The following is a 57,671-nucleotide window of genomic DNA, read 5'->3' as shown; positions in this document are numbered from 1 at the left end:
TGAAGGTGATAGATTAGTATTCCATCTAACACCTGAACTTTCTAATAAATTAAAATCCTTTGCGGATGAAAGAGAAGCTACTTTATATATGGTACTTCTTTCGTCACTAAATATAGTATTGCATGTGTATACACAACAGGAAGATATTATAGTAGGTTCTCCAATTGCAGGAAGAATTCATCATGATCTTGAGCCTATCATAGGTATGTTTGTAAATACACTACCTATGAGAAATCATCCTAAAGCGGAAAAGACAATAATTCAATTCTTAAATGAAGTAAAAGAAAATGCGCTAGAAGCATTTCAATATCAAGAATACCCATTTGATGAGTTAGTAAATAAGTTAGACATGGCTTATTATACTAACCGGAATCCTGTATTTGATGTCATGTTAGTGATGCAGAATATCGGAAGAACATCAGAAAAAATAAAAGATATTACATTTAAATCTTACGAAATTAAGCACCAAGCTTCAAAGGTAGATATGAGTATAGAAGTATTTCCGGAAGAAGAGAGTCTACGATTAGAATTGGAATACGCGACAGGACTATATTATCCGCAAACTATAGAGCGGTTTATGATGCATTTTATAAATACGCTAGAGTGGATGGTAGCTAATCCTGAAGCGAAAATTGAAGATGTTAATGTTTTAAGTAAAAGTGAATCCACAAGGATGTTAAATGAACTTAATAATACAAAATTAGATTTTACTCAGGGTAAATTAGTTCATCAATTTTTTGAGGATCAGGTTGAAAATAAACCAGAAGAAATCGCAGTTATTTCAAATGATGTATCGTACAGTTATTCATATATCAATAATCGAGCAAATCAGCTTGCTCGTTTTCTTAGACAAAAAGGGGTAGATCAGGAAACTAGAATTGGTATCGTTGTGGAAAGATCCGTAGAAATGATTATAGCTATATTTGCTGCGCTAAAATCTGGAGCTGCATATGTACCAATTGATCCTGAATATCCAAAGCGTCGAATGGAACATATTTTAGAGGATTGTAATCCTCAATTTGTACTTACAGAATCTAAATACGTAGGTGAAATTCCATTTGTAGGAGAGATTATTGATTTAAAGCAAGAAAATTTGTACGTTGGTGATACAAGCAACCTGGAGGTTACTGGAAAACCAAATAACTTAGCTTATATTTTATACACCTCCGGTTCTACAGGTAGACCAAAAGGAGTCATGATTGAACATTGTAGTATTGTGAATTTCTTATTTTCAATGTCTCATTTATATCCTATGGATGAATCAGATACGTATTTACTGAAGACACCTTATATATTTGATGTATCTGTTCTAGAGTTGTTTGGGTGGACCATAGTAGGTAGTAAATTAGTAATAATGGACAATGGGGAACATCGAAACCCAAGAGCAATTTTAAGAACTATAGATAAATATGATGTGAAATTATTAAATTTTGTACCGTCTATGTTTAGAGCTTTCGTAAATACACTTAATAATGAAAATTGCCAGGTTTTAAATAAAGTGAAGTATATATTACTTGCGGGTGAAGCTTTGACACATGAGGTGGTTAATAAGTTTAAAAAGCATCGACTATCGACTCAAATAGAAAATATGTATGGTCCTACTGAGGCGACAGTTATCGCAAGTACGTTTTCACTTCAAGAAAGTGAAAACTATAATACTATTCCTATTGGAAAGCCTATTCCGAATGTAAGGCTTTATATACTTAATCAAAAACAGAGACTTCAGCCTATTGGTGCGGTAGGAGAGCTGTATATTGCGGGAGAAGGGCTTGCAAGAGGATATGTAAATCAAATGAGATTAACTGAAGAAAAGTTTTTACCAGACCCATTTGTAAAAGGGGAGAAAATGTACAGGACAGGAGATCTTTCACGCTGGTTACCTGATGGGAATATAGAATTCCTCGGTAGAAATGATGAACAATTAAAAATTAGAGGATATCGAATTGAGCCAGGGGAAATTTTAGATGCTTTATCTTCACATCATGCAATTAAAGAAGCAGTGATAGTAGACATTCAAGATGAAGATGGGCAGAAAAAACTTGTAGCTTATTTCGTAGCAAAATCACTTGTATCCATTTCTGATTTGAAATTGCATCTTGCGAAATTAGTTCCGAGTTATATGATACCTACTTTCTTTGTTGAAGTTGAAAACATACCATTAACACCAAGTGGAAAGGTTGATCGACATTCCTTACCTTCACCTAGATCTTTACCTAAGAATGAGGAGGAGAGTATGATGTCTCCTAGTAATGAGTTAGAATCTCGTTTAGTTGAAATATGGAAAAGTATATTGAAGATTGAAGCTGTCGGTGTAGAGGATGATTTCTTTGACTTAGGAGGAAATTCTCTACTAGCTATTGAGCTTGATCTTGCTTTAGAAAATGAGAATCTTAATACGGACGACTTAGTCGCATATACAAAACGCAATATTAAACAACTAGCTGCTTATATAGCAGAAAAGAAAAATAATTAGTATTACTTCATATTGTAAACACGACTTTTAAGAGTTTAAATTTACACTTGCTATACTGTGGGATTAAAGGAGCTTTCCCTCTTAGCTTTCTGGAATGTAAGTGTTTATTCTGATGACTATGAGTTAGGGAATTCTCCTCCCTATTATAGAAAGATTAAAATAAAAAAGTGATTCGAGAAATAAGATTCTTTATATGAAATGCGTTAATAATAATTGATAGCTTTTTAAAGAAGATATACATATCTCTGTAAATTTAGTATAGAGAAATAACCAAATTACAATAGTTTTTCCTGTTGGTAAAAATATAGAGGTGAGTAAATGGGAAATTATACTTCTTCAATCTTATATGATGTAGAGCCTTGTAAAAGTTCTGAACAGAATTGTATTGATGATGTAATTGCTACGTTAGCTAATTGGTTTAAGCGTAAACATTATTTAATGTACGCTAGATTATGGGATTTTGGTTTTTCTCCTGTCGATAATGGGAATTTAGGGGATGGATTATTTACAGAGTCTGGTTATTTTGTAAGTGATTTAGAAAAATATCATGGTATAAAAAGTACTATATTTGATACAGATTCATCCGATGAAGGATTTGAAATTATATTAGAACAGTTATACTCGGGATTTCCTGTGGTGTTAACCATGAATGCTTACTGGCTTCCTTGGGATGAAAATTATCTAAAAAATCATATTGTTCATTCATTTGTTGTTGTAGGGTATGAGCCCGAAGAAGACTGTTTAATTATTACCGATCCATATTTTATGGTTAAAAATGCACAACTTTCAATAGAACTTTTTCATAAGGGTTATCAAAAAGTAAGTACTTTAAAAGTTACTGAAGATGAGATCACAGACATACAATCGATTACAACCGATTTGTCAAATTGGATAAAACATATAAAAGATGAAAAACATATTTTTTCACAAATGCACCTTTTTGCTACACAACTAATAAGTAGGTTTGATTTGAATAAAGAGACAGATGGATATTTAGACTTTAATGATGTTCCGCTATTCTCACATTTGGGTCAAGTTGTAGATGGCCGAGTAAAGTTTTCCAAAATGCTTTCGTTTCTTGGTGAGCATTATCACTCGGGCTTCCAAACTATCGCTGAATCTATGAAGACAGCAGCTGCCAATTGGGGAGTAATTCGTGGATCAATGATAAAAATGCACTTAACAAAATCAGTAACTAAAGAAGGAATAGTAAATATTTCAGATAAAATTCACAATGCTGCAGAATACGAGCAAAATTTAGCTGAACAAATAATGACATTTCTTATTTCTGTTATAGAAGGTAATACAAAGAATGTAATTATAGATTCTTCTCCATCGATGGAGACTACTAATTATGTAAAACCACTCGATGATATGGAGAGAAAGCTAGTTGATATATGGAAAGAAGTTATAGGTAATCCTTGTATTGGTGTGGAAGATAATTTTTTCGCACTTGGTGGTCATTCCCTTCATGCTACTGTAATCAACGCTAAAATATGGAAAGAATTTAACGTGCAATTATCATTGGCAAATCTTTTTGAGTATCCAACAATAAGCACTTTAAGTCATTTTATTAAAAATTCAAAAGAAAATAGGTTGCAAGATATAGAAGTAGTACCGAAATCTGAAGTATACCCGGTTTCATCGACTCAAAAAAGAATGATGCTATTACAAGAGATGGATGGGGTACAGATGACATACAATGTACCAAGTTGTTTTATTCTTAAAGGAAGGGTGGACCGGAAAAGGATAGAATTAGTCTTTGAAAAGCTTATTAAACGCCATGAAATACTCAGAACACAGTTTGAGTGGCAGGGGGATCAATTAGTACAGAGAGTATTAGAACAGGTAACATTTGAGCTAGAAATGATAAAGGGAGATTATAAAGAATGGTTACAACCATTTGATCTTTCTAAGGTTCCGTTAATGCGGGCTGGACTAAAGGAGCTAAAAGATAATAGTTATTTACTTGTAATTGACCTTCATCACATCATAACAGATGGCGTGTCTTTAAGTATCTTTATGCATGATTTTAAGGCCCTATATGCAGGGGAAACATTGCCGGAAAATCGTTTGCAATATAAAGATTATGCTGTGTGGGAACAAAAATTATTATCTTCTAAAGAATTTGATATCCATAAGAAATACTGGGAGGAATTATTCTCAGGGGATATACCAGTTCTTGAATTACCATACGATCGAGGTCGACCACCAGTAAAGAGTTTTGAGGGTGAACAATACAATTTCCAAGTAAACAAGGAAATTACTCAAAAAATAAAAAAAATAGCACTAGAAACTGATACGACACCTTTTATGTTACTTATGGCTACTTTCACTATTTTTCTGTACAAGCATGGGGAACAAAAGGATGTCATTATAGGATCACCAGTTGCAGGTAGGCCGCATGCTGATTTGTTACCTCTTATGGGGCTGTTTGTAAATACAATTGCATTACGTTATCAAATAAATCCAGATCAATCTTTTATTAATCACTTGAAAAAAGTGAAAAACGATACGTTAGAAGCTTTCGAACATCAGGTGTATCCATTTGATCAGTTAGTGGAAAAATTAGATCTTTCTAGAGACTTAAGCCGAAGTGCTTTATTTGATGTCATGTTTGTATTACAAAATTCGGATGAAAAACATACAGTTGTGGATGGATTAGAAATTAGCACAGAAACAAACACAGATACACTAACAAGTAAGTTTGATTTAACTCTTATTGCTGAAGAAAATAAAGATATATATGAATTCACTTTTGAATATGCTACATCTTTATTTGATAAATCAACAATAGTAGAATTTGGACGGCGATTTAACCTTCTATTAGAAGAAATAACAACTCATCCTAATGTTAGTCTAAAAGATATTCAAATGTTAACAAGTGAGGAAAAAGAACTTGTTTTATCTGCGACTCAGGAGAAAGAAAAAATAATAATAGAGACCGATTTTAATTGGGATATTGGTTAATTGATTTCCTAGGTCTCAGAAGGAGTAATTACATGGATAATCATGAAAAAATACGTCAATACATTAAAAAAAATCTTATTATTTTTAATGCAGAGGAAACTATTGTTGCTAATGATGACAACATATTTGAAAAAGGTTATGTGAATTCGCTCTTTGCTATGCAAATGTTAAATTTTATAGAAACGGAGTTTGATATAGTAGTAGATAATGATGAACTTGATATTATTAACTTTTCTACTATTAATAATATGGTTGATCTAATTAACAAAAAGAAGAATGGGAATTTCACAGTATGAGTAATGCAGAAGAGATTCTGGGAGTAGTTGATGAGTTTGCGGAAAAGAAGCTTCGGCCTCGAGCAAGTGAGTTTGAAAGTAATGAAGAGCTTCCCTATGATGTGTTACAAGAAATCTCAAGTTATGGTGTATTGGGTGCAACGATACCAAAAGAATATGGTGGGCTTTCTCTTGATTCTTTAGATTATGGTCGTCTTACTGAAATCATTGGTAAAGCTTGTAATTCGGTTCGTGAATTACTTACAGTTCATGTATCTTTAGTAGGGGAGTCAATTAAAAGGTGGGGGACTGAAGAGCAAAAGAGAAAATGGTTACCTGAGATGGCAACGGGGAACCTATTATTTTCATTTGCCCTAACTGAGCCAGAGGTTGGTTCTGATGCAAAAGCGGTTGGAACTTCCTATAAACAAGTTGATGATTATTTTATTCTTAATGGGCACAAAAAATGGATTTCATTTGCTGACATTGCAGATTGTTTTTTGGTTTTTGCGTCCAGTGAAGGAAAAGTTAGTGCCTTTATTGTTGAACGGTCAATGACGGGTGTTTCTACAAATAAAATGAGTAAACTGTTAGCAAGTAATTCCTCGCATATAGCTGAGATTCATTTGCAAGATGTAAAGGTACCAGCTGAAAATTTGTTAGGACCAATTGGGGGTGGATGGAGTTATGTAGTTAACACAGCTCTTGATCATGGTAGATATAGTATTGCCTGGGCGGGAGTGGCCATTGCTCAAGAAGCACTAGAAGCAATGGTAGCTTATTCAAGAAGAAGAAAACAAGGAAATAAATATATATGTGAATATGAAGCAATTCAAACAATTTTAGCAGAAGCAAGTGTAAATATAAAAGCAGCTCGTTCGTTATGCCAAGAGGCTGGGAAAAAGCGTCAGGATAGACATACTGATGCTGTAATTGAAACAACCATTGCAAAATATTTTGCCTCAAAGATGGCTATGAAGGTAGCCACAGACGCTGTCCAAGTGTTTGGTGGAAACGGGTTTTCAAGAGAATATCCTGTTGAGCGTTTATTTAGGGAAGCAAAGGTTTTAGAAATTATTGAAGGTACCTCGCAGGTACTTCAGCCAATTATTGCGCAGCATGCACTTCACACTTGTTCTCAAAAGGGAGGACTTTTAAGAATATGATTTATGAATTGGTAAAAGAAAAGGATGAATTCAAACAAATATCTCCACTTCTCGTTGATTATAAGAACCATCCAATACTTAATGGTATAGCTCATGGTTACAATAAGGGACATATTTATGTGGATAATCCTAATAACCCTAGATGTGCACTTGTATGGGCAGAACAAGAAATTTTTTATTTATTAGGTGATCCTACAAGTAATTTTGTTTCAAGTCTACCAACTTTTATTAAAGAAGTAATTGCACCTGAGGCTCAGCAGATAGGGGATGACTTTTTTCAAGTTGAATTATTACCCGAATCAAAATGGAAACAGGTTGTCGAGGAACAATTGCAAATGTTTATTCCTAAACCTTACACTCGAGTAACATTTACTTTTGATCCGGAGTCTTATAATAAGTTATCTAAACCTAATATGCCTAATGGGGTAACGGTGGAACGTATTACAATCGACATGTTATCAGATAAAAAGTTCGCAATGGTACGGGATGATATTGTTGATTTTTGGGAGTCAACTCAGGATTTCATCCGAAATGGATTTGGTTATGTAGTAATGGTACATGAACAAGTTGTAACTAGTTGCTTATCGGTTTTTGCGACAGATACTGATGTGGAAATTGGAATTAATACTTATGATTTATTCCAGCGAGGTAAAGGGTATGCTTGGTTGGCTGCAAGAGCATTCTTGGATGACTGTTTAAAACAAGGAAGAACACCACATTGGAAGACAGAGGATTTTCGTATTCCATCTATTAAACTAGCGGGAAAAGTTGGATTCACAAATCTTCAAACCTATACAGCTTATGTGTTTCCTTATAACGAATTAGATAATTTCGTTTTTACCGCATACCATCAACTAAGATACTATTCAGATTTTAATAAAGCTAGTGAGTTTGTACAAAAAGCCCGTACTATAGGAGATTTAAATGCATGGCATCACTTTTTACTTTCATGTGGTTATTCATTAATTGATAGAATCGATCTTTCGTTAAAGCATATGAATCTTGCACTGGATTTAGGATGGAATGATGTATCAGATATTCGCTATGTAGTTGATTTAGTGAATTTAAGAAAAACTGAAGAGGGACGAGCTTTATTAGATAGAGTTGAAGATAGCTTAAGATGAAAAAAAGGGAGATAAAAAGATGAATATTGTATTTATGTTTCCTGGCGTAGGATCCCATTATTCTGGAATGGGTAAGTACCTTTATGAAAACTTCCCTGTAGCACGTGAGATATTTGAAGAAGCAAGTGACACTCTAAAAATAGACATGGCTTCCCTTTGTATGGAGAAGATATACAAAGCTGACCTTGAAAAGTTACAAAATTCACAGACTGCTTTAGTAACAACTAGCATGGCAGCTTTTCGAGTTTTTGAACAGGAAATAGGCAATAAACCAGAGGCAATGATTGGATATTCTTTGGGAGAATATACAGCTCTATGTGCTTCTGGAGCAATTGCATTTTCAGATACCTTAAAATTAGTACAAGAACGTAGTACGATTTTGAGTAGCTATGCATTGACTATAGATGGAACTATGGCATGGGTTAACAATCTTGCTCCAGAAATTGTTGAAGGTATTTGTTCAGAATTGTTAACCAAGGGACAGGAAGTATATATATCGGCTTATGACACTTCAAATAAAACATCAATTTCTGGTACAAACTCTGCGGTTCAGTTAGCTTGTGAAATGGTAGTAGAGCATGGGGGAATTGCAATCCCCCTTAAATTAAGTGGGCCATTTCATTCTCCTATGATGCAACCTGCTGCTGAAAAATATAAGAGTGTACTAGAAAATATAGACATGAAACAGCCATTAGTACCTGTCATAGCGAATCATGATAGTTCAATGTATAAAGGTGTAGAAAATATAAGAGAAAACCTTTACTTACAATTAATAAAGCCTGTGAAATGGTTGGACATGATTCACTATCTAATGAATCATGGGTCTATGAAAGCTATTGAAATGGGACCAAAGGAAGTCTTGAAGTATCTTCTGCAAGCTATTAACCCTGCTATATCGACATTTAATTATGAAAGGGAGAAAGATATCCTAAATACAAAAAATTCTTTTACATTACAAGGATCTGATTATGAAGAAGTTATATCAGGGTGTTTAACTGTAGTTGTAAGTACAAAAAATTATAATACAGATTTAAGTGATTATCAGAAAAAGGTAGTACTCCCATTTCAAAAGGTCCAAAGTCAATTGGAAGAAAAAATTAATTCGGGGTATTCAGTGGAGAAAAGTGATGTAGAAGAAGCAATCCAAATGATGAAAACAGCACTTACTGAAAAACAGATTAAAGAGAGAGAACAAAAACGTTACCTGCAAAGAGTTCTTCAATGTAAAAGTTTTTAGATATAAATTATAAATATATTAAGGGAGCGATGATGGATAAATGTTCAAGAAAATTGGTATTGTAGGTGCTGGAACAATGGGGATCGGCATGGCAGTAGATTTAGTGCTGCATGGTCTAGAAACGGTATTAATTGATGTTACAGAAGAGCAGTTAGAAATAGCGGAAGAGAAAATATTAGAGACAGTTCGCTTTGCTCCTCTAATTAATAAAGCATTTCCTAGAATGCATAAGGAAGAAGTACTTTCGTTAATAAGTAGCTCTACTAATCTTGATGAAGTGGCTGAATGTGATTATATAGTAGAAAATGTTCCAGAAAACTGGCAAATTAAAGAGCCGATCTATAGAAGATTAGATGAGATATGTAAAAAGGATACAATTTTCGGAGTCAATACGTCTTGTATCTCAATAACAAAAGTAGGAGGAGTAACAAAGCGTCCAGATAAAATAATAGGAATGCATTTTATGAATCCGGTATATATGAAACCATCTATAGAAGTTATTAGAGGATATTTAACTTCAGATGAAACGGTCGAAAAAGCTCAATCTTTCCTCAAACAATTAGATAAAGATGCAATTGTGGTTAATGATCAGACTGGGTTTGTTTCTAACCGTATCTCCCACTTATTCATGAATGAATCGGCTTGGGTTGTAATGGATGGTGTAGCAACGCCTAAACAGGTAGACGATATATTTAAAAAATGCTTTGGACATACAATGGGTCCATTAGAAACAGCAGATTTAATTGGGTTAGATACAGTATTACATTCTTTGAATGTACTTTATGAGGAATATCAAGATCCAAAGTTTAGATGTTGTCCATTACTTAAAAAAATGGTGGATGCAGGTGAATGTGGTAGAAAGAGTGGTAAAGGTTTTTACGCTTATTAAAATTAAAAATTACAAATAGGGGTGTATAAAATGCAAGATAAAAATTTAGAACAAATTATTCATATGTATATTCAAGATCATGTAGGTATTGAATTTAATGATGATACTGAGATTTTTGAAGAAGGATTAGTTAATTCTTTATTTGCAATCCAATTGATGACTTTTCTTGAAAAAGAATTTGCCATAAAGGTAACTATGGATGACTTAGATATGGATAACTATAAGTCTGTAAATTCTATTGGTAATTTTATAAGAAATAAGCAAATGGTTCGGTAATGGACATGAAACAATACTTAGAGCCATCTCAATATAAAATGTATCAGAATTTTTTGGATTTTGTTTGTGAAAATATAGAACCTTACGCTAATAGTTGGGAGATTGAACAGGGCATTCCATCAGACATAATAAAGACTTGTGCTAAAAATGGTTATTTAGGTGGAACACTTCCAGCAGAGTATGGTGGATTAGAATGGGATTATGTAACGTATGGGTTATTTACTGAAGCAATAGCAAGAGGTAGTGTCTCTCTTTCGGGATTATTTAATGTCCATACGATGGTAACAGAAACGATTTTAAAATGGGGAACAGAAAATCAAAAAAATCAGTGGTTACCATTACTTGCATCTGGTAATCAAATAGCTGCATTAGCCCTTACTGAACCTGGAGCAGGATCAGATTTAAATATGATTAAAACGAACTTCGATCAACACGGGGATAAATTAATACTTAATGGAGTGAAGAAGTGGATCACTTTTGGTGCAGCTGCTGATGTGTTTTTGGTATTTGGAAAACTAAATGGTGAACAACCAGTTGCCTGTTTAGTACCAAAAGATAGTGCGGGTGTAAATGTTACTCATATAAGAGACATGCTTGGATTTAAAGCTGCATATTTGGCAGAAATTGAATTCAATAATGTAGAAATACCTTTAGAAAATATCATTGGTAGACCAGGATTTGCTTTTACTTACCTTGCACCGTATGCTTTAGAATTTGGGCGTATTTCAATTGCCTTTGCTGCTCTTGGTGTATTACGTACTTGTTTAGAAATCTGTGGGAATCATGTATTACATAGAAGTGCATTTGGTAACTCTCTAATTGATCATGGCATGATTTCACATATGATTACGGATATGGGAGTAGATTTAGAAGCTTCTATACTACTTAGTTTAGAAGCTTGTAAGGCCAAAAATGAGCATCGAGCTGATGCTACTGAAAAGATTATGATTGCAAAATATTTTGCATCGCGCTCAGGTACAAGGCATTCAACGAATGCTGTACAGATTATGGGAGCACTTGGTTGTAATGATAATTATTCAATATCAAGGTGCTTTAGAGATTCTAAAACAATGGAGATCGTTGAGGGGAGTAATCAGATTCATCAGCTATTACTTGGTAAGGGATTTGCTAAAAAAGCGAAACGTGCCATTGAAAAAATACCTGTAACAAAAGGAGTGATACAACCCGGATGAGTACATGTATACAGAAGCTGTTTGAAGAACAAGTAGTCCGTACGCCAGATGAGGTTGCTGTTATTTTTAAAAAAGAAACATTAACTTATAAGGAATTAAATGAAAAAAGTAACCAATTAGCTCGTCTTTTACGTGAAGGTGGAGTTGGACCAGATACAGTTGTAGGTATTATGGTAGAGCGATCTATCGAAATGGTTGTCGGAATTTTCGGGATATTAAAAGCGGGCGGAGCATATCTGCCGCTTTCCCCGAATCATCCATCATCACGATTACAATTCATTATAGAAGATAGCGGTGCTAAATTAATACTGACACAAAAGCAAATCCTACATCGTTTTCAAGATAGTTTGAAAGCTGATATGTTGGCTTTAGATTCGATTTCCTATGAAGGAAAGGGTGAAAATCTAGAGTGTATTAACAAACCCTCTGATCTTGTGTATGTAATATACACTTCCGGTTCAACCGGGAAACCTAAGGGTGTTATGATTGAGCATTCGGCCTTAATAAATCGAATTGAGTGGATGCAAGAGGCTTATCCAATTAGTTCAAAGGATACTATATTACAAAAGACCCCTTATACATTTGATGTGTCCGTATGGGAGATGTTCTGGTGGGCCATAGTTGGAGCCAAAGTATGTATTCTTGCGCCGGGGATGGAGAAGTTTCCACAGGCTATTATTGAGACAACTGAAAGTAATGACGTGACAATTATGCATTTTGTACCATCTATGTTAAGTGCATTTTTACACTATCTTGATGTGACAGGTGAAACTAACCGAATAAAATCGTTGAAACAAGTATTTGTTAGTGGTGAGGCACTACTGTCTCAACATGTAAACCGTTTTAACAAGCTGCTAAATTTCTCTAATGGTACACTTCTTACTAATCTGTACGGACCTACTGAAGCAACCATTGATGTGACTGCTTATGATTGTCCGACACATGAGATTACAGAAGGGAGCGTTCCAATAGGGCGAGCAATTAAGAATATTGAGATGTTTGTTGTTGATAAATATGGTAATAAACTTCAGGAAGGCCATATAGGAGAATTATGTATCTCAGGTATAGGATTAGCACGTGGATATGTAAATAGGCCGCAATTAACGGCAGAAAAGTTTGTACAATATTCCCTTGATACCCGTATATATAAAACCGGTGACTTAGCTTTAATAAGATCGGATGGGAATATTGAGTTTCATGGAAGAATTGATTTTCAAGTTAAAGTTAATGGCCTTCGTATTGAGTTAGGGGAAATAGAATCGTGTTTAATGTCTTGTGAAGGAGTTTTACAATGTGCGGTAATTGTAAGACAAGAATCTGAGATGGTAGTTAAGTTAATAGCTTTCTATGAGTCAGAAAATGATATTGAGTTAGAGAGGTTAAAAAAATATCTACGCTTATTTTTACCAGATTATATGATACCTAACAGTTTTGTACGTGTAAATGAAATGCCATTAACGGATAGCGGAAAGATAGATAGAAAAGCACTTGCCTTATTAGGTTCCGATAAATATTCACACCATACCACACTTGTAGGAGGTTCTGTTAATGAGGAAAGCAGTAAAGATTCATAAAGAAGATATTGAAGATGTAATCGCCCTTACACCAGTGCAGGAAGGTATTCTTTATCATTATTTGAAAGAACCCGAAGGAAAGCTATATCATGAAGAACTTCGACTTTGCTTAACTGGAAAAATTAATATTCCAAAGTTTGAAGAGGCGTGGAATTATGTAACGCGGGAAAATGAAATGCTGCGTACAATTTTTCGATGGGAAAAAGTTAAACAACCTGTACAACTTATACTAAAAGAGCATACTCCGAACATTATTTATAGTGATGGCAAAGTATCTAATGATACAGAAAGCTTTGATTTACAAACAGTTCCCTTTTCTATCGAACTGTGCCATTTGAACGAAGGCGAATATGAAATGGTTTTACGTCATCATCATATTTTGTTTGATGGTTGGAGTAATAGTATTATTTTACAAGAGTTTATTAAGGTATATCGAGAGTTAATAAAGGGAGATGTACCATCATCTATAAATAAAAAGAAATTTAAAGAATATATACTATGGCAACAAAAACAAGATAAATCAAAACAAAAGCTTTTTTGGGAACAATATTTAAATGAATTAATTGAACAAATAAATTTATCCAATAAAAATTCTAATCAACTAAAAAAAGCAAAAACATATGTAAAAGAGATAGATAAAGAGCGAAGTGATAGATTTCGAAGTTTTGCAAGTAATCAAGGTGTAACATTGGCTACATTATTCTATACAGCCTGGGGTCTATTATTACAAAGGTACAAAAATTCAGAGGACGTAATATTCGGTACAACAGTATCTGGGCGTTCAATTCCAATGCACGGTCTGAGTGAAATGGTAGGTTTATTTATAAATACACCACCACTTCGTGTAAGTGCAGATGGGAGAATGACTGTTTCAGATCTTTTACAAAGAATTCAAAGTGATGTCCAAAGAAGAACTGAATATGAAACGACTCCAATTGTTGATTTAAACGTGTCATTTTAGATTCTCCAGTAGCTGTAATGTTGGATTACTCATTTAATATGATTATCTCTCTACTTGGTATTTTAAAAGCAGGTGGGGCTTATGTTCCAATTGATCCTGATTATCCGCAGGAACGAATTGATTTTATTCTTCAAGATAGTGGTTCAAATGTAATAATAACCTCAAATTTATTTGAAGATAAAGTTAAATTTGATAGCACAATACTTTTTATTGAAGAACTTAATAAGACATCGATGCAAGATTTCGAGAGAGTAGATGTTGCCCCAAATAATTTAGCATATGTCATTTATACTTCTGGAACAACAGGACGTCCTAAAGGGGTTATGATTGAACATCGTAATGTAATACAACTTGTCATGCATCAACCAAATAGTTTTAAATTCTCTAGTAATGATGTGTGGTTACTATTTCATTCTTTCTGTTTTGATATGTCAGTTTGGGAAATATTTGGATCACTTACTTATGGTGGACGTCTTGTCCTGGCAACAAAAGAAACAATCCGTGATACGTATAAACTTGCTCAGTTGATTGCAGATGAGGGAGTAACAGTATTGAATCAAACTCCATCTGCATTCTATGTTTTTCAACAAGTAGTTGAAGAGATGCCTAAACTTGCTTTTAAAATTAGGTTAATTACATTTGGAGGGGAAATGCTGAAGCCAGGTTTACTGCAAAGTTGGTTTAAGCGTTCACCTAATACGGTCATAGTAAATATGTATGGAATAACTGAGACGACAGTACATGTTACTTATAAGGAAATTGGAGAAAAAGAAATGCACAGTAATCTTAGTGCTATAGGCGTGCCTCTTCCTACGTATTCGTGCTATGTATTTGATAAACATATGAATCCTACACCTAAGGGAATGCAAGGGGAACTTTATGTTGGAGGACATGGAGTTGCGCGGGGATATCTAAATCGTCCTGAACTAAACAGTGAACGTTTTATACAGAATCCTTATAATCCAAGTGAAAGATTATATAGATCAGGAGATTTAGTTCGTATTCTTGAAAATGGTGAGATGGAGTATATAGGTCGTAGTGATCATCAAGTGAAGATACGTGGTTATCGAATCGAAACAGGAGAAATAGAACATCATTTACAACAGCATGCGGATGTGAAGGAAGCGGTAGTTTTATCTATTGCTTTTGGAGAGGAGCAAGAACTGTGTGCTTATATACTAACTGATCAAGATATATCTCAAAATGAATTACGTTATTATCTTACTGACAAAATACCTTCGTATATGATACCTATGTATTTTGTGCTTTTAAGTGAAATGCCATTAACTACGAATGGAAAAGTTAATCGTCGTGCTTTACCTAAGCCTACTAAGTTAGTACAACCAAATGATTTGCTAGATGAACTTGAAACAACAGTAGCTGATGTTTGGAAGGAAGTTTTGGGGGTAGAAAAAGTAGGATTGTATGATAATTTCTTTGATGTTGGAGGGAACTCCTTAAAAATGGTTCGATTGTTCTCTCGTTTACGAAGCAAGTTTGAAAAAGAACTTACAATGCCTATGTTATTCCGATACCCAACGGTTCATGATCAAGCTTCCTACTTTAGAAGTGATAATGATATGGACCGCCAACCTGAAGAAGTTAAGAAAGAAAATCTTTTATCTATGAATAAAAATGATGTAGCAGTGGTTGGTATGGCGGTTCGTATGCCAGGCGCTTCTAATCTTAAGCAATTCTGGTCAAATTTAGAACAAGGGATAGAATCCATTCGAACATTTACAGATGAAGAGCTTAGTGAGATGGGCATACCAAAAGAAGTGATTCAAAAGCCTAATTATATAAAATCTAAAGGGTATTTAGAAGATGTAGATGCATTTGATAATGAATTTTTTGATTACAGTCTAAAAGAAGCTGAAATGATGGATCCACAACTGCGTATACTTCATGAATGCGCATGGGAAGCACTAGAACAAGCAGGTGAGGTTAATTCTTCTCATATGAATACAGGAGTTTATGTTGGAGGATCACCAAATTTCCACTGGCTTCGTTCTATTGCTAGTGAATCTTCTAATACATTAGAAGATTTCCAAGCAATGTTGTTAAACGAAAAAGATTTCTTTGCTACTCGACTGGCTTATAAATTAAATCTAAAAGGACCAGCGATTACAGTACAAACAGCTTGTTCTACTTCCTTAGTTGCTATTCAAAACGCATGGGCAGATCTTATTGATGGACGATGCGATATAGCTTTGGCCGGGGGAGTAAGTATAACTTATCCAACAAAAACAGGATATTTATATGAAGATGGTATGATTTTCTCACCAGATGGTCATTGTCGAGCTTTTGATAAGGATGCTCAAGGAACAGTCGGTGGAAATGGTGCTGGTATTGTAGTACTGAAAAGGTTGGAGGACGCTCTTCGAGATGGAAATTTAATACATGGAGTTATTAAGGGAGCTGCAGTAAACAATGATGGGTCCAATAAGGCTGGATTTACAGCGCCAGGGGTTGATGGACAAGCTGCTGTTATAAAATCGGCTCATGAAATAGCTGGTGTTAAGCCTGAAGAAATCTCATATATAGAAACTCATGGGACTGGTACGCAACTAGGTGATCCTATAGAAGTAGAAGCATTGAAGTTAGCTTTTGGTAAGCAAGAACCAGGTAGAGTTTTAATTGGATCAGTGAAGACGAACATTGGACATTTAGATGCTGCAGCAGGAGTTGGAGGATTTATAAAGACGGTCTTAGCTTTGAAAAACAGGAAAATTCCGCCGAGCCTTCATTATAATAATCCAAACCCTAGCATTGATTTTGGAAAAAATTCGTTTCGTGTAAATACGGAACTTATCCCATGGAAAGAAGAGGTAAGAAGAGCGGGTGTTAGTTCGTTTGGGATGGGTGGAACTAATGCACATATAGTGTTAGAGTCTGTTCCTGACAATGCTAAGAATTTTGAAAAACAATCTTGGAACTTATTAACTGTTTCAGCAAAAACAGAAGAATCCTTAGATAAAGCTACTAACGATCTATTATTGCATTTGAAGGAGAATCCAGAGATATCTCTATCTGATACAGCTTATACATTACAAAAAGGTCGTCGTGAATTTCCATATAGAACTGCTGTAGTTGTTAATGGAATAGAGGATGCCATAGAAAAACTTGGTGATACGGGACTAGAGAAAACAAACGCAATGGATAGTAGACCTTTAGCCTTTCTTTTTTCAGGGCAAGGATCACAGTATATCAATATGGGTAGAGATTTATATGAAAATGAACCTGTATTTCGTGAACACGTTGATCAAGGTTTAGCCTTACTCTCAAATTGGTTAGATATAGACATGAAAAATATTTTGTATCCTACAAAGGAGACAGAGGATAAAGCAACTGAACAGTTAAATAGAACTTCAATGACGCAACCTCTACTATTCACTATTGAATATGCATTAGCCAAGCTTCTAATGAATTGGGGAGTTTATCCAAGGGTCATGTTTGGCCATAGTATTGGTGAGTTTGTAGCAGCTTGTTTAGCAGAAGTAATGTCTTATGAAGATGCATTACATTTAGTAATGATTAGAGGGAAGTTAATGAATAGCGTATCAGAAGGCGCTATGCTAAGTGTAAATTTATCTGTTGAAGAATTACAAACCTATATAACAGATGATGTAGATATAGCAGCTGTAAATTCCTCTCAACATTCAGTAATTTCTGGTACTGTACTTTCAATCAATAAGATTGAGGAATTACTTTTAAATCATGGAGTAAAGACAACGCGTCTATTTACTTCGCATGCTTTCCATTCTCGAATGATGGATGAAGTTCTAGATGCATTTGAGCAAGCTGTAGGAAATATAAAATTATCAAGTCCAAAAATACCTTATATATCTAATGTTACAGGTGAAATGATTACAGCAAATCAAGCCACATCACCTTCTTATTGGGCACAGCATCTACGAAGTACTGTTCAATTTTCAAAGGGATTATCTGAAATTTTTCATTTGAAAAATGTAATTTGCCTTGAGATTGGCCCAGGTAATGCATTATCAACTTTTGTATTAAAACATTTAAATAGAAGTAAAGATCAATTGGCTTTAAACATGTTACGTCATCCTCTGGATAAATCAAATGACTTCGAGCATTTATGCAAGCAAATGGGACGGTTATGGATGCAAGGTGGAACTATAAATTGGAATACTTTTAATAACAGTGAGAATAAAAGGTTATTAGATTTACCAACGTATCCTTTCATGAAAAAACGATTTAAAGCTGATCCATTTTTTAATACTCAATCTCAGAGTTTAACTCAGGAAACAAGAGGCCATAATAAACAGGCTAATATTAAAGACTGGTTTTATTTGCCTTCTTGGGAACGCAAAACATTAAAATCTATACAAATAAAGAAAGAACAAAAATATAAATGGCTTATTTTCAATGATCATCTAAATCGATTCAATCGACTGATAGAAAAATTAAAAAGAGAAGGTCATGATGTAATTGAAGTTAAAACAGGTGGTATTTTCTCTGAAAAATCCGACGGTTTATATACGATATGTCCATCTCAAAAAATGCATTATGAAATGCTATTTTCAGAATTAGAACAAAAAGATTTATTACCAAATAAGATTATACATGCTTGGAGCTTTAATCCAGTTAATGAGGTTATTCTCGATCAAGAGAGAATTGAACGATCAATGGATGAAGGATATTATTCGTTACTTTATATTGCACAAGCAATTGGGAAAATTAATTATGAGGGAGCATTACAGTTAAACATTTTTACTGACCGTATGTTTGAAGTTACAGGTACAGAGCTGAACTTAAAGCCAGAGCAAGCTACAATTCTAGGCTTTTCAAAAATATGCAATCTTGAGTTTCAAAATATAAAATGTCGTACCATTGATATGGATACAGATTCTCAACAAATGTTTGAAGAAGCGGGTTTAATGGAGAGTTTTGTGGATTCTACTGATATAGTTGTAGCTTATCGAGGACGTCATCGATGGGCGCAAACGATTATTCAAAGTCCTTTTGAGGAAGAAGATGTAGAAATTGATAGATTACGAGAGGGTGGCGTCTATTTAATTACTGGTGGACTTGGTGGAATTGGATTTGAAATTGCAAAAGATTTAGCTAATAGAGTACCAAATGTCAAACTTATATTGATTGGCCGCTCAGAGTTCCCACCTCGTAATCAATGGGAACAGTACCTAGAAAATAAAGACGAGCGTGTAAGCCGAGTTATTTCTGATTTGTTAACAATGGAGTCTCAAGGTGCAGAATACATGATCCTAAGTTCTGATGTTTCCAATCAAGATGATATGAAACAGGCAATTGAAAAGGCTAAATCTCGTTTTGGTTCTATTAATGGCGTAATTCATGCAGCAGGTGTCGCTGATTATCTAGGTATTATGATGAATCGTGAAAAAGAATCTAATAATAAAATTTTAGCTCCGAAAATTAAAGGTACATTAGTACTCGATGCTTTATTAAAAGATGAACCAATTGATTTCTTCGTACTATGTTCATCAATTGGTAATGTGGCGTATCATATGAAATTTGGTCAGAGTGGTTATAATGCAGCGAATGAATTTTTAGATGCATTTGCGTTTTATAAGCGGGCTCATGATGGAGTGTTCACTGTAGCTATTAACTGGCCAGATTGGCAAGAGGTGGGTATGTCACTTAAGTCGGCTGAAATATGGGCAAAGCAATTTAATATGGATATGGAAAGTGTATTACATGATGGTGTAACTGTAGAAGAGGGTTTAAAAGTATTCCGTAGTATTATCAATAGAAATCAACAACAAGTCGTGGTTTCTCCAATAGATTTACATTGGAAACTTTTAAATGGTGCCAACTATTATAATGAACTATTGGAAAAAGGAAGTAAGAATAGATTAAAGCAGAATCGTTCAGATGTTTTCACAACGTATAGACCACCAACTAATGAAATTGAACAACAATTATACGAATTATTAAAAGATATGTTTGGAATCGAAGAAATAGGAATTTACGATAATTTCTTCGATCTAGGAATGAGTTCTTTAGATCTTGTTCGTATTAATGTGAAATTAAAAGAGGCCTTTAAACGAGACTTACCTATAGTTGTTCTTTATGAGCATACGTCAATTAAATCTCTTGCTAAATATTTAAGTAATCAAGAAGTAAATAACAATTTAACAAATAAAAAAGAGTTATTGAAAGCGAAATCGGTTATGAAAAATACATTATCTGCTTTAAAAAGTAGAAAGTAGTAAAGGGAGGGGAACAACATGATTAATAAAGAAGTAGTTCCGTCAAAAGTTGAGTTTTGCTGGGGATTACCTGTTATTCCAACACCACAAACAAAAGAACTTCTAGAGGAATATGTTAATCAAGCTAAAAGAGCTGAGAAGAATAACTTTGACTCGGTATTGGTTTCCATTGCACCAACATCTGTTGATCCAATGATAGCAGCGTCTATGATTGGAATGAATACGGAGTTTGTAAAGATTTTGGTTGCGCAAAATACAAACCAGATGCTTCCTACCGTAACAGCAAAAGCATTGAATACTTTAAATAGTTTAATTGGTAATCGTGCAGATATTAACATTGTAACTGGAAGTGCCTCGCTTGTCCTTGCGCGTGATGGATTACCAGAACCGCACCATGTTCGATATGCTAGGACAAAAGAATATATTGAGCTGTTACAACAATTAAGACGAGGAGTAACTAGCTATAAAGGTGAGTTTTATCAAGTAGAAAATAGTGATATTTATCCAAAGGAAGATCTCTCTCGAAGTGCCCGCTACTTTGTAGCGGGGTCCTCCGAGGAGGCAATGAGAGTAGCTGCAGAGTATGGTGATGCTTATATACTTTATGCAACAGACCGCAAAAGTCTTAGAGAACACTATCAAACAGTTAATAATTACGCTAAGCAATATGGGCGCGAGAAAATTCCAGGTGCTATTTTAGTAGACATCATTGCTCGTGAGACTTCGGAAGAAGCATATAAAGAAGCATATGAATTACTTGAGAGAACACCAGCAGCCTTAAAGAGGATGACTAAGCTATTTTTAGATAATGCAGATTCTGTTGGACTTCGCCGATACAAAGATTTAATTACAAAAGATAGTATGTGGATAGATGATCATCTTTGGGGAGGTCTAAGTTTAGTTAACCCATCTAATTCAATTTCTATAGTTGGTAGCTATGAGGAAGTCATCTCGACGTTAACTGATTTTTGGGAAATAGGGGCAAATTATTTTCTTATTACTTCTCAGATTAGTGAGCATGAAATTGAACGTATTGGTCAAAATGTTGTGCAACCATTTAAAAAGAAAATTGAAAAGTTAATCCAAGTTAACTAAAAGAGGGCTAAAAATATGAAGTTAAACATATGGTTGAAGTTTATCATTTTAATGACTTTAATAGTACTCCCTTATCGACAGGTGGAAGCACAGGAAACGGTACAGTTTAATGAGAAGAAAATACAGAAGCATATAGAAGAACAAATATCTCAAGCGGGTATTCCTGGACTTTCAGTAGTAATTGTAAAAGGAAACGAAACGATTTATAAGAAGAATTATGGCTATGCCGATACAGACAAAAAACGTCAAGTTACGAATGAGACGCTTTTCGAGCTAGGTTCTACTTCAAAAGCTTTTACGGCATTAGCTGTATTGCATCTGGAAAAAGAAGGGAAAATTAAACTTAGTGATTCTTTAACTAAATATGTTTCATGGTTTGAAATGGAGTATAAAGGCAAACCTTATGAAATTACACTTTATGACTTATTACACCATACTAGTGGAATACCAGAAAAGGCCATTGGATATATCCCTATAACCAATGGCAAAGATTCTATTGAGAAAACGATTAGAAATGTTATGCCAATAGGACTAAACCGAGAGCCGGGTAGCAGTTTTGAATATTCTACGGTTAACTACGATCTATTAGGCTTAGTAATCGAGAAGGCAACTAATCAATCATTTGAAAGATATGTTCAAGATCATGTGCTATCAAAGTTGGATTTATTGAGTACATACGCTGGACGTGAGATGGCCCCATTAGATAACATGGCCCAAGGTTACAAGCGTAATTTCTTACAATCATTACCCTATGACGCTCCTAATTATAGGGGGAATACACCGGCTGGATATTTTATTTCAAATATAAATGATATGGAAAGATGGTTAAAATTACAGCTTGGGGTTGAAAAGCCTAGGATGTTTCCGGAGGAATTGATTAACGATTCTCATAAAGCGAATAGAAAGGTTGCCCCAGATAACAATGGAGCTTCATATGCAGCTGGATGGGAGGTCTATCAAAGTGGTGGAGGGGAAATTTCACATGGTGGAAGTAACCCAAATTATTCATCGTATATTGGTTTCCGTGATGAGGAACAGATAGGGGTCGTAGTATTAGCAAATCTCAATAGTAATTACACTTACTATATCGGTAGCAGTCTTTTAAATATGATGATAGATAAAGAAGTTAAACCGTTACTCTATGATAAATATAAGAAAACAGATCAAATAGGAACAGCCTTATTTGTGATCTCATCTTTGTGTTTACTAACGTTATTGGTCATGTTATTTCATTTAATAAGAGAGATTATTTTTAGAAAAAGAAAATTTATATTACCAACGGGAAAAACATGGTTACATATGGTATTAGTTGTTGCGATATATGGGCTAATGATTTATGCACTCTATCAACTACCAAATCTCTTGTTTGGAGGGCTTCCGTGGGCATTTATAAAAGTTTGGGCTCCTTCAACTGTTGTACTTGCAATATATGCAATTGCGGGGGTGGGTTTGGCCTATGTTATCCATACATTCTTAAATCTGTGTTTTCCAAGACAAAAGGGAAAGTCGCTTTTGACATTAATAGTTTTGGGGCTAATATCAGGATTTGGTAATGCCTTTCTCATTTTTGTGATTAATGAAACGTTTGTTAGATCGAATAATTTGGAAAATGGCTTGTTATTTTACTTTGTACTTGGAATCGTTATGTATGTCTTTTCACAACGTATTATTAGAACTAGCATTGTATCGTATACAAACGAGCTAGTTTATGAAAAAAGGATGGAATTAACAGATAAGTTGTTACAGACTCCTTATTACAAATTGGAGTTGATTGAGAAGGGTCGAATAGAGGCGACATTAAATAACGATACGGAAGTAATCTCTCGTTCTCTCAATCTATTAGTTACTGCTGGAACAAGTTTATTAACGTTACTATTTTGTTTTCTCTATCTTGGTGTAATGAATATGTATGCCTTTTTACTATCCTTGTGTATCATCTTTATTACTGCAGGGGTATATTCTCTGATCGGACGACAAGCAGATAAAGTTTGGAATGAAACAAGAGATATTCAGAATGTATATTTTCGTTTGATTGGTGATCTAAGGCATGGTTTCAAAGAGCTTAGGCTTCATACTGGAAAACGAAACGATTTTCGAGAAGTTATGAATGAAAGCTGTAATAACTATCGTGTTAAACGAACGATAGGAGATATTAAATTTGCAAATGTGTTTGTTCTGGGAGAACTATTATTCATTTTTGTTATTGGTATTGTAGTTTTTGTATTTCCAGAAATTTTTGTTAATATGCCGAAAGAGACGATAAGTAACTATGTAATTGTTTTTCTGTATATGACAGGTCCAGTTAATGAAATACTGGGCGGTATCCCTCAGCTCGTAAATGTACGTATTTCTTGGCAACGTATTCAACAAATGGTGAAGAGTGTAGATCATATAAAGGCAAATGAGCAAATCGCGACAACAAAAGAGTACTTAGATGTGCCAATTTGTTTGCAGCTACAAAATGTAAGTTATAAGTATAAGAATAAAGATGGAGATTTTACTGGTTTTGGTATTGGTCCAATAGACATGGAGTTTAATTCTGGAGAAATAGTCTTTATTGCTGGTGGTAATGGGAGTGGAAAATCTACTTTATCAAAACTGATTACTGGGTTATATGAACCTAATGAAGGTAACGTTTTATTAAATGGAAAAGAAATAGCTCCAGAGGAATTGAATCAATACTATTCAGCTATCCTTAGTGATTTTCATGTTTTTGATAGGCTATATGGAATTAATACAGAAGGAATGAAAGCAGAAATCGATCACTATTTAGAACTTCTCCAACTGAGTGACAAGGTTGGCATTGAGAATGGGCGTTTTACTACTACGCAACTATCAACTGGACAAAAGAAAAGGTTGGCATTGCTGGTTACGTATTTGGAAGATCGACCTATACTTTTATTTGATGAATGGGCAGCGGATCAAGATCCTGGTTATAGACGCTTCTTTTATGAAGAATTGTTACCTCAAATGCGAGCGAAGGGTAAATGTATTATTGCTATTACTCACGACGATCAATATTTTCATTTAGCAGATAAGCTTATAGTGATGGAGATGGGAACTGTGAAAATGAATAAAACAAAGGAGGCATTATCATGAGTAAGGAAATTAAATGTGTTGTTTGGGACTTAGATTGTACAATTTGGGATGGTGTTTTATTAGAGAGTGGTACAGTTACTTTAAAACCTGGAATTTATGAAATTATATGTGAATTAGATCGACGTGGAATACTGCAATCAGTTGCTAGTAAAAATAATTACGAAGATGCAATAGCTAAATTACGGGAATTTGGAATAGAAGAGTACTTTTTATATCTAGAGATTCATTGGAACTCTAAATCTAGTTCCATTGAGAAAATTAGTAAAAATTTAAACATAGGTATTGATACTTTTGCGTTCATTGATGACCAACCTTTTGAATTAGAGGAAGTACAGAGTGTTCACAATGATATCCTGTGTATACATGTAAATGAATATAAGTCGTTATTAGACTTGCCACGACTACAACCAAAAAGAATTACAGAAGACTCACGTCGTCGAAGACTGATGTATTTAGAAAATCTTAAGAGAACGAAGGATGAAGAAGAATATGAAGGCCCAAAAGAAGAATTTTTAGCTTCACTTGGGATGAATTTTGTAATTAGTGAGGCTCGTGAGGAAGATTTGCAGCGTGCAGAGGAGTTAACAGTACGTACGAATCAATTAAATTCGACTGGTATTACCTATGATTATGATGAATTAAACTATTATCGTAATCATCCAGATTATTTATTATTAGTTTGTGAGTTATCAGATAAATATGGCTCCTATGGGAAGATTGGTTTAACACTTGTAAAAAGGACGGAGGAAGCCGACTGCCTAAAACTTCTTCTCATGTCTTGTCGTGTAATGTCCCGTGGCGTTGGTACTATACTCCTCACATATCTAATGGAAAGAACAAAACAGGCAGGTAAACGCTTTTTGGCTGAGTTTCGACAGACTGACCGTAACCGTATGATGTTTGTTACGTACCGATTAGCTGGATTTAAGGAAACTAGTAACGAAAATGGAATATTAATTTTAGAACATAATCTTGAGAATATAAATCCTTATCCTCACTATATTAATATACAATTTCCGGAAACACCAACGGATGTGGATAGAGGGGAAGTGGAAATATGCAACAAACAATTGTAAAGCATTCTCTTACGCATCCACAAAAAAGAGTTTGGTATAATGAACAAATTTATCCAAACACATCTATGTATAACATCGGAGGGATGGTTCTTATTAATGGGGAAATTAATTTTACAATTTTAGAAAAAGCAATTCAATTATTCATTAAGAAAAATGATAGTTTACGTCTACGGATTTTTCAACAACATAGAGAACCCCACCAATATATATCACCATTTGAACCTACACCAATACGTTTAATTGATTTTTCTAATCACCATAATCCAAGTTTAGAAGCTAGAAAATGGGCTCAGGATGAATTTCAAAAACAAATTCCACTTGAAGGAGGCCCTCTGTTTGAATTTGTGCTCTTGAAAATAAGTGATGTAGAAAGCTCCTATTTTGTTAAGTTTCATCATATTATAGCTGATGGTTGGACAATCCAACTTATGACGAGTCAAATTATCGATTTTTACTCTAAGTTAAAGAATGATGAGCATATAAATGATACGGTTGAATCTACTTATCTGTCTTATTTACAAGCAGAGGAGAAATATCTGGAATCCCCTCGATACGTAAAAAATAAGAATTATTGGAATGAGAAATTTATGAATCTACCAGATTTCTTTTTATCAAAAACATCTCATTCTCTAGAAGGGAAACGAAAGATATTTTTAATTGAAAAAGAAAAATCGGTTGCACTACAGTCTTTTATACAAAAACATAGAATATCTATGAATACATTATTTTCAACCTTTATGCTTATTTATATTCATAAAATGTATGATCAATCAGACATAATTATTGGATCTCCTGTACTAAACCGTTCCGGCGTACTAGAAAAGAAAATAGTGGGTATGTTTACTAGCACAATGCCGTTACGGTTAAATGTGGATGAAGATGAGAGTGTTCTATCTTTCATTAAAAGAGTAAATCATGAAATAAAACAATGTCTATTTCACCAGCGTTATCCTTATAACTTATTGGTAAAAGACTTGCAATTGACTAGTAAAGGATACGATGGTTTATTTCAATATAGTGTGAATTACTATAATACAAAACTTAAAAATACTATCGATGGATTTTCTTTAGAAAACGTGGAGTTTTATAGTGGCTACCAAGCCTATTCATTGCAGTTAGTTATTAAGGAATGGGCAGATGAAGGTTTAGAAATTCAATATGATTATAAAGTCGCGGATTTTGAAGAAGATCAAATCAATTGTATGCATGAGAGGTTTTTAGCTTTAATAGAACAAGTTTTACGTAATGAAGATCAATCAATAAAAGAATTATCTTTGTTATCGGATGATGAACAAAAGTTTATGTTAGAGAAATTTAACAATACAGCTGTTGTGTATCCGAAAGAAAAAACTATTCAAGAATTATTTGAAGAACAAGTAAAACAGACACCAGAAAAAATAGCAATCCAACATGCTGATAGATCAATGACTTATCTTGAATTAAATAAGAAATCTAATCAGTTAGCAAGAAAGTTACGAGATAAAGGAGTCGAAAATGGTCAAGTCGTGGGTATACTAGCTAAACATTCACTTGAGATAGTAATTGCAATTTGGGGAGTTATTAAGGCTGGAGGTACATATTTGCCTATAGATCCTTCCTACCCAGAGGACCGAATTCGTTATATTTTGAATGATAGCGGCACAACATTACTTTTAACTGACTATACAAATGAGGGTAATTTAGAATATTTAGGTGAGAAAATTAATATATGTGATCAGAAACTTTATGAAGGAGATAATGCCAATCTAACCCTAGTAACTGCACCAAATGATCCAATATATATAATTTATACCTCTGGAACCACGGGGAATCCTAAAGGAACTGTAATTACTCAACGTGGATTGGTTAACTATATTTCCTGGGCTAAAAAGAACTATATTAGTAGTGAAAATGATGTTTTTGCATTATATTCATCCGTTTCTTTTGATTTAACAGTAACTTCAATATTCACTCCTTTAATAAGTGGTTTATTGTTAGTAATATATCATGATAATGAAGATGATTTTATTTTGTCAAAAATCCTAAAGGAAAATGTAGTAACAGTGTTGAAAGTTACGCCTTCACATTTAGCATTGTTAAATAACTATTCACCCCCAAGAGTTTCATCTCTTCGCAGATTGATTGTGGGTGGAGAGGATTTGAAAACCTCAGTAGCCGAAAAGATATATGATCTTTTTAGCGGTAAAGTTGAAATAATTAATGAATATGGACCAACTGAAACTGTGGTTGGATGTATGATTCATCGTTATGATCCAGATCTAGATCGAAGAGCATCCGTACCAATTGGTACACCAGCTGATAATGTTCAAATATATTTATTGGATAAGAATCTTCAGCCGGTTCCTATTGGTGTAAAAGGAGAAGTTTATATATCGGGTGATGGGGTAGCTAAAGGTTATTTAAATCGTCCGGATTTAACAGCGCAACGTTTTTTATCCAATCCATTTATTTCGAGTGAGAAGATGTATCGAAGTGGTGACTTAGCTGTCATGTTGCCAAATGGATTAATCGAGTATCAAGGACGGATGGATTCTCAAGTGAAAGTTAAAGGATATCGTATTGAAATAGGGGAAGTTGAGAATGCACTGTTACAACACAAGTCTGTTAAAGATGTAGTAGTGGTGAATTGGCAAGGTGAGGATAATTCAAACCATCTAGTTGCTTACATTGTTTTGAAAGACAGTGTTCAAAATATAGAAATACGCAGCTTTATTTCGCATATGCTACCAAGTTATATGATTCCTTCATTTTTTATCTATATGGATCGGCTACCGCTTACTATCAATGGAAAGGTGGATCGTCAAGCGTTGCCAGATCCGATGTTAAATAACGGTTCTAACCATACTCTTTTAGAAGAAGTAGATGAAGATGTTACTGGAATGGTTAGTGAAGTTCTCAAGGAAATATTACAGACTGATAGAATCGAATTGCATAGTAATTTTTATCATTTAGGTGGAGATTCTATTAAAGCGATCCAAGTGAGCGCTAGATTACAAGAACTGGGATGGAAAGTTAGAGTTAAAGATGTACTAAATTATCCAGTTGTAAGTGAATTGGCAGCAATGTTAGTTAAACAAAAAGATGTTACAGTCTCACAAACATTGGTAACAGGAAAGGTAGAGCCTACTCCTATTATGCGTTGGTTCCTTGATCAACAGTTTAAAAACCCGCATCATTGGAATCAATCGGTATTACTGTCTTTGAAGAAGCCGGTTAAAGAAGAATATGTTAATGAGATGTTAAATACGATCATGCATCATCATGATTTGTTACGACTAAGGTATGAGGATAAGCAGGATTACTTCTATTATGACGAAGATATGTCCATTGTTGATTCTAAGGTTACCATGTTTGATTTGTCTGGAATTCCAATTGAAATGGCTTTGAATCAGGTTCATATAAAAGGTGAAGAGGTAAAAGGAAGTTTAAATTTGAATGTAGGACCATTATTTAAAGGGGCCTTATTCCAGCTTTCAAATGATCAACAGTTGTTGTTATTAACTGCACACCATCTTATTGTTGATGCTGTGTCCTGGCGTATTTTAATTGAAGATGCAAACCGATGTTTGAATAGCTTGTATTTAGGAGAAGTTCCATCGCTACCATTAAAAACTAATTCTTTCCAAGATTGGTCTGAAGCTTTAAATAGTCGAGGAGTTAATTTAGTACGTGCTGAATTAGATTATTGGGAATCCATAGATAACACGCTAGATAATAATTTTCAAATTAATAGAGAAAAGGAAAATAGTACTGTTGAAAGTTGTACTACTCTTACCTTTACATTGAATGCAGATGATACAAGAAAACTATTAACTACTGCAAATCTACCTTACAATACACAGCCAATGGAGTTGTTACTTGCTGTGTTGACAGAAAATTTAGGTAAATATACAAACCAAGATCAAATTAAATTTGAGTTAGAAGGTCATGGTCGAGAGGAATTATTTGAGCATCTTGATATTTCACGTACAGTAGGGTGGTTTACGACGATGTATCCTATTGTATTACAAGTTTCGCATAATATTGCTAATCAAATAAAGTGTGTTAAAGAAGAAGTTCGTAAAAGACCTAATAAGGGAATTGGATATGGAATTCTTAAAGAGAGGTTTCCTTCTTGCAAAGATTTAACTCAAAATACAATTCGTTTTAACTATTTAGGAGAGATAGATAATTCTCTCGGGGATGGATGGTTTACTATTGTTGATTATCAAAGTGGCAGTGAACGATCAAAAGATAATCATATTACTGCATTATTAGATATTGTGGCCATGGTTAAGAATAAAAACTTAGAAATTCATGTGACATTTAGTACAAGTCATTTTCAAAAGAATTTTGTAGAAAATTTATTTTCAGATTATCTAGAACGACTACAGATATATATCCAATCCTGTTGTCAAATGCAAACAAAAGAATTTACTTCATCAGATTTTGAAACCTTAAACCTTAGTGATGAAGAAATTGATAATTTGTTTGACTAAACAACTATTTGATGAAAATTTTATTTAATAAAGGAGAAGTCACTTGAGAAAATTAATGAAAGATTTATCGCCAGGATTGAATAGTAACAAATATTTGGTTTGTGTTCCTTATGCTGGGGGCTATTCGAATTCTTTTTTACCTTTAAAGAATTATTTGCCGAAAGATATAAAACTTATTTCATTTGATCCCCCAGGCCATGGTCCCAATCTTTCTCCACTAGTTGATAACATAGATGATCTTGTTAATTTATATTTAATGGAGATGCAACCAATTTTAGAGGGAGAAGTTACATTATTTGGCCATAGCATGGGAGGAATTATAGTTCACCGTATGGCTCAGATTTTAGAAAGTAAGGGCATAAATCCTAAAAATGTTATTATCTCTGCTATGAATCCACCGGAAATAAGAAGAAAAACAAATCATCTAGATGATAAAGACTTTATAGATTATATAAAGTCTTTGGGAGGATTACCGGATGAAGTATTACAACATCAGGAGCTTTTAAATTATATCCTTCCAGTTATTCGATCAGACTTTCGTGCCATTGAGAATTATATAAATAATGACACAACATTGTTGAAAGCGCCTCTATACATTATTAGTGGAACAACAGACTCCAATTATACAGTAAAAGGGGCTAAGAAGTGGGTAGGATGGGGCAATGAGGTTCATTTTCTAACAGTTAATGGTGGTCATATGTTTTTACTACATCAAGCTGACATCGTCGGCGAGTTAATTATGAAAATATTAGATAAGGTAAAATCTGTGAAGTAAAAAAATTAAGGGGATGTATCTGAGTAAGAGGAAAGTGCATTTCTATGCTTTATGTTGAAACTTCTATCGCTAAAGTAGCAATCCAATTGGTCGTCATTGGGAGTTTTATTACCGAGGAAGAAAACTCCCAATGACGAGTATGATTGTGCCCCCTCATGATAAAACGGATGGGTCTATGGGGAACATAACCACTAAATATGTAGTATTTAGTATCAATATCATAGAGAATGGTGGGAAGAAAAAATGCTTGATAAATTTACCCAGCAGGTTTTATTATCTAGTGAAAAATTTAAAAAAGAAAAAGAATATTGGTTAGACAAGTTATCAGGTGATGTTGAGTTAAGTAGATTTCCTTGTGATTGTCTGTCTTTAAGTAATATTCAGGCTTCTAAAGAAAGTTATTATTGTCAATTCCCATCGGATATTGCGAAGAGAGCTGTAGCAATTAGCAATAATTCTGATATGTTACTGTACACTATTTTATTATCAGGTGTGAAATATCTCTTAAGTAGATATACCGATAGGGATGATGTAGTAATTGGAATGCCAGTTTTTAAGCAAGGTCAAGAAGAGACGGTTTTTCAAAACAACTTTTTATTATTACGTACTCAAATAAATCAAGAAGATAATTTCAAAGAAATAATATATAAAATTAAAGAAACAATTTTAGAGTCAAATGAACATTGTCATTTTCCTTTTAATAAACTTACTCAATTATTAAGTCTAGATGGAGAGAGTAATAATCTTCCCGTATTAAATACAATAGTAATGTTAGATGATATTCATTGTTATGAGAGTACAGATAAAATAAACTCTGATATGGTTATTAGGTTTATGAAAAATGAAGATCAGTTAAAGGTTCAAGTGGATTACAATTCTACTTTATATAGTGAAGGATTAGTTAGTAGAATAGTTAATCGTTTATATAATATTTTAGATATATTAATGAAAGATCCAAATAAATCTGCAATGGATATAGATGTAATGTCTAAAACAGAAAAGAATCAAATATTATATGATTTCAATCATACGACTAGAGTTCATAAAACATTACTTTGTGAGACTGTAACAGCTCCTCAATTATTTGAAGAGCAGGTAAAACAGAATCCTAATCAAATAGCGATTGTATGTAATGGAAAAGAAATTACATATAAGAAATTAAATATAAAAGCTAATCAGTTGGCGAGAAGGTTATTAGACCAAGGAGTTAAAAGAGAATCCATTGTTGGTGTGATGATGGAACGCTCTATTGAGATGATTGTAGGCATATTAGGCATCTTAAAAGCAGGTGGAGCGTATTTACCGATTGATACCGATTTACCAAAACAAAGAGTGGAATATATGCTGACAGACAGCGGGTGTTCACATGTACTAACATATCAAAACTCTATTATAAAGGGAGTAGCATTCCAAGGTAGTGTAATAAATCTAATGGATATTCCTTTTGAAGAAGAACAAGTAGAAGATTTGCAGATAACGATGGAACCTCAAAATTTGGCATATGTTATTTATACATCAGGTTCTACAGGCCAGCCCAAAGGGGTAATGATTGAACATCGTTCCTTAACTAATTTTTTGTGTGCAATGTATGAGGACTTCTCTCAAAATATAGGGATAACTGATAATGTTCTATTCTCAAGTAGTATTTCTTTTGATGTTACTATATTTGAAATATTTGTCCCATTGGTATATGGAGCAAGAATGACTATTTATCAAGGTGAGAAGTTTGATGTACCAAAACTTGTACAAGTCATTCTTGAGGAACAGGTCACGTTAGCATATGTTCCACCTACCTTATTAAATGAAATATATGATTATTTTGTAAGGGGGAATCAGAAGATATCGTTAAATAAACTTTTCGTGGGAGTAGAACCAATTAAAACAGAATTACTCGCAAAATACGATCATCTATTTAGGGGGAACCTCCAAATATTAAATTTATACGGACCTACAGAGGCTACAGTCTGTTGTACATCTTATCAATATGAGAGGGATAAAGAAATTACAACACAAAACGTACCAATAGGTTCGCCATTGTTAAATACTAAAATTTATATATTGGATTCATTTCACAGGCTACAACCTATAGGTGTTCCAGGAGAAATATGTATTTCCGGCATAGGGTTAGCTAGGGGATACATCAATCGAAAAGAATTAACAGCAGATAAATTTATTGATCATCCATTTGAACTTGGTGAAAAACTATATAAAACAGGAGATATAGCGAGATGGCTACCTGATGGTAACATAGAATACTTGGGACGAGTTGATCATCAAGTGAAAATAAGGGGATATCGAATAGAACTAGGTGAGATAGAAGCAAGTTTGTTAAAATATGAGACAATCAAAACCGCCGTAGTAATACAGCGAGAAGATGAAAGTGGAGAAAAGTATTTATGTGCGTATATAGTTACCGAAAAAGATATTTCTATTCCAGAGGTAAAAGCATATTTAGCAACAAAGTTACCATATTATATGATACCTCAACAGATCATACCCATTCAAAACATACCGTTAACACAAAACGGAAAAATAGATAGAAAAAAATTACCTCAACCTATTTATAATTTAAAATCTAGTCATATAGAGCCGACAAATTCTACAGAAAGAAAATTAGTTGAGATTTGGAAAGATGTTTTAGGAATTCAAAGGGTAGGAATACAGGATAACTTTTTTGAGATAGGTGGTCATTCATTAAAGGCTGCTAAGTTAATTTCTATTGTTAATAAAGAATTTGATGTGCAATTATCTATTAAAACCCTATTTAAATTTCCTGTTTTGATTGATTTTTCAAAATGTATATTAGAAATGGAAAAAAGTAATTATATTTCCATAGAACCTATAAAACAACAAGATTATTATTTAGCTTCTACGTCACAAAAGAGAATGTTTATAGTAGATCAATTCGAAGATGGTACAAATACAACTTATAATATGCCCACAATACTTAAAGTAGAAGGGGATATTTGTAAAGATAAGTTTGAAAATATATTTCAATCTTTAATGCAAAGACATGAAATATTAAGAACTTCTTTTCAAATTTTAGATGGAGAATTAGTGCAGAAAATTGAGCCTAATGTAGAATTCAATATTAAATACGCTCATGTAAATGAAAAAGATGCGGATTATTTAATACATGAGTTTATAAGTCCATTTGATTTATCAAAAGCTCCATTATTAAGGGTGTTGCTTTTAAGGATAGCAGAAGAAAGACATATCCTTGTAGTAGATATGCATCATATAATCTCTGATGGTTTATCAATGGGGATATTAATAAAAGAGTTTGTAGAATTGTATAAAGGAAATGAACTTCCAAAATTGAGAGTGCAGTACAAAGACTATGTGATGTGGCAAAATGGAACTTACTATAAGAATCTAATTAGTGAACAAAAGAATTATTGGTTAACAACTTTAAAAGGAGAACTCCCGGTTTTAAATTTTCCAACCGATTTTCAAAGACCGACTATACAAAGCTTTAAAGGTAATGTTTGTTCTTTTAATTTGGGAACAGATTTAACTTTTAAAGTAAATAAGCTAGCAACTGAAACTGGTACCACGCCATATATGATTTTATTGGCCATTTATAACATACTTTTATCTAGATACACAGGTCAAGAAGACATTATTGTAGGTTCGCCTATTGCTGGAAGGTCTCATTCTGATACTAATCATATGATTGGTATGTTTATTAATACTTTGGTAATGAGAAATTATCTAGAAAATGACGATGAGTTTATTGAGTTTTTGAGTAGATTAAAACTCAATACATTAGAAGCTTATGAAAATCAAGACTATCCTTTTGAAGAACTATTAGAAGGTTTAGACTTGCATAGGGATACAAGTAGAAATCCATTATTTGATACCATGTTTGTTTTTCAAAACATGGATATGAATCCAATATCTATTGGTGAATTAGAATTTACACCGTATCCGTTTAAGCAGTCAGTTTCAAAATTTGATTTGTCATTAGTAGCAACGGAAATAGATAATAACATTCATTTAAAAGTAGAATATAGTACTAAGTTATTTAAAGCAGAGACAATAGAAAGGTTAATGGTACATTTTACAAATATAGTTGAGGAAGTAACTAATAACCCTAGAGTACGATTGCGTAATATTAATATGTTATCTATAGAAGAACATTGTATTATGAATCAATTTAACAAAAAAGAGAATTCAAATTCTAATCATTTATTAGTGCATAAAATGTTTGAAGAACAAGTAAAACGGAACCCTAATCAAATAGCCGTTGTATGTAATGAAAAAAGAATTACATATAATGAATTAAATATAAAAGCTAATCAGTTGGCGAGAAGGTTATTAGACCAAGGAGTTAAGAGAGAATCCATTGTTGGTGTGATGATGGAACGCTCCATCGAGATGGTTATAGGTATATTAGGTGTCTTAAAAGCAGGTGGGGCGTATTTACCAATTGATACCGACTTACCAAAACAAAGAGTGGAATATATGCTGACGGACAGTGGGTGTTCACATGTATTAGTACATCAAAACTCTATTATAAAGGGGATAGAATTCCAAGGTAATGTAATAGATCTAATGGATATGTCTTTTGAAGAAGAACCAGGAGAAGACATGCACATGATGATAGAACCTCACAACTTAGCGTATGTTATTTATACATCAGGTTCTACAGGACAACCTAAAGGAGTAATGATTGAACATCGATCCTTGACTAACTTTTTGTGTGCAATGTATGAAGATTTCTCTCAAGATATAGGGATAACTGATAACGTTCTATTCTCAAGTAGTATTTCTTTTGATGTTACTATTTTTGAGATATTTGTCCCATTGATATATGGCGCAAGAATGACTATTTATCAAGGTGAGAAGTTTGACGTATCAAAACTTGTGCAAGTCATTCTTGAGGAACAGGTTACATTATCATATATTCCACCTACTTTATTAAATGAAATATATGATTATTTTGTTAGAGATAACCAGAAGATAGTGTTAAATAAGCTACTTGTGGGAGTAGAACCAATTAAAACAGAATTACTCGCAAAATACGATCATCTATTTAGGGGGAACCTCCAAATATTAAATGGATACGGACCTACAGAGGCTACAGTTTGTTGTACATCTTATCGATATGAGAGTAATAAAGAAATTACAACACAAAACGTACCGATAGGTTCACCATTGTTAAATACTAAAATTTATATATTGGATTCATTTCATAGGATACAACCTATAGGTGTTCCAGGTGAAATATGTATCTCTGGCATAGGGTTAGCTAGAGGATACATCAATCGAAAAGAATTAACAGCAGATAAATTTATTGATCATCCATTTGAACCTGGTGAGAAACTATATAAAACAGGAGATATAGCAAGGTGGCTACCTGATGGTAACATTGAATACTTGGGCCGAGTGGATCATCAAGTAAAAATAAGGGGATATCGAATAGAACTAGGTGAGATAGAAGCGAGTTTGTTAAAATATGAGACAGTCAAAACGGTCGTAGTAATAGATCAAGAAGATGAAGATGGAGAAAAGTATTTATGTGCATACGTAGTTACCGAAAAAGATATTAGTATTCCAGAGGTAAGAGCATATTTGGCAACAAAGTTACCGCATTATATGATACCTCAACAACTCATACCAATTCACAATATACCATTAACACAAAATGGGAAAATAGATAGAAGCAAGTTACCAAAGCTAAATACAATGAGCAATAGTAATTATGTACCACCAAGAAATGAAATAGATAGTAGTTTAATTGATATTTGGAGTAGTATATTAGGCGTAAATAATATTGGTATAAATGATAATTTCTTTGAATTAGGTGGTCATTCTCTTAAGGGATTAAAGTTATTCGAAAATATCAAGAGAATGTTTAATGTGCAACTGCCATTAAGTTTATTATTTCAAAAGGCTACTATTGAACAATTAAGTGATGTAATAAGTAGGAATAAAGGAATAGACAGTGAGTGTTTAATTCCAATTCAAAATGGAACAAACAAGGATAGTCAATGGTTCATTGTTCATGGGCAAGGCGGGGGTATATTAAACTATTATGATTTGGCTAGAGAATTAGGAGAGGATAAGACTGTATATGGGTTACAATCTATAGGATATGATGATGATAGATTTCCAAACTTATCTGTAGAGGAAATGGCCGTAAGATATATAGAAGAGATTAAACAAGTAAAAAAGGAAGGGCCATATACCTTATTAGGATGGTCTTTTGGAGGGATAGTTGCATTTGAAATGGCTAGAAAATTAGAAGAACTAGGTGATAAAGTTAGTTTTCTAGGTTTACTTGATGTTCATCCTATTGAACAAGGTAAGGAGATTCTTAGTTTAAATATTAGGAATGCATTTGAAGAATTGGAAAAATTCAATGATCAGTTAGGGATTGAGAAAATTAGTTTTGAGCAAATGAGTGAAGAACAATTAATAGAATCTTTACTGAAAAAATTTACATTGAATGAAAATAGTTGTCAGCAAAATTTTGAAGATCCAATGATGAATAAGTTAAAAGTAATGATAGCTAATAGATATGCATACCTAAAATATAATTGTAAACAAAAAATAAAAGCAGATATCTTTCTATTTAATGCATCTATTAATGACATTCACCCACTAGTAGATTATAACAGATGGAATGAATATACATCAGGGGAAGTATACGCTTTGCAAGTGCCAGGTTCCCATCTGAGTATGTTAGAGAAACCGCATATTCATGAATTGGTAAAGAGTATAAAAATGAATTTTAAACAAATGCTCTTATTAGCACATGTAAATAAGTGAAATATTATTTGAAATTGTACACTATTAGTTTTCTAAAAGTCTCATAAATTCGTGTATAACATATTATGAGACTTTTTTCTTTGAGCCCCTTCAATAATAGACATAAAGAGGTTAGAAAATGAATGGGAATTATTTATTGTGAGTTTTTTTGTATCTATATAAGGGATTAGGTGGGAAGGATATAATGAATATATATAAGGTACGTGTGCCAGGAAATATAGAACATGATATTATGAAGAAGCTTATACGTCTGGTCTCGAAAGAAAAGCAGATGAAAATACAGAAATATAAAAGAAAGCCCGATCAATATAGCGCCTTAATTGGAGATATTTTAATAAGATATTTAATTACTACAAATTTCTCAAAAGAAAATAAAGATATTAAATATAAATACAATGAATACGGAAAGCCTTATGTTGATGAGTTAAATAATTTTCATTTTAACATATCACATTCCGAAAGTTGGGTTGTTGGAGTTATTCATGAGGAAGAAGTAGGAATAGATGTAGAAAAAGTACGCCCCTTAGATACTACAATGATTAAAAATATATTTACTGAGGAAGAATTTAATTATTTAAATTCATTAAATGTAGAACGACAATTAGATGTGTTTTATGAATTATGGACTATAAAAGAAAGCTTTGTTAAATGGATAGGGAAAGGACTAACTATACCTTTAAACTCTTTTGTTATTAATAAAAATACAATATTTTATGGTGACATGCTATCTAATGAGGTTTACTATAAAAAGTTTACTATTGGTAAAGATTATAAGCTTTCTTGTTGTGCTTCTTTAGATAGTTTTCCAGAATCAATAATTGAAATTGATTTTGTTGATTTATGTTATTATTTTATCGAAAATAATGACTTCTACTTAGTTTAAAATGGCTCATGTTCCCATAGTTAAATGAACTTTTTAGAAAATAAAATCAGAAAATTATATAAAATGTTTGTAGGAATTTTGGGATATTATAGAAAATCGTCATTTCAATTTTAAAATGACGATTTTTATTTGTTTATGTGGATTCACGAATAATTAAGGTTGCTGGATATTCGATAATTTTAAGCTTAATAGATTCCTCTTCATTTATATATAGTAGTATCTCACTAATAGTTCGTTTACTTAGCTCAACGATTGGAATATCAATTGTACTAATTGTTGGAGTTGTAACTGTGCAAATTAATTGATTATCATAACCGCAAACGGCAAGGTCAGTAGGGATAGTATATCCTTTTAAAGAAGCACCTTTAATTACTCCAGCAGCAACTTGATCATTTCCAGTAAAGAGCGCAGTGGGTCTATTTTTTAATTTATCTAACCTCTCAAAGATTCGAATTCCATCTTTAATAGTAATTGCATCTCCAAATAACCAACTTTTTTTGTATGATAATTGTTGTTCTTTTAATGCATGCAGATATCCTTGTTTGCGTTTTAATTGTGCTTGACTATTAAGGGAATCAAAACAAAAGCCAATCTTTTTGTGTCCTTTACTTATTAAATGTTTTACAGCTTTGTATCCGGCTTCAAATTCATCATAGCAAATTATCGGAATAGGTGCATTTTCCTCATATTCATTACAAAGTAATATTGGGCCATATGCTAAATAATGCTCTATATTTTCCCAATCATTTTCTAAGGATGCGAGAATTACACCATCTACCGCTTTATTCTTTAGTAATGAAAGTAATTCAAGCTCTATTTTTTTTTCATAAAAAGTCTGATGAATCAGTAATTTGTAATTGTGTTTTAGAAGTTCTTTAGAAATTTCTCTAGCTAATTTTCCGAAAAAAGGATGATCTATATTTGGAATCGATAGAGCGATGGTTTGTGTCTTATTCACCCTAAGATTTCTAGCGATAGAACTAGGAGTATAGTTTAATTCTTTCATTATTTGTATTATTTTCTCGCGTTTTTCTGGATTTACATAAGGATGATTATTTAAAACTCTTGAAACTGTAGCATTTGAAACATTGCATAATTTAGCTATTTCATTAATTGTTACCATAAAGAATCCCTCCCAAAAAAATGTTGACATGTAATCGATAACATAAAATATAGTCTACTCATGATTTTCAAAATAATTTCTTAGAGGTGATTTAACGTGAAAACTCTTACTACAATTTCTGGCCATAGCAAAGACAATTTAGCTTTATTAAAGTGCCTGCAGGGAGAAACGAAAGAGAAAGAATTTGAAATTAGTAATGTATTACCGAATCAAAAAATGAAAGAGAAATTATTTAGAGAAAATAAATTGAAAATAGATATTGATATAGAAAAAGATATTTTCAATTATAGCAGAAAAAATATACAGAAAATAGAATTTATGCCAGTTAATCGGCTGATTTCTCAAAGTGAAATTGACGGAATAATAGGAACTTTAAAAGAGGTTTTACCGACAGGTCAATTCACAAGTGGACCATTTTCTAAAAAATTAGAAGAAGTAATTGGGGACTATTTAAACAAGAAGTTTGTAATTGCAACAAGTAGTGGAACAGACGCACTTATGGTGTCTTTGTTATCTATTGGTATTCAGCCAGGCGATGAAGTGATTATGCCAGCTAATAGTTTTGCTGCTACTGAAAATGCAGTGTTAGCAATTGGAGCAAAACCTGTATTTATAGATATTGATCACAAGAGTTATTGTATTGATCCACTTAAAATAGAAGAAGCAATAACCCAAAAAACAAAATGCATTTTATCTGTTCATTTGTATGGTAAACAATGTGATATGAAAAGAATTCGTGAAATTGCAGATGTTTATCAGTTGAGAATTATTGAAGATGCATGTCAGGCTATTGGTTCCTCAAACCTTGGAGAATATGTAGATATTATTATTCTGAGTTTTAATCCATATAAAAACTTTGGTGTATGTGGTAAGGCGGGTGCAATAGCTACTAATAATGAAAATCTTGCAATTCGTTGTAATCAATATAGTTATCATGGATTTGAAGTTGATAAAAAAATAAAAAAGTATTAGATTTTGGCTTTAATTCTAAAATTGATAACCTTCAAGCAGCTATTGATTTAGAGAGAATTAAGTTCCTATCGTATAAAAATTTAAAGAGAGTATTTTTGGCTCAACGATATATACGCAATTTAAAAGAATTAGAGGATAGAGAATTAATAAAGCTACCTAGGATGACAGAAGATAATATTTGGCATCTTTTTCCGATTAGAATTATAAATGGAAGAAGAGATGAGGTGAAAAATAAATTGTACCAGTTGTATAACATTGAAACAGATATTTATTATCCAGTATTATCTCATAAACATAATACTAAGCTGGTAAAGAAAAATTATATACAGGATACTTTATTAAACACAGAGCAAGTTCATAAGGAAATATTACATTTACCTTTACATCCAAACTTGTTGTTAGAGGAACAAAATTTTGTTTTGGAGGGATTAATTAATGTCAATAAGTAATGAAGTTTTAAAGTCTTTAGTTTTTGAAAGGTTACCACAGGTTAAAAATCCTAAATATATAGTGTTCTGTGATTTTGATGAAACTTATTATCCTCATAATATGGATAATTCTAGAAGAAGAAATTTGGAATTATTAGAAAAATACTTGTATGAACACGCAAGTAAAGGAGATTTGGTCATTGGTTGGGTAACTGGAAGTAGTTTAGAATCAATTGTTGAGAAAATGAAAAAAGGTGGTATTAAATATTTCCCTCATTTTGTGGCGAGTGGATTAGGTACGGAAATAACGTACTTTGATAGTAATGGGACTACTATGGATGATCAAGTTTGGGAAGAGAGAATAGTAGAGGGAGGTTTTGATTCTGCGAAAATTAAAAGAATTATCGAATCACTTGAAACAAAATATGAAATTTTTTTAAGACCTCAGACACAATTAGGAAGTTCTAAGTACAAATTTAATTTTTATTATGAAGAGCAAAATGAAGCTATTGATTCAAAAAAGTTAGAACAGATAGAAGAAATCGGGAAGTTATACAAAGTGGGGGTAAATATTAACAAATGTAATCCATTAGCTGGTGATCCAGAAAATTGCTATGATGTAGATTTTATTCCACTTGGAACAGGTAAAGATGAAATTGTGAAATTTATGTTAGATAAGTACAAATTAGATAAAGCAAATGCAATTGCTTTTGGAGATAGTGGAAATGATTTAAGGATGTTACAAGCTGTAAGACATGGTTACTTAGTAGAAAATGCAACGGAAGAGGCTAAACATACACACGCAATGCTAGCTCAAGGTGAATACTCAATTGGAATTTTAAATACTCTAAAGCACATTATTAATTAAAGGGATGTTCATATAATGAATATTGGAATTATAGGTGCAGATAGTATTGCAAAAGCTCATTCTAGGGCATTATCAACAATTGATAATTGTAAATTAGTTGGAGTATATGATGTTAATTACGAGAATGCTCGAGAGTTAGTAAAAGATTATGATGGGGAAGTTTTTAATAGTTATGAAGAGTTACTTGAAGTTGTTGATGGGATAATAATATCTTCCCCTAATTTTTGTCATAAGCCTCAAGCTGTTCAAGCGTTATTAAAAAACAAACATGTTTTAGTTGAAAAACCGATGGTAATTTCTTGTGAAGAAGCAAAATATATGATGAAAATAGCAAAGGATACTATTGTAGTTGCTGCAATGGGGGTTAACTATCGTTACTTGTCCTATATTAAGGCTTTGAAGAGCTTAATTCAAAATGGAGAATTAGGAGAGGCAGTAGTTATAAGGCTACATTTTAAAAAGAATAGCGCTTTTCAAAGAACTCTGTTTACTTGGCGGGATGACATTCAAAGTAATAAAACTAGTGGGGCATTGGGGGATTTAGGCATTCATTTAATAGATTTACTTTGGTTTTTATTTGAAAGTGATTTTAGAGAGGATACTGTTCGAACTGAAATTAAAACAAATGTTAAAGAAAAACAAAAAGTATTTGTAGATGATTATGCAGAGGTTTATGGTCAATTGACCAATAAAGTATTTGTTAATATTACAACGTCTAAAAGTTCATTCCCTGAAGATTGTGGCTTTAGTATTGAGGTAATAGGTACTAAGAAAGAATACAAGTATTCTTCTAGAGAACCTAATAAATATATAACTTTTGATGGGTTGGAAAAACAAGAAATCTTTTTGCCTTTACCGTTATTAGTTGATCCGGAAAACGAGATTTTTGAATGGGCGGATTCTTTTAGAAAGGAAGTTATAAGCTGGGTTAATGCAGCAGGTGGTTCTAAAAAATCACTTGCAACATTTGAAGATGGATTACGTTCACAAATTATATTAGATTTATTCTTCAATAAAAACAAACGTAACAAAAAATTATCTGTAACAACTATTTAGTTTTATTGTAAAAAAAGGGATTTATAATTTGTAACATAAATCCCTTTTTCTTTTGAATTGGAGCTGATAAAAGGTGCGGTTAATATTTTATTTTGGGTGCTTGTTCTATTTTATTGTAGGAGTAATACATGTTTGTATGGGCAGTTTAATTCCTTCGTTACTACAATATTATGAAAGAACACCTGATCAACTAGGGATATTAATTTTTTTTCAATTTACTGGATTTTTATTTGGTGTTCTTAGTTCGCCTGTTTTAGTAAAAAAGTATTATTATTTTAAAACTCTAACATTTGGGATATTAGCAATGTTAGTAGTTTTAGGAGGTTTTATATTTGTTAAAGAATGGGCATATTTAGCAGTAATTGCATTTGGATTGGGTTATGGAGCGGGTTTGTTAGAAACTACTATGGGTTCCTTTGTTATTTCAGCAGAAAAGAATAGTGCTGCTAAATTCAGCATTCTTGAAGTATGGTTTGGGATTGGAGCACTGGGGTTTCCTGTATTAGTCAATTATTTTATAAAATTTTATACATGGTATTTCATTTTATATGGAATCTTGCTATTTCTTATTTTCACACTATTAGTTTGGTACTTGTTTGGGAGTGCTAAATTTAATAATCTTTCTCCACGAAAGAATGAAAAGGAAGTATCACTATCCCCATTAACTGTTAGCTTTAAAAATGGAAAAGTAAAAATTATATTATTTATATCACTTTTTGCATTCTTATATGCAGGTATAGAAACCAATCTTGCAAATTTTTTATCTACAATTATGATTCTTACTAATAATGAATTAATTAGTTCAATAAGTATATCTTGTTTCTGGCTAGCAATAGTTATCGGAAGGATTTTTATAGGTAAGCTTGTTCATAAGTTTAATTATTGGATATATATTTCATCTAGTTGCTTCATATTAGTAATTCTCTTATTTCTATTCCCCTTTGTTCGTAGTACAGGTATGTATTTATCTGTAATCTTCATTATTGGTTTAGTCATAACTGGCATTTTTCCGATAACACTTATTTTAGCTTCCCGTATTATGGAAAATAATATTGATGAAGTGACTAGTTTATTTATTGCATCGGCAAGTTTGGGAGGAGCTCTAGTTTCCTTTCTAATTAGTTGGAGCTTATCATTAAATACTATAAATATTACCTTTGGGATATTTTCATTTTTTGCTTTTATTCTTGGTTGCATTATTTTAAAGATGAGGAAAATCTCCAATTATAGTAATAAAGATGTTAAAAAAATAGAAAGCATGAAATCTTTATAGAAAATATTTTTATGTATAGAATGTGTAAAAAAGAAAATTATAGTATAAATTGACAGAAAATTGATAAAAGAATTGAGAAAGCTGAAAATTCAGTATTTTAAGTATATTTTTAGCGTTGTAGTGTGTAATATATTCAGCAGAGCTATATCATAAAAAATAGGATTATAGACTAACAATAGAATTATGTGTAAGTATTTCTGAGTAAAAATAGTATTCGAGTTCATATAGGCTATTTATCAACTGCTATACATTAGTTTAAAAACAAATATAGAAAAGTGTGATAATGGATCCACATGAATTATATTTGCAATCTATTATTTTTACCTTAGCTGTTTAGTAGTTTGTATTTACATACATATGTAAATACATTTTTGTTACATGCAATTATTCAAAAGGGAGGTAATATAATAATGGCTATTCGAAAACATTTAATTACTCTTGAGGATCTTACTGATAGTGATATTAACCAAATTGTAACTCGTGGGGTAGAGTTTGCCACAGGTAAATCGCAACCTAATCAAATATTAGCGGGAAATATAATTGGGATTTACTTCCGTAAAACATCGACTAGAACTCGATCGGCATTTTCTGTTGCAGCATTAAAGATGGGTGCACAAATTGTAACGTATGGTCCAAATGATTTGCAAGAAAATACAGGGGAGTCTATAGAAGACACTACTCAAGTACTTTCGCGAATGCTGGATGCACTAGTAGCAAGAACTGCAGATAGTCAAAAGGAAATGGAAAAGCTGGCATCTCAAAGTCGTATGGCAGTCATTAATGCAATGAGTACGGAAGAACATCCAACACAAGCGCTAACAGACTTAACAACAATGAAACAAAAATTTGGTGAAATAGCTGGATTACGGGTTTTATATATGGGAGAAGGTAATAACAGTGCTGCAGCTCTAGCTCTTTCTTTATCTCGTTTTCCAGGTACGGAGTTATATCTTTTTACACCTGCTGGTTATGGAGTGTCTCCAAGTGTGCTTGAAAAATCAAAAGAATATGCACGATTATCTGGTGCTAAAGTTATTGAATGTCATGATATAAAAATGTTACCTAGTGAAGTGGATGTTGTATATACAACAAGGTGGCAAACAACAGGGACAAGCAAAATAGATCCTTTATGGAAAGATGCATTTAATCCATTTGCAGTGACAGAGAGAATTTTGACTTTATATCCGGAAGCTACTTTCATGCATGACCTCCCAGCACACCGGGGGGAAGAAGTAGCAGCAACAGTTATTGATGGACCGAAAAGTATTGTATTTACCCAAGCCGAAAACAAGCTAAATAGTGCTATGGCAGTACTTGAATGGTGCTTAGCTTACCGATACTAAAGAATCTAGCATTTATTGTCTTTCAGCTATAAGTTCTATTTGAGCTACATTCGAAAGGACATTTAAAGTAAACCTGAATATAAGTTATTTAAAAGTGATTTATATTTGGATTTGCAAATGTTTAATTAATTTTTTAGATTTTAATCAAGAAAGGAAGCAAATTATGCTCAAGAAATTAGAGAGTTTAGAAAGGGTAATCGGCAACACACCTATGATTAAATTAGAGCATGAAAAGATTAATCTGTATGCAAAACTAGAATATTACAATTTAATGAATAGTGTTAAAGTACGTGCTGCTTACCATATTTTAAAATCAGCAATAAGTCGCGGTGAAGTGACTGAAAATTCTACGATTATCGAATCTTCATCTGGTAACTTTGCGGTTGCTCTTGCTACTCTTTGTAGGTATATTGGTCTAAAATTCATACCAGTTATTGATCCAAATATTAATGATAGTTATGAGAATTTTTTGAGAGCAACTTCCTATCAAGTAGCTAAAGTGGATGAACGAGATGAAACAGGTGGCTATTTATTAACGCGTTTAAATAAGGTGAAAGAACTTTTAAATACAATTCCTAATGCATACTGGACAAATCAATATAATAATGCCGATAACTTTGAAGCTCATTATCAAGGAATTGGTGGAGAAATATCTAATGATTTTAAACAGTTAGATTATGCCTTCATTGGAGTGAGTACTGGAGGGACGATCGCTGGGGTATCTACACGATTAAAAGAAAAATTCCCTAATATTAAAATTATTGCGGTAGATAGTCAAGGATCCATTATCTTTGGTGATAAGCCTCGTAAACGATATATACCAGGAATTGGTGCCAGTATGATACCTGGTATGGTTAAAAAAGCTTTGATTGATGATGTAATTATTGTACCGGAAGTTCATACTGTTGCAGGTTGTTATGAGCTATTTAATAAACATGCAATATTTGCTGGTGGATCATCAGGGACTTCATATTATGCAATCCAAAAGTATTTTGAAAATAAGGATGTTCAAAATACACCTAATGTTGTTTTCTTGTGTCCTGATAATGGACAAGCTTACACATCAACTATTTACAACGTAGAATGGGTAGAATGGCTTAATACACAAAAATCAGTAGAAGACCAATTAGTTTCTTTATAAAAATGATATAGAAATGAGGAAGCAATTATGATGTATTTAAATACTAAACATATCAATGAAATGGGTGTTAATTGGGAAGAAACAATAAATGTCATTTCAAAGGCAGTAAAAAGTCTTGATTCAGAAGATTTTTCTCAGCCAATTAAGCCATACTTACGTTTCGATGATCCGGCTAATAGAATTATTGCTATGCCAGCTTATATTGGAGGAGAATTTAAGGTTTCAGGAATCAAATGGATAGCTAGTTTTCCGAAGAATATTGAGAAAGGTATTCAACGTGCTCATTCAGTTACTATATTAAATGATGCTATGACTGGAAAACCATTTGCGACGCTTAATACAGCAATGGTCAGTGTTATACGAACAGCTTCTGTTACAGGGTTAATGATTCGAGAGTTTGCCAAGTTAAGAGATTTAAATAATGTTAAAGTTGGAATTATTGGATTTGGACCTATTGGTCAGATGCATTTAAAGATGGTAACTGCCCTATTAGGCGATAAAATCGAAAGTGTTTACCTATATGATATCAATGGAATTAAAGACGAATTAATTCCTGAGGAAATTTATTCTAAAACTCAAAAGGTTAATGCTTATGAAGAAGCCTATAATGATGCTGATATTTTTATTACTTGTACTGTTTCTGCAGAAGGTTATATTGATAAGAAACCTAAAGATGGAGCGCTACTACTCAATGTTTCTCTTCGTGATTTTAAGCCTGATATCTTAGAATATACAAAATCCCTAGTTGTTGATAATTGGGAAGAAGTCTGTCGTGAAAAAACTGATGTTGAAAGGATGCACCTTGAAAGAGGTTTACAAAAAGAAGATACAGTATCAATTGCTGACGTTGTAATTCGAGGAGCACTGCAAAACTTCCCTTATGACAAAGCAATATTATTTAATCCAATGGGGATGGCCATTTTTGATGTAGCCATTGCTGCTTATTACTATCAAAGGGCTAGGGAAAAGGAAATTGGTGTTTTATTAGAAGACTAGTAAAATTATTAAAGCGCAGTTTGAAATAATTGTCTAATAGCTGCTAAATATCAGTAAACACAACTAATCATTATAGAAAATTAGTTATTTGATAAGCTTAGAATTTATGTAATTATTTGAGGAGCTGTTTTTATGAGTGAAATTATTTCGGCCTTAGATCTCTTACATCCCAAGCAAATTCGCTTTCATGAATCATATGAACACAAACGATTGGAACAAATTTGTCGTGTAATGGAAAGTGAAGGTGTTTTACGGAATCCTCCCTTAGTCTCTGAGCTTAGTGATGGTAATTATCTGTTACTTGATGGTGCCCATCGTATGAAGGCTATGATGGCATTAGGTTGTAAACGCGTTGCTGTACAGGTAGTACCTGATGAAAAAATAAAAATTCGTGCTTGGAATCATTTATTACCAATGGGGGAATGGGTAAATAATTTAAAGAAAGAACCTACAATAATTTGGTCAGGTAAGATTATTGCTAATAAACGTTTGCTTGCAAAAATTACAGAAGCAAATAAACAAGTACATTTTTTATATGCAAGGGATTTAAATAGCGATTTATTTAATCATTTAGAGATATGGCATCGTATTGTCAGCTTATATCAACATGAGTATACGGTACGCCGTCATTCAAATGATACTGAGGTCTGGCCTCATTCAAATGAAATATTGATGAGTTATCCAGAATACTCGTTGATGGAACTGAAAAAGGTAATTGAAGCAAAGTTTTTAATGCCAGCGGGAGTTACTCGTACGACGCTTAGTGGTCGGTTATTGAATTTACGTATACCACTTCATATATTGCGTACGGAAGTATATCCTGCTGGTGAATGGGAAACGTTATGTGGAAATTGGTCAAAATGTTTACGCCTTTATGACGAGCCAATATATGTTTATGATGCTTAATATATTGTTTAATGATTATGATGTATATTTTTTATTTATTTGTAAAAATTTCATTATATGATTTATATTAATTCCAAAATATTTTTATTATGTTATAAAAACTTTTTGAATTAGTATTTAAGACTAATCTAAGAGAGGTTTGTTATCGGATGGGGTAAATATTACCAAAAAAGATAAAGTGGAGATCTCTAAAAAATTAAAAACTTTCTTGGGTGATCAATATTCACTTGAATTAGGAGATTACATAAGCTTTGAGATACTTGAATTTATAATAAAAGAATTAAATCCACATTTTAATCTAGCTACAAAAAATAGGTTGGAAATTCTCTTGAAAAATATAGAGAAAGAGATATATAGTGAATTAGTTTCACATGAAAATAACAAAGTATAGGCAATATTACATGTATTTAAATGTAGAATAGTATAAACCTATATCTACATAATGTGTTGCTATTAATTTGGTAGAATAGCGAGGAACAAGAGAATTGATGATATACAATTTTTAAAAGAGATGGAATTGAGAAGTGAACATACTTACAATTTCATCTTTTTATTTTTGACACGATTTTTGCAATTCAAGCTTGATATTAGATTCTGACAAAGCCTTTTAGGCAGGGTGGATTTTGTAAGAGAAATTAAATATATTAAAGTTATTTCATAATTGAAATTTATTGGCGAGTTCATATACAATTAAAGAAAAAGAGTTGATTATCTCATTTTATGGTAAAATATTCTTGATAGTTATCTTCTATAAATCTAATTTTTTTCATAAGTGTAATTACAATTCTTAATCGTTATTTAGGTATTAGAAGAATTATTTAAATTAATAATCAGCATCGATTATAACAAATTTATAAAATAAAAAAATATCAGTTAAGAAAATAGTGTTTAAATTTTAACGCTATAATAAGCACGTTTATTTTTATTATATCAATATAGTTAAATATCCTATTATTTTATTTTTTGTAAATATATCTTTTTTTAATTAACATTTAATGGTATATTATTTTCAGACAATGTTGTGGTAGATTATTGAATTTATAACAACATTTTCAAAAAATAAGAAGGTAGGTATTGGAATGGAGAATGAAAAATATTTACAAGTTGTAGAAGATGAAGAGCTTGAACAATTAGTTGGTGGTATAGGACCTGGTTATATTGAAACTTTAACTAAAGATTGTCCAAGAGTGACACCTCAAATATGCGTACCAATTAATGGAATCTGGACTTGTAAAAGATGCTACTAATAGTTAAAGAGAGTAAGGCAAAAGGCCTTACTCTCTTTAATGATAATGAATTTCTAACTATTTCTCCTACCTATAAAAAGAAGAGGTTATTATGAAAAATAATTCACGTGGAATTTTAAATACAATAGATAATGTGTCCTCTTTAGTAACAAAAGACGACCTAGAAAAAAATTTTATTATCTTTTTAGAGGATTTTTCATGTAACGATGTTATTAAGAATGATGAAAACTATAACTTTCAAAAAATAATACAAACATATGTAGCATTCTTTAAAAATATGATAATAAATAAAATTGATTTTTTTGGTAATGTTGAGAGGATTTCTGAATCGATAATGTTGGATTTAGAAAAAAGATTATATCAAGTATTAAGACCATCCTTAATTGTATACATAAATAAACTTAGAGTAGAAAAAGCTTTAATAGGAATGGATATCAATGAAGAATATAAGTATTTTACGAGGAATTTCTTTCATTTTAAAAAATTTCATGTGAATTTCTTTAAAATGTTACCTTTACTAAATGAAAAAATTTTTACAATAATTGAAAATGAAATAAATTATTTGATGTGGTTACAAGGAGCTCTTAAAAAAGATCAAAAAGAAATTCATAAAATGTCGGGTTTTAATATTATGCATCTGGAAAAAGTTACTAACCTAGGTGACTATCATAATAATGGAAAGCGAACAATCCTTTTAGAAGATAAATTTAATCATAAGATAATTTTAAAACCAGTTGATTTGAAAAATTCTATTTTATATCACAGTTTAATTAATCAACTGAATAAAGATTTAAATACAGATATCTTTATTCCACAAGTAGTTAATAAAAAAAATTATGGATATATGGAATTTATTAATCATGAATCATGTGAATCTAATGAGCAAATTAAAGATTATTATTATAATTTAGGCGTCGTGCTTTCTGTAATATATCTGATTAATGGAAGTGACATACATAATGAAAATATTATAGCTCAAGGATCCTCACCAGTCATAATTGATTTTGAGACATTAGGAAGTACATTAAATCCAAGTATCGCTGAAGAAAACAGTAGTTTTATATTATCTAATTCAGTATTAAATTCTAGAATGCTACCTATAAGGTTTAGTGGAGGTAGAGAGGTAATAAGGGATTACAGTGCAATTGGGAGAGTAATGAAGACTTTGGTAAAAACAATTAAAATAAAAAATGAATTTACATCCAATCCAATTGAAATAAGAGAAGAGACAATAATAGAAGATACAGTTCAGAATTTACCTTTTTTTAACAATGATATATACGAGTATGATAATTATATAAATGATATTATTAAAGGTTTCGAAGATGCATATAATTCAGTTTTAAAAAATAAAGAGGAATATATGTATATTTTAAAAAACAGTATTTCTAAATGGAATTATCGAAAAGTATATCGAAATACAAAAGTCTATACTCTTTTATTAGATAGACTAAATGTTCCGGATTTATTAGAGAATAAATTAAAGACTATAAAATATTTACGAAATATTCTCGAAAAAAACACATACTTGGCTACGAGGAAAGATATTATTCAAAAAGAGATAGAGGCACTATTATCCTATGATGTTCCATATTTCTTTAATAAGTATGAATGGGGGGCTTGCGAGAGTTTATCAAGTAATGAAATAGATTTAGAAATGAAATTCCAAAAAATTTCATATGCTGACTTTTTATTACAAAGAAAAATTATAGAAATATCCCTTTCCAATCAAAATGATAATCTATATAAGCTGAATTCAGTAAAGGAAACAATTAATTTTCAGACTAAATTATCTACAAATAAAATAAAGGAAGCAATTACAGGGAAAATTCTGGATGGTAGTTATATATCAAAAGGCGGTGATGTAGATTTTATTGGACTAAAAACAAATTGGCAAGGGGAGCTCGAGATAAACCATTTGAATAATGGAATATATGATGGATTATTGGGAATAAGTTCATTATTGAGAAATAATGCTGATCCTAATTACATTGAATTTATAAATAAACTCGAACAAAAAGCCTTGTTAGAAATTCTAACCAAAAATAAAAATAATTATGGTTTTGTAAATGGTGTTAATGCTATTGTTTCTTACTATTTAACAAATTTACCGCATATAACCTCTCTCAATGAAAAGGTGATATTGCAAATATTTATGAGTATCAACTCCGATATCGAAAAAGGTGGATATAACGATAAATATTTTGATATATTAGGTGGTTCAGCCGGTCTAGTTTTAACTGCAGTTAAGTTTTATCAAGTTAATCCTAAGTATAAAATAATGCTTGAAGTGGCTGAAAATCTCGGTGACTACATTGTCAATAATATGCAAACAGATAATGAATTTGTATATTGGAAAGCTCACGATACTCTAAATTTAGAAGATTCATTAAAGGGATTTGTTCATGGATTATCAGGTCAACTTCTCGCATTTTATAAGTTAAAAGACATATTAAAAACCAATAAGTACGATAGAGTAATACATGGTATACATAAAAGTGAGAAAATGAGTACGAGTAAATATGAGTATACTGATAGCTGGTGTAAAGGGTTTAGTGGAATGGGAATATCAAGAATTAAAATTTTAGAATCATATCAAAATGAAGATATACAATCGGATTTAATCTTTTTTAAAAATCAAATCTTAAGTATATTACATGAAAACAGTGATTATTGTTTATGTCATGGTTTAATGGGGAAATTAGACTTTTTATTGGAGTTAGAAAATAGAGGTATGCTAGAGCGAAATGAAAAACAAATTGTTATGAAAGTAACAAATAACTTTTTGAATAATTTTGATATAGAAGATTTTAATCCTCATAAAATTTCATTATTTACAGGTTTAGGAAGTATTTTGTATTTTTTACAAAGGTTAGAGAATAATAAACTAAATAGCATTTTATACTTTAATGCCTAGAATAGGTGATAAATATGTTAAGAAAGAAAATTAAGTTTATACCGCAAATGACATCTTTTGATTGTGGACCTAGTTGTCTAGCAATGATTATGCATTATTACGGTTTAGCAGTACAAGCTTCGGAAATTAGAAACAGTAAAATTATTAATAAAAAATCGTCATGGAGTTTGTTGGACATAAAAAAAGTTAGTGAATCGTATGGACTCTCTGCAACTGCATATAGGATAGAAAATATAACTGATTTACAAAGGATACAAAAGCCGATGATAGCATTTTGGGGCTTTAATCATTTTGTAATTATTGAAAGGGTTAAAGAAAATAAATTTTATATTGTAGATCCTAAGGCAGGGCCAATGGTAATCGATATAAGAAGTTTTGAAGAGATGTTTTGTAACTATATTTTAGTAATAGAAAACAAAGAAGATATACAGCCAAATATTAAAAAGCGTGAAAAACATATACTACTTAGATATATTGATCATTTTGTATCCCCAAGTCAGATTCTTTTACTAGCACTATTAGTATTATTAGCACAAATCTCAATTTTTGCTTTCCCTTTTATTTTGAAAAAGTTTATGGATATTTTGAATGCTTCAAAGGAAGTTGATGTAAAATACCTTTTAATTATTTTGGGGAGTTTAATAGTCGTTATAGGGATAAAATCTATAACTTCAATTATAAAAGTAAAATTTCAAAAAGAAATTGATAGAAAAAGTACAACAAAAGTTTTTGAGCATATGTTTAATATCCCCATAGAAAAGATTACTACACGTCACGCAGGGGATTTAAATGTAAGAATCATGAGTCTAGAGTCAATACGAGGATATATTTTAGAAGATCTAATTGAAATGATTATATCAATAGTAGTTATCATTCCATTATTGATGTATCTATTATATACTGAGACTTTTTATACTTTAATATTGATGTTTTTTATTGCTAGTTCCCTATTCATCAATATTTCCTTAGGGAAATTTATATATAATGCTAATTTAGTCGAAACGTATTACCTAGGAGAACATAGAGGGAAAATTAATGAATCATTAAAAGCGATGTATTATGTAAAGGCCACGGGGATTTTTTCTAGAATTAAATCTGTATGGAAAAAAGATTATAATAAATATCTAGATACGGTACATAAAAGAGTGCTAAAACAAAATGCTTTAGAATCATTTAATAGCTCCCTATCAACAATATTTATTATCATAATGCTTGCTGTAGGATTTTATAATTTTAGTAAGGGAGAAGGGGATTTAAGTAATATTTTCTTCTTTATTGCCATATCTAGTATTATATTTTCTCCGGTTTCAACGATTATAGGATCAATTTTAAATTGGAATTCAGTTAAACCTCTTTTATTAAGAACTTTAGATATCTTGGAAGAGGTGTTAGAAAAAAATGGATCGGATACCGAAGTAGACATTCTTAGAGGCTCAATTCAATTCAATAATATTTCGTTTAGTTTTGATGATAAAAAAATAATAGAAAACTTAAGTTTAAACATTAAAAATAACGAAAGTATTGCTATTGTTGGAGAAAGTGGCAGCGGTAAATCCACTTTGGCTAACTTATTATTAAAATTACATACTCCCGATAAGGGTAATATATTAATAGACGATAGAGATATTAAAGATTGGAACAGTGAGGAACTAAGAAAAAAGGTAGGACTAATGACCCAGGATGGAGTTCTTTTTAGAGGAAGTCTATTTGAAAATTTATCTTACTTTGATATAAATTATGACCCTTTAAAAACCCAGAATGCTATAGATAAATTGAATTTAAGTAATTATATTCAATTTCAAAGTGTAACTGATATTTTTATATCTGAGGGAGGAACAAATTTCTCCGGTGGCCAAAGACAAAGGTTAGCAATGTTACGCCTGTTCATGAAAGAATATCCGATTCTTATTTTAGATGAACCAACTAACCATTTAGATAGAGAAACAGCAAATACTGTTATTGAAAATATATTTGCCTTATCGTCCACTAAGATTATTATCACTCATGACGAAAGTATTTTAGAACGTGTAGATAGAGTTTATGAGCTTACTGATAAAAAATTAAAACAACGAGAAATATTTTCGAAATCCAAGTTGCAAACATTAGGTAAAGGATAAATAGAGTATCTAATAAGTCGAGGACTTATTAGATACTTACTTTTATTTTGGAATGAGGAAGTGAGGAAGTGAGGAACAAAATGAAATTAGCAATTCAAACTAAAGATTTAACAAAATCTTTTGACAATCAATCCATTGTCAGAGATTTAAGCTTATCTGTTCCTGAAGGAAGTTTATATGCTTTTATTGGACCAAATGGTGCAGGGAAAACAACAACAATGCGAATGTTATTAGGATTAATTCCATTAGATAAAGGAACGATATTATTTAATAACAAAGATATCAAAGAATGGAAAGAAAAATTATTTGAAAATGTGGGTTGTTTTATTGACTCACCTACCTATTATCCTAATTTAACAGCTTATGAAAATTTAGCCTATGTACAAAATATGATTAATAAACCTTTAGAAGAAATAGATAGAGTATTAAAAACTACAGGAATATATAAAGCAAAGGATAAAAAAGTGAAAGATTTTTCTTTAGGAATGAAACAAAGGCTAGGTATTTCCTTTGCTATTCTTAATAATCCTAAAATACTAATTTTGGACGAGCCGACAAATGGATTAGACCCAGAGGGAGTACATGAGATTAGACGCTTGTTACTTCATTTAGTAAAAAATGAGGGGAAGACTATATTTATCTCTAGTCATAATTTAGCTGAAATTGAAATGATAGCAGATCACATAGCGTTACTACATAAGGGCAGCTTACTCTATGAAGGGAATTTAAACAGTATTATTACCTCTGGAGAATATATTATTCATGTTAATGATACAACTGTCACAGAAAGAATTTTGAATGCAGAGGGTATATCTTATAGCATAGAAAAAGAAGGGGTATTCAAGCTAATAATAGATCAAAGCAGTGTTCCTAGTTTAACTAGAATATTAATTAGGAATGATATAGATATTTTTGAAGTTAGCCCTAAAAAGCCAACGTTAGAGGAAGTATTTTTATCTTTAACTAAACAAAAGGAGCTACTATAATAATGCAATTTATCTTTAAAAGTGTGAATAGTGAGATGAGGAAAATTGGTGGGAGAAAATTATTATTATTTTCTTTGTTTTTTTCATTATTATCAAGCTTTTTGTGTATAAGTTATTTTATTTTTAACAAGAATAACCCTGACATGTTTCAATCTACAAATCTTATAGCAATTACAGTTAACTTTAATACACTAACGTTAAGCATTTTTTCTGCTTGTATGTGGTATTTTATTATTTCTTCTGAAAATAAATATGGTACTTGGGCTATTATTTATACAAAGCCAATTTCAAAATTCAAGTTATTGGTAGCTAAAAATCTATTGTTTATACTGCTCTATTTGATCTTTAATATTTTAAATTTTACAGTTGTAGGTATCTATATTTTTATAAATGGATATGAAATACCCATATTGTATTTTTTAAAAATGTTGTTACTTTGTACCATTTTATCTTTAGCAATACCATATTCTCAATTGCTTTTTCATTTAATTATAAAAAAGGGAATTCTAGCAGCATCCTTGTCAGTTATTTGGATTTTCTTTAGCGTAACATATGGATTATTCCCTACAATATTCACAAAGACATTTCCAATATTTTATGCATTGAATATAGTAAGTGACGTAATGATTAAAAAACCAACTATTTTAATATATCTTGCAAGTTCTTCAATATATATTTTAGGAATTATGTTATTAAGTGTGAGTTTTAAATATTATACATATGAATAATAAAGGGTGAAATAAGTGGGTATTTTAGGTGAATATAAAAAAAGTCTTCATAATGGGTTGTATATCCTGTTACTAGTATTTTTGTTGATACCAATAAGTTTTCAAGTTTTTTTAACTGTATTGTCTCAAGTAAAAGATGGCGTTGACATGCATATAGCGATTCTAAGTCTTTTTTGTAGATTATTTTTACCAATTGCAATAGGTCTATTAGTGTCATTTTCTTTTGTAAACGAATTCAGAAGAAAAGGATATATGTCTGCTAGTTATCATGGAGTTACTTTAAAAACTATATTAAGTAATAAGTTTTTGTTTTGTTTAATAATTACTTTTTGTTATTTAATATGTGCTTTAGTCATAACTAGTATACCTATAGTATTAACGGTTGATAGTCTCGGGACTGTTTATCAAAGTTTAAGTTTTTCTATACTTTTTATGGTAATTAGCTCTCTAATTATAGTGAATTTACATTTTTTAATAAATATAATATTCTATAAAATCCCTCTACTTTCATTATTAGTAGGAGTTATAGGTGGACTGGGTAGTTTTTTTATCTCTCATACAAACTATTGGATACTATTTCCTTGGTCATATCCAATTATGAGTCTTTATATGGAGAGCATTGAACCAAAACAGTTGTATATTATTCTTATTGTATATCTATTAACATTACTAAGTTGTATATTTATTATTAAAAAATCAATGCAATGGAATTAAAGTTAAAATAAGAAGAGTAGTATTATTAATAATAAAGCGTGTTGTAGTTGCTATAAGCTGAATCTCGTTACGTTAAGTGAAGTAATAAGACAAGCTGATTAAGTACTATTTAATTCAAAGAAGCTAAAATATGAAGAATGTAACTTATGTCTGATAGAATATCTATTAAAAATTCACCATATGAAAAAGGTAGCTGTACAAAATAAAATGTACCCTATAGAATAGACACTTGAAAAAAGTCTATTCTATAGGGTATTTCTTGTATAATAAAAGGAAAATTGGGATCGGAGAATGTTGAAAATGACAAAAAAACTATTTAC

33 protein-coding genes and 2 pseudogenes (1 of these 35 running past the window's edge) are annotated in these 57,671 nt (G+C 32.0%); 34 read left to right on the top strand and 1 reads right to left on the bottom strand.

Annotation, left to right across the window (positions count from 1 at the left end; translation table 11 throughout):
• From CGQ22_RS21700 to CGQ22_RS21615, 19 genes and pseudogenes are all read left to right on the top strand, one after another.
• A protein-coding gene (locus tag CGQ22_RS21700) for a non-ribosomal peptide synthetase (protein ID WP_089149307.1) crosses the window boundary here: on the top strand, window positions 1–2,473 show its final stretch. It extends 3,251 nt beyond the left edge of the window; only the last 2,473 of its 5,724 coding nucleotides appear in the window; its start codon lies off the left edge, out of view; its stop codon occupies window positions 2,471–2,473.
• Between the two features lie 318 nt (window positions 2,474–2,791).
• The gene (locus CGQ22_RS21695; RefSeq protein WP_089149306.1) at window positions 2,792–5,443 is read left to right on the top strand and encodes a condensation domain-containing protein; all 2,652 of its coding nucleotides are present in this window, start codon (window positions 2,792–2,794) and stop codon (window positions 5,441–5,443) included.
• 32 nt (window positions 5,444–5,475) lie between these two features.
• Window positions 5,476–5,739 (top strand): acyl carrier protein, encoded by a 264-nt coding sequence (locus CGQ22_RS21690; RefSeq protein ID WP_000368639.1) that lies wholly within the window; start codon window positions 5,476–5,478, stop codon window positions 5,737–5,739.
• Window positions 5,736–6,884: an acyl-CoA dehydrogenase family protein gene (locus tag CGQ22_RS21685; protein WP_089149305.1), complete on the top strand. Its 1,149-nt coding sequence runs from the start codon at window positions 5,736–5,738 to the stop codon at window positions 6,882–6,884. Before CGQ22_RS21690 ends, CGQ22_RS21685 begins: the two co-directional genes overlap by 4 nt.
• Complete coding sequence (locus CGQ22_RS21680) at window positions 6,881–8,008, top strand: GNAT family N-acetyltransferase (protein ID WP_089149304.1); 1,128 nt, start codon at window positions 6,881–6,883, stop codon at window positions 8,006–8,008. The genes CGQ22_RS21685 and CGQ22_RS21680 overlap by 4 nt, the downstream gene beginning before the upstream one ends.
• A gap of 19 nt (window positions 8,009–8,027) precedes the next feature.
• A complete protein-coding gene (locus CGQ22_RS21675; protein ID WP_089149303.1) occupies window positions 8,028–9,245 on the top strand; it encodes an ACP S-malonyltransferase in 1,218 nt (405 codons plus the stop codon).
• Window positions 9,246–9,285: 40 nt separating this feature from the next.
• Entirely contained in the window at window positions 9,286–10,134 is an 849-nt protein-coding gene (locus CGQ22_RS21670; protein WP_000473347.1) for a 3-hydroxyacyl-CoA dehydrogenase family protein, read from the top strand.
• 30 nt (window positions 10,135–10,164) lie between these two features.
• On the top strand, window positions 10,165–10,410 hold the full coding sequence (locus tag CGQ22_RS21665) for an acyl carrier protein (RefSeq protein WP_001152970.1): 246 nt from the start codon (window positions 10,165–10,167) through the stop codon (window positions 10,408–10,410).
• Window positions 10,410–11,603 (top strand): acyl-CoA dehydrogenase family protein, encoded by a 1,194-nt coding sequence (locus CGQ22_RS21660; RefSeq protein WP_087947947.1) that lies wholly within the window; start codon window positions 10,410–10,412, stop codon window positions 11,601–11,603. The genes CGQ22_RS21665 and CGQ22_RS21660 overlap by 1 nt, the downstream gene beginning before the upstream one ends.
• Window positions 11,600–13,177, top strand: a complete 1,578-nt coding sequence (gene zmaJ, locus CGQ22_RS21655; RefSeq protein WP_089149302.1) for a zwittermicin A synthase ZmaJ — start codon at window positions 11,600–11,602, stop codon at window positions 13,175–13,177. Before CGQ22_RS21660 ends, zmaJ begins: the two co-directional genes overlap by 4 nt.
• Complete coding sequence (locus tag CGQ22_RS32985) at window positions 13,152–14,138, top strand: condensation domain-containing protein (RefSeq protein WP_254704117.1); 987 nt, start codon at window positions 13,152–13,154, stop codon at window positions 14,136–14,138. The genes zmaJ and CGQ22_RS32985 overlap by 26 nt, the downstream gene beginning before the upstream one ends.
• 53 nt (window positions 14,139–14,191) lie before the next feature.
• A pseudogene (locus tag CGQ22_RS21650) lies at window positions 14,192–20,353 on the top strand (amino acid adenylation domain-containing protein); the annotation flags it as partial.
• 18 nt (window positions 20,354–20,371) lie between these two features.
• Window positions 20,372–21,448, top strand: a complete 1,077-nt coding sequence (locus tag CGQ22_RS21645; RefSeq protein ID WP_000608549.1) for an LLM class flavin-dependent oxidoreductase — start codon at window positions 20,372–20,374, stop codon at window positions 21,446–21,448.
• 15 nt (window positions 21,449–21,463) lie between these two features.
• Complete coding sequence (locus tag CGQ22_RS21640) at window positions 21,464–24,547, top strand: cyclic peptide export ABC transporter (RefSeq protein ID WP_089149301.1); 3,084 nt, start codon at window positions 21,464–21,466, stop codon at window positions 24,545–24,547.
• Window positions 24,544–25,623 (top strand): HAD-IIIC family phosphatase, encoded by a 1,080-nt coding sequence (locus CGQ22_RS21635; RefSeq protein WP_089149300.1) that lies wholly within the window; start codon window positions 24,544–24,546, stop codon window positions 25,621–25,623. Before CGQ22_RS21640 ends, CGQ22_RS21635 begins: the two co-directional genes overlap by 4 nt.
• Window positions 25,605–30,101, top strand: coding sequence for a non-ribosomal peptide synthetase (locus CGQ22_RS21630; RefSeq protein WP_089149299.1), 4,497 nt, complete (start codon window positions 25,605–25,607; stop codon window positions 30,099–30,101). The genes CGQ22_RS21635 and CGQ22_RS21630 overlap by 19 nt, the downstream gene beginning before the upstream one ends.
• A gap of 43 nt (window positions 30,102–30,144) precedes the next feature.
• Complete coding sequence (locus tag CGQ22_RS21625) at window positions 30,145–30,876, top strand: thioesterase II family protein (RefSeq protein WP_254704115.1); 732 nt, start codon at window positions 30,145–30,147, stop codon at window positions 30,874–30,876.
• Between the two features lie 243 nt (window positions 30,877–31,119).
• Window positions 31,120–37,653, top strand: coding sequence for an amino acid adenylation domain-containing protein (locus CGQ22_RS21620; RefSeq protein WP_089149298.1), 6,534 nt, complete (start codon window positions 31,120–31,122; stop codon window positions 37,651–37,653).
• 184 nt (window positions 37,654–37,837) lie between these two features.
• Window positions 37,838–38,536: a 4'-phosphopantetheinyl transferase family protein gene (locus tag CGQ22_RS21615; protein ID WP_089149297.1), complete on the top strand. Its 699-nt coding sequence runs from the start codon at window positions 37,838–37,840 to the stop codon at window positions 38,534–38,536.
• Window positions 38,537–38,669: 133 nt separating this feature from the next.
• On the opposite strand, the gene CGQ22_RS21610 is transcribed toward CGQ22_RS21615, so the two are convergent.
• Window positions 38,670–39,659, bottom strand: coding sequence for a LacI family DNA-binding transcriptional regulator (locus CGQ22_RS21610; RefSeq protein WP_089149296.1), 990 nt, complete (start codon window positions 39,657–39,659; stop codon window positions 38,670–38,672).
• A 96-nt stretch (window positions 39,660–39,755) separates the two neighbouring features.
• On the opposite strand from CGQ22_RS21610, the pseudogene CGQ22_RS31575 reads away from it, so the two are divergent.
• From CGQ22_RS31575 to CGQ22_RS21530, 15 genes and pseudogenes are all read left to right on the top strand, one after another.
• Window positions 39,756–41,080 (top strand): annotated as a pseudogene (locus CGQ22_RS31575) (DegT/DnrJ/EryC1/StrS aminotransferase family protein).
• Window positions 41,067–41,927, top strand: a complete 861-nt coding sequence (locus CGQ22_RS21595; protein WP_089149294.1) for an HAD-IIB family hydrolase — start codon at window positions 41,067–41,069, stop codon at window positions 41,925–41,927. Before CGQ22_RS31575 ends, CGQ22_RS21595 begins: the two are co-directional and overlap by 14 nt.
• Window positions 41,928–41,942: 15 nt before the next feature.
• Entirely contained in the window at window positions 41,943–42,983 is a 1,041-nt protein-coding gene (locus CGQ22_RS21590; RefSeq protein ID WP_089149293.1) for a Gfo/Idh/MocA family protein, read from the top strand.
• 73 nt (window positions 42,984–43,056) lie between these two features.
• Complete coding sequence (locus tag CGQ22_RS21585; protein WP_089149292.1) at window positions 43,057–44,256, top strand: MFS transporter; 1,200 nt, start codon at window positions 43,057–43,059, stop codon at window positions 44,254–44,256.
• 410 nt (window positions 44,257–44,666) lie between these two features.
• Window positions 44,667–45,599: an ornithine carbamoyltransferase gene (locus CGQ22_RS21580; RefSeq protein ID WP_001007708.1), complete on the top strand. Its 933-nt coding sequence runs from the start codon at window positions 44,667–44,669 to the stop codon at window positions 45,597–45,599.
• A 163-nt stretch (window positions 45,600–45,762) separates the two neighbouring features.
• Complete coding sequence (sbnA, locus tag CGQ22_RS21575; protein ID WP_089149291.1) at window positions 45,763–46,740, top strand: 2,3-diaminopropionate biosynthesis protein SbnA; 978 nt, start codon at window positions 45,763–45,765, stop codon at window positions 46,738–46,740.
• A gap of 27 nt (window positions 46,741–46,767) precedes the next feature.
• Complete coding sequence (gene sbnB, locus CGQ22_RS21570; RefSeq protein ID WP_016078386.1) at window positions 46,768–47,736, top strand: 2,3-diaminopropionate biosynthesis protein SbnB; 969 nt, start codon at window positions 46,768–46,770, stop codon at window positions 47,734–47,736.
• Between the two features lie 132 nt (window positions 47,737–47,868).
• Window positions 47,869–48,642, top strand: a complete 774-nt coding sequence (locus tag CGQ22_RS21565) for a ParB N-terminal domain-containing protein (RefSeq protein ID WP_001289608.1) — start codon at window positions 47,869–47,871, stop codon at window positions 48,640–48,642.
• Window positions 48,643–48,781: 139 nt separating this feature from the next.
• Complete coding sequence (locus CGQ22_RS21560) at window positions 48,782–49,033, top strand: DUF2164 family protein (protein WP_000947505.1); 252 nt, start codon at window positions 48,782–48,784, stop codon at window positions 49,031–49,033.
• 688 nt (window positions 49,034–49,721) lie between these two features.
• Window positions 49,722–49,889, top strand: coding sequence for a type A2 lanthipeptide (locus CGQ22_RS21555; RefSeq protein WP_000426726.1), 168 nt, complete (start codon window positions 49,722–49,724; stop codon window positions 49,887–49,889).
• 91 nt (window positions 49,890–49,980) lie between these two features.
• Entirely contained in the window at window positions 49,981–52,806 is a 2,826-nt protein-coding gene (lanM, locus tag CGQ22_RS21550) for a type 2 lanthipeptide synthetase LanM (protein WP_089149290.1), read from the top strand.
• Window positions 52,807–52,820: 14 nt separating this feature from the next.
• Window positions 52,821–54,923: a peptidase domain-containing ABC transporter gene (locus CGQ22_RS21545; RefSeq protein WP_000944708.1), complete on the top strand. Its 2,103-nt coding sequence runs from the start codon at window positions 52,821–52,823 to the stop codon at window positions 54,921–54,923.
• Window positions 54,924–55,003: 80 nt separating this feature from the next.
• On the top strand, window positions 55,004–55,909 hold the full coding sequence (locus tag CGQ22_RS21540) for an ABC transporter ATP-binding protein (protein WP_089149289.1): 906 nt from the start codon (window positions 55,004–55,006) through the stop codon (window positions 55,907–55,909).
• 2 nt (window positions 55,910–55,911) lie between these two features.
• Window positions 55,912–56,637 carry an ABC transporter permease gene (locus CGQ22_RS21535; protein WP_001159644.1) on the top strand — a complete coding sequence of 242 codons (726 nt, stop codon included), beginning with the start codon at window positions 55,912–55,914 and terminating at the stop codon, window positions 56,635–56,637.
• Between the two features lie 15 nt (window positions 56,638–56,652).
• Window positions 56,653–57,351: an ABC-2 family transporter permease gene (locus CGQ22_RS21530; protein ID WP_089149288.1), complete on the top strand. Its 699-nt coding sequence runs from the start codon at window positions 56,653–56,655 to the stop codon at window positions 57,349–57,351.
• Window positions 57,352–57,671 lie beyond the last annotated feature (320 nt).

The organism is Bacillus sp. M13(2017) (assembly GCF_002218325.1).
Lineage (GTDB): Bacteria > Bacillota > Bacilli > Bacillales > Bacillaceae_G > Bacillus_A > Bacillus_A thuringiensis_K.
This window is presented reverse-complemented; position numbering and strand designations above follow the sequence as displayed.

Bases quoted from the DNA above. Each gene is read 5' to 3' on its own strand.
- CGQ22_RS21695 (WP_089149306.1), top strand. From the start codon at position 2,792: ATGGGAAATTATACTTCTTCAATCTTATATGATGTAGAGCCTTGTAAA.
- CGQ22_RS21690 (WP_000368639.1), top strand. From the start codon at position 5,476: ATGGATAATCATGAAAAAATACGTCAATACATTAAAAAAAATCTTATT.
- CGQ22_RS21685 (WP_089149305.1), top strand. From the start codon at position 5,736: ATGAGTAATGCAGAAGAGATTCTGGGAGTAGTTGATGAGTTTGCGGAA.
- CGQ22_RS21680 (WP_089149304.1), top strand. From the start codon at position 6,881: ATGATTTATGAATTGGTAAAAGAAAAGGATGAATTCAAACAAATATCT.
- CGQ22_RS21675 (WP_089149303.1), top strand. From the start codon at position 8,028: ATGAATATTGTATTTATGTTTCCTGGCGTAGGATCCCATTATTCTGGA.
- CGQ22_RS21670 (WP_000473347.1), top strand. From the start codon at position 9,286: ATGTTCAAGAAAATTGGTATTGTAGGTGCTGGAACAATGGGGATCGGC.
- CGQ22_RS21665 (WP_001152970.1), top strand. From the start codon at position 10,165: ATGCAAGATAAAAATTTAGAACAAATTATTCATATGTATATTCAAGAT.
- CGQ22_RS21660 (WP_087947947.1), top strand. From the start codon at position 10,410: ATGGACATGAAACAATACTTAGAGCCATCTCAATATAAAATGTATCAG.
- zmaJ (WP_089149302.1), top strand. From the start codon at position 11,600: ATGAGTACATGTATACAGAAGCTGTTTGAAGAACAAGTAGTCCGTACG.
- CGQ22_RS32985 (WP_254704117.1), top strand. From the start codon at position 13,152: ATGAGGAAAGCAGTAAAGATTCATAAAGAAGATATTGAAGATGTAATC.
- CGQ22_RS21645 (WP_000608549.1), top strand. From the start codon at position 20,372: ATGATTAATAAAGAAGTAGTTCCGTCAAAAGTTGAGTTTTGCTGGGGA.
- CGQ22_RS21640 (WP_089149301.1), top strand. From the start codon at position 21,464: ATGAAGTTAAACATATGGTTGAAGTTTATCATTTTAATGACTTTAATA.
- CGQ22_RS21635 (WP_089149300.1), top strand. From the start codon at position 24,544: ATGAGTAAGGAAATTAAATGTGTTGTTTGGGACTTAGATTGTACAATT.
- CGQ22_RS21630 (WP_089149299.1), top strand. From the start codon at position 25,605: ATGCAACAAACAATTGTAAAGCATTCTCTTACGCATCCACAAAAAAGA.
- CGQ22_RS21620 (WP_089149298.1), top strand. From the start codon at position 31,120: ATGCTTGATAAATTTACCCAGCAGGTTTTATTATCTAGTGAAAAATTT.
- CGQ22_RS21615 (WP_089149297.1), top strand. From the start codon at position 37,838: ATGAATATATATAAGGTACGTGTGCCAGGAAATATAGAACATGATATT.
- CGQ22_RS21610 (WP_089149296.1), bottom strand. From the start codon at position 39,659: ATGGTAACAATTAATGAAATAGCTAAATTATGCAATGTTTCAAATGCT.
- CGQ22_RS21595 (WP_089149294.1), top strand. From the start codon at position 41,067: ATGTCAATAAGTAATGAAGTTTTAAAGTCTTTAGTTTTTGAAAGGTTA.
- CGQ22_RS21590 (WP_089149293.1), top strand. From the start codon at position 41,943: ATGAATATTGGAATTATAGGTGCAGATAGTATTGCAAAAGCTCATTCT.
- CGQ22_RS21580 (WP_001007708.1), top strand. From the start codon at position 44,667: ATGGCTATTCGAAAACATTTAATTACTCTTGAGGATCTTACTGATAGT.
- sbnA (WP_089149291.1), top strand. From the start codon at position 45,763: ATGCTCAAGAAATTAGAGAGTTTAGAAAGGGTAATCGGCAACACACCT.
- sbnB (WP_016078386.1), top strand. From the start codon at position 46,768: ATGATGTATTTAAATACTAAACATATCAATGAAATGGGTGTTAATTGG.
- CGQ22_RS21565 (WP_001289608.1), top strand. From the start codon at position 47,869: ATGAGTGAAATTATTTCGGCCTTAGATCTCTTACATCCCAAGCAAATT.
- CGQ22_RS21555 (WP_000426726.1), top strand. From the start codon at position 49,722: ATGGAGAATGAAAAATATTTACAAGTTGTAGAAGATGAAGAGCTTGAA.
- lanM (WP_089149290.1), top strand. From the start codon at position 49,981: ATGAAAAATAATTCACGTGGAATTTTAAATACAATAGATAATGTGTCC.
- CGQ22_RS21545 (WP_000944708.1), top strand. From the start codon at position 52,821: ATGTTAAGAAAGAAAATTAAGTTTATACCGCAAATGACATCTTTTGAT.
- CGQ22_RS21540 (WP_089149289.1), top strand. From the start codon at position 55,004: ATGAAATTAGCAATTCAAACTAAAGATTTAACAAAATCTTTTGACAAT.
- CGQ22_RS21535 (WP_001159644.1), top strand. From the start codon at position 55,912: ATGCAATTTATCTTTAAAAGTGTGAATAGTGAGATGAGGAAAATTGGT.